General features: G+C 70.0%; 52 protein-coding genes (2 of these 52 cut by a window edge). 35 read left to right on the top strand and 17 right to left on the bottom strand.

What is annotated here, in order from left to right:
• Nucleotides 1-672, top strand: partial view of a class 1b ribonucleoside-diphosphate reductase subunit beta gene (nrdF, locus tag E0497_RS08430; protein ID WP_137724344.1) — the 3' portion only. It extends 336 nt beyond the left edge of the window; 672 of the gene's 1,008 nt are visible here — the last part of the coding sequence; its start codon lies beyond the left edge, outside the window; the stop codon is at nt 670-672.
• Between the two features lie 82 nt (nt 673-754).
• Here nrdF and E0497_RS08425 read toward each other — a convergent pair whose 3' ends face one another.
• Nucleotides 755-1,231, bottom strand: a complete 477-nt coding sequence (locus tag E0497_RS08425) for an NUDIX hydrolase (RefSeq protein ID WP_137724343.1) — start codon at nt 1,229-1,231, stop codon at nt 755-757.
• Nucleotides 1,232-1,287: 56 nt separating this feature from the next.
• Between E0497_RS08425 and E0497_RS08420 the strand changes: the two genes are divergently transcribed.
• Nucleotides 1,288-2,652, top strand: coding sequence for a DUF2252 domain-containing protein (locus E0497_RS08420; protein WP_137724342.1), 1,365 nt, complete (start codon nt 1,288-1,290; stop codon nt 2,650-2,652).
• A 13-nt stretch (nt 2,653-2,665) separates the two neighbouring features.
• On the opposite strand, the gene E0497_RS08415 is transcribed toward E0497_RS08420, so the two are convergent.
• Together E0497_RS08415 and E0497_RS08410 are read right to left on the bottom strand one after the other, a co-directional pair.
• Nucleotides 2,666-3,751 (bottom strand): HtaA domain-containing protein, encoded by a 1,086-nt coding sequence (locus E0497_RS08415; RefSeq protein ID WP_137724341.1) that lies wholly within the window; start codon nt 3,749-3,751, stop codon nt 2,666-2,668.
• Nucleotides 3,735-4,781 carry an ABC transporter substrate-binding protein gene (locus E0497_RS08410; protein WP_137724423.1) on the bottom strand — a complete coding sequence of 349 codons (1,047 nt, stop codon included), beginning with the start codon at nt 4,779-4,781 and terminating at the stop codon, nt 3,735-3,737. The genes E0497_RS08415 and E0497_RS08410 overlap by 17 nt, the downstream gene beginning before the upstream one ends.
• A 569-nt stretch (nt 4,782-5,350) precedes the next feature.
• On the opposite strand from E0497_RS08410, the gene ctaD reads away from it, so the two are divergent.
• The 8 genes from ctaD (at nt 5,351) to E0497_RS08370 (ending at nt 14,071) form a co-directional block, all read left to right on the top strand.
• Nucleotides 5,351-7,084, top strand: a complete 1,734-nt coding sequence (ctaD, locus tag E0497_RS08405; protein ID WP_137724340.1) for an aa3-type cytochrome oxidase subunit I — start codon at nt 5,351-5,353, stop codon at nt 7,082-7,084.
• A 137-nt stretch (nt 7,085-7,221) separates the two neighbouring features.
• Nucleotides 7,222-8,448 carry a phosphoserine phosphatase SerB gene (gene serB / locus E0497_RS08400; RefSeq protein ID WP_137724339.1) on the top strand — a complete coding sequence of 409 codons (1,227 nt, stop codon included), beginning with the start codon at nt 7,222-7,224 and terminating at the stop codon, nt 8,446-8,448.
• Nucleotides 8,445-9,206, top strand: a complete 762-nt coding sequence (locus E0497_RS08395) for a peptidyl-tRNA hydrolase (protein WP_137724338.1) — start codon at nt 8,445-8,447, stop codon at nt 9,204-9,206. Before serB ends, E0497_RS08395 begins: the two co-directional genes overlap by 4 nt.
• 78 nt (nt 9,207-9,284) lie before the next feature.
• Complete coding sequence (locus E0497_RS08390) at nt 9,285-10,115, top strand: ABC transporter ATP-binding protein (protein WP_137724337.1); 831 nt, start codon at nt 9,285-9,287, stop codon at nt 10,113-10,115.
• A 55-nt stretch (nt 10,116-10,170) separates the two neighbouring features.
• Nucleotides 10,171-10,977, top strand: coding sequence for an NUDIX hydrolase (locus E0497_RS08385; RefSeq protein WP_137724336.1), 807 nt, complete (start codon nt 10,171-10,173; stop codon nt 10,975-10,977).
• A gap of 19 nt (nt 10,978-10,996) precedes the next feature.
• Nucleotides 10,997-11,776, top strand: coding sequence for an enoyl-CoA hydratase-related protein (locus E0497_RS08380; RefSeq protein WP_137724335.1), 780 nt, complete (start codon nt 10,997-10,999; stop codon nt 11,774-11,776).
• Nucleotides 11,777-11,917: 141 nt separating this feature from the next.
• Nucleotides 11,918-12,895: a class I SAM-dependent methyltransferase gene (locus tag E0497_RS08375; protein ID WP_137724334.1), complete on the top strand. Its 978-nt coding sequence runs from the start codon at nt 11,918-11,920 to the stop codon at nt 12,893-12,895.
• An 18-nt stretch (nt 12,896-12,913) separates the two neighbouring features.
• Nucleotides 12,914-14,071, top strand: coding sequence for a THUMP-like domain-containing protein (locus tag E0497_RS08370; RefSeq protein WP_137724333.1), 1,158 nt, complete (start codon nt 12,914-12,916; stop codon nt 14,069-14,071).
• Between the two features lie 5 nt (nt 14,072-14,076).
• Here E0497_RS08370 and E0497_RS08365 read toward each other — a convergent pair whose 3' ends face one another.
• The gene (locus E0497_RS08365; protein ID WP_137724332.1) at nt 14,077-15,384 is read right to left on the bottom strand and encodes an outer membrane protein assembly factor BamB family protein; all 1,308 of its coding nucleotides are present in this window, start codon (nt 15,382-15,384) and stop codon (nt 14,077-14,079) included.
• Between the two features lie 126 nt (nt 15,385-15,510).
• Between E0497_RS08365 and ald the strand changes: the two genes are divergently transcribed.
• The 3 genes from ald (at nt 15,511) to E0497_RS20965 (ending at nt 17,904) form a co-directional block, all read left to right on the top strand.
• Nucleotides 15,511-16,644 (top strand): alanine dehydrogenase, encoded by a 1,134-nt coding sequence (gene ald / locus E0497_RS08360; protein ID WP_137724331.1) that lies wholly within the window; start codon nt 15,511-15,513, stop codon nt 16,642-16,644.
• Nucleotides 16,645-16,756: 112 nt separating this feature from the next.
• Nucleotides 16,757-17,092: a hypothetical protein gene (locus E0497_RS08355; protein ID WP_137724330.1), complete on the top strand. Its 336-nt coding sequence runs from the start codon at nt 16,757-16,759 to the stop codon at nt 17,090-17,092.
• Between the two features lie 77 nt (nt 17,093-17,169).
• Entirely contained in the window at nt 17,170-17,904 is a 735-nt protein-coding gene (locus E0497_RS20965) for an acyltransferase (RefSeq protein ID WP_137724329.1), read from the top strand.
• A 51-nt stretch (nt 17,905-17,955) separates the two neighbouring features.
• Here E0497_RS20965 and E0497_RS08345 read toward each other — a convergent pair whose 3' ends face one another.
• From E0497_RS08345 to E0497_RS08335, 3 genes are read right to left on the bottom strand one after another with little or no spacing between them, the layout of a single operon-like run.
• On the bottom strand, nt 17,956-19,200 hold the full coding sequence (locus E0497_RS08345; RefSeq protein WP_137724328.1) for a glycosyltransferase family 4 protein: 1,245 nt from the start codon (nt 19,198-19,200) through the stop codon (nt 17,956-17,958).
• Nucleotides 19,201-19,219: 19 nt separating this feature from the next.
• The gene (locus tag E0497_RS08340) at nt 19,220-20,740 is read right to left on the bottom strand and encodes a 1,4-alpha-glucan branching protein domain-containing protein (RefSeq protein WP_137724327.1); all 1,521 of its coding nucleotides are present in this window, start codon (nt 20,738-20,740) and stop codon (nt 19,220-19,222) included.
• Nucleotides 20,741-20,781: 41 nt separating this feature from the next.
• On the bottom strand, nt 20,782-21,585 hold the full coding sequence (locus E0497_RS08335) for a class I SAM-dependent methyltransferase (protein WP_421958321.1): 804 nt from the start codon (nt 21,583-21,585) through the stop codon (nt 20,782-20,784).
• Nucleotides 21,586-21,827: 242 nt separating this feature from the next.
• On the opposite strand from E0497_RS08335, the gene E0497_RS08330 reads away from it, so the two are divergent.
• Together E0497_RS08330 and E0497_RS08325 are read left to right on the top strand one after the other, a co-directional pair.
• On the top strand, nt 21,828-22,628 hold the full coding sequence (locus E0497_RS08330; protein WP_137724326.1) for an electron transfer flavoprotein subunit beta/FixA family protein: 801 nt from the start codon (nt 21,828-21,830) through the stop codon (nt 22,626-22,628).
• Between the two features lie 44 nt (nt 22,629-22,672).
• Nucleotides 22,673-23,629 (top strand): electron transfer flavoprotein subunit alpha/FixB family protein, encoded by a 957-nt coding sequence (locus E0497_RS08325; RefSeq protein WP_137724325.1) that lies wholly within the window; start codon nt 22,673-22,675, stop codon nt 23,627-23,629.
• Nucleotides 23,630-23,747: 118 nt separating this feature from the next.
• Here the strand turns inward: E0497_RS08325 and E0497_RS08320 are convergent, their stop codons facing one another.
• Complete coding sequence (locus E0497_RS08320; protein ID WP_137724324.1) at nt 23,748-24,707, bottom strand: type IV toxin-antitoxin system AbiEi family antitoxin domain-containing protein; 960 nt, start codon at nt 24,705-24,707, stop codon at nt 23,748-23,750.
• A 221-nt stretch (nt 24,708-24,928) separates the two neighbouring features.
• Here E0497_RS08320 and E0497_RS08315 point away from each other — a divergent pair, with 221 nt between their 5' ends.
• The 7 genes from E0497_RS08315 (at nt 24,929) to E0497_RS08285 (ending at nt 32,791) form a co-directional block, all read left to right on the top strand.
• Nucleotides 24,929-25,744: a GNAT family N-acetyltransferase gene (locus E0497_RS08315; protein ID WP_137724323.1), complete on the top strand. Its 816-nt coding sequence runs from the start codon at nt 24,929-24,931 to the stop codon at nt 25,742-25,744.
• Entirely contained in the window at nt 25,741-26,724 is a 984-nt protein-coding gene (locus E0497_RS08310) for a lysophospholipid acyltransferase family protein (RefSeq protein ID WP_241665790.1), read from the top strand. Before E0497_RS08315 ends, E0497_RS08310 begins: the two co-directional genes overlap by 4 nt.
• Complete coding sequence (locus tag E0497_RS08305) at nt 26,645-27,805, top strand: cysteine desulfurase family protein (RefSeq protein ID WP_241665799.1); 1,161 nt, start codon at nt 26,645-26,647, stop codon at nt 27,803-27,805. The genes E0497_RS08310 and E0497_RS08305 overlap by 80 nt, the downstream gene beginning before the upstream one ends.
• Entirely contained in the window at nt 27,806-28,894 is a 1,089-nt protein-coding gene (gene mnmA, locus E0497_RS08300) for a tRNA 2-thiouridine(34) synthase MnmA (RefSeq protein WP_137724321.1), read from the top strand.
• On the top strand, nt 28,891-29,922 hold the full coding sequence (locus E0497_RS08295; RefSeq protein ID WP_137724320.1) for a methionine synthase: 1,032 nt from the start codon (nt 28,891-28,893) through the stop codon (nt 29,920-29,922). Before mnmA ends, E0497_RS08295 begins: the two co-directional genes overlap by 4 nt.
• A 77-nt stretch (nt 29,923-29,999) precedes the next feature.
• Entirely contained in the window at nt 30,000-32,075 is a 2,076-nt protein-coding gene (gene ligA / locus E0497_RS08290; protein WP_137724421.1) for an NAD-dependent DNA ligase LigA, read from the top strand.
• Between the two features lie 227 nt (nt 32,076-32,302).
• Entirely contained in the window at nt 32,303-32,791 is a 489-nt protein-coding gene (locus E0497_RS08285) for a GNAT family N-acetyltransferase (protein ID WP_137724319.1), read from the top strand.
• Between the two features lie 3 nt (nt 32,792-32,794).
• Here the strand turns inward: E0497_RS08285 and E0497_RS08280 are convergent, their stop codons facing one another.
• Complete coding sequence (locus E0497_RS08280; RefSeq protein WP_137724318.1) at nt 32,795-33,445, bottom strand: ACT domain-containing protein; 651 nt, start codon at nt 33,443-33,445, stop codon at nt 32,795-32,797.
• 179 nt (nt 33,446-33,624) lie between these two features.
• On the opposite strand from E0497_RS08280, the gene gatC reads away from it, so the two are divergent.
• Together gatC and gatA are read left to right on the top strand one after the other, a co-directional pair.
• Nucleotides 33,625-33,924 carry an Asp-tRNA(Asn)/Glu-tRNA(Gln) amidotransferase subunit GatC gene (gatC, locus tag E0497_RS08275; RefSeq protein ID WP_137724317.1) on the top strand — a complete coding sequence of 100 codons (300 nt, stop codon included), beginning with the start codon at nt 33,625-33,627 and terminating at the stop codon, nt 33,922-33,924.
• Nucleotides 33,921-35,405 (top strand): Asp-tRNA(Asn)/Glu-tRNA(Gln) amidotransferase subunit GatA, encoded by a 1,485-nt coding sequence (gene gatA, locus E0497_RS08270; RefSeq protein WP_137724316.1) that lies wholly within the window; start codon nt 33,921-33,923, stop codon nt 35,403-35,405. Before gatC ends, gatA begins: the two co-directional genes overlap by 4 nt.
• Before the next feature lie 70 nt (nt 35,406-35,475).
• On the opposite strand, the gene E0497_RS08265 is transcribed toward gatA, so the two are convergent.
• From E0497_RS08265 to E0497_RS08255, 3 genes are read right to left on the bottom strand one after another with little or no spacing between them, the layout of a single operon-like run.
• Nucleotides 35,476-36,003 (bottom strand): mycothiol transferase, encoded by a 528-nt coding sequence (locus E0497_RS08265; RefSeq protein WP_137724315.1) that lies wholly within the window; start codon nt 36,001-36,003, stop codon nt 35,476-35,478.
• Nucleotides 36,004-36,021: 18 nt separating this feature from the next.
• On the bottom strand, nt 36,022-37,317 hold the full coding sequence (locus E0497_RS08260; protein WP_137724314.1) for an alpha/beta-hydrolase family protein: 1,296 nt from the start codon (nt 37,315-37,317) through the stop codon (nt 36,022-36,024).
• Nucleotides 37,314-37,937 (bottom strand): hypothetical protein, encoded by a 624-nt coding sequence (locus E0497_RS08255; protein WP_137724313.1) that lies wholly within the window; start codon nt 37,935-37,937, stop codon nt 37,314-37,316. The genes E0497_RS08260 and E0497_RS08255 overlap by 4 nt, the downstream gene beginning before the upstream one ends.
• Before the next feature lie 204 nt (nt 37,938-38,141).
• Between E0497_RS08255 and E0497_RS08250 the strand changes: the two genes are divergently transcribed.
• On the top strand, nt 38,142-39,293 hold the full coding sequence (locus E0497_RS08250) for a sensor histidine kinase (RefSeq protein WP_137724420.1): 1,152 nt from the start codon (nt 38,142-38,144) through the stop codon (nt 39,291-39,293).
• Here the strand turns inward: E0497_RS08250 and E0497_RS08245 are convergent.
• Together E0497_RS08245 and E0497_RS08240 are read right to left on the bottom strand one after the other, a co-directional pair.
• Complete coding sequence (locus E0497_RS08245; protein ID WP_137724312.1) at nt 39,283-40,668, bottom strand: lipase family protein; 1,386 nt, start codon at nt 40,666-40,668, stop codon at nt 39,283-39,285. The genes E0497_RS08250 and E0497_RS08245 overlap by 11 nt on opposite strands.
• Entirely contained in the window at nt 40,665-41,945 is a 1,281-nt protein-coding gene (locus E0497_RS08240; RefSeq protein WP_137724311.1) for a hypothetical protein, read from the bottom strand. Before E0497_RS08240 ends, E0497_RS08245 begins: the two co-directional genes overlap by 4 nt.
• 149 nt (nt 41,946-42,094) lie before the next feature.
• On the opposite strand from E0497_RS08240, the gene E0497_RS08235 reads away from it, so the two are divergent.
• From E0497_RS08235 to E0497_RS08220, 4 genes are all read left to right on the top strand, one after another.
• Nucleotides 42,095-42,757 carry a response regulator gene (locus E0497_RS08235; protein WP_137724310.1) on the top strand — a complete coding sequence of 221 codons (663 nt, stop codon included), beginning with the start codon at nt 42,095-42,097 and terminating at the stop codon, nt 42,755-42,757.
• 91 nt (nt 42,758-42,848) lie between these two features.
• Nucleotides 42,849-43,880, top strand: a complete 1,032-nt coding sequence (locus tag E0497_RS08230; RefSeq protein WP_137724309.1) for an ATP-dependent 6-phosphofructokinase — start codon at nt 42,849-42,851, stop codon at nt 43,878-43,880.
• Between the two features lie 66 nt (nt 43,881-43,946).
• Nucleotides 43,947-45,458, top strand: coding sequence for an Asp-tRNA(Asn)/Glu-tRNA(Gln) amidotransferase subunit GatB (gatB, locus tag E0497_RS08225; RefSeq protein WP_137724308.1), 1,512 nt, complete (start codon nt 43,947-43,949; stop codon nt 45,456-45,458).
• 23 nt (nt 45,459-45,481) lie between these two features.
• Nucleotides 45,482-46,723: a cation:proton antiporter gene (locus tag E0497_RS08220; RefSeq protein WP_137724307.1), complete on the top strand. Its 1,242-nt coding sequence runs from the start codon at nt 45,482-45,484 to the stop codon at nt 46,721-46,723.
• On the opposite strand, the gene E0497_RS08215 is transcribed toward E0497_RS08220, so the two are convergent.
• The gene (locus E0497_RS08215) at nt 46,638-47,777 is read right to left on the bottom strand and encodes a PQQ-dependent sugar dehydrogenase (RefSeq protein ID WP_137724306.1); all 1,140 of its coding nucleotides are present in this window, start codon (nt 47,775-47,777) and stop codon (nt 46,638-46,640) included. The two genes, E0497_RS08220 and E0497_RS08215, sit on opposite strands and share 86 nt — an antisense overlap.
• A gap of 109 nt (nt 47,778-47,886) precedes the next feature.
• Here E0497_RS08215 and E0497_RS08210 point away from each other — a divergent pair, with 109 nt between their 5' ends.
• Nucleotides 47,887-48,774 carry a DoxX family protein gene (locus E0497_RS08210; RefSeq protein WP_137724305.1) on the top strand — a complete coding sequence of 296 codons (888 nt, stop codon included), beginning with the start codon at nt 47,887-47,889 and terminating at the stop codon, nt 48,772-48,774.
• A 171-nt stretch (nt 48,775-48,945) separates the two neighbouring features.
• Here the strand turns inward: E0497_RS08210 and ilvD are convergent, their stop codons facing one another.
• On the bottom strand, nt 48,946-50,787 hold the full coding sequence (gene ilvD, locus E0497_RS08205; protein ID WP_137724304.1) for a dihydroxy-acid dehydratase: 1,842 nt from the start codon (nt 50,785-50,787) through the stop codon (nt 48,946-48,948).
• An 84-nt stretch (nt 50,788-50,871) separates the two neighbouring features.
• Complete coding sequence (locus tag E0497_RS08200) at nt 50,872-51,378, bottom strand: PH domain-containing protein (RefSeq protein ID WP_137724419.1); 507 nt, start codon at nt 51,376-51,378, stop codon at nt 50,872-50,874.
• A 299-nt stretch (nt 51,379-51,677) separates the two neighbouring features.
• Between E0497_RS08200 and E0497_RS08195 the strand changes: the two genes are divergently transcribed.
• The 5 genes from E0497_RS08195 to E0497_RS08175 all read left to right on the top strand — a co-directional run.
• Nucleotides 51,678-53,627 (top strand): acetolactate synthase large subunit, encoded by a 1,950-nt coding sequence (locus tag E0497_RS08195; protein ID WP_137724303.1) that lies wholly within the window; start codon nt 51,678-51,680, stop codon nt 53,625-53,627.
• Nucleotides 53,624-54,127 carry an acetolactate synthase small subunit gene (gene ilvN, locus E0497_RS08190; protein ID WP_137724302.1) on the top strand — a complete coding sequence of 168 codons (504 nt, stop codon included), beginning with the start codon at nt 53,624-53,626 and terminating at the stop codon, nt 54,125-54,127. Before E0497_RS08195 ends, ilvN begins: the two co-directional genes overlap by 4 nt.
• A gap of 79 nt (nt 54,128-54,206) precedes the next feature.
• Nucleotides 54,207-55,208 (top strand): ketol-acid reductoisomerase, encoded by a 1,002-nt coding sequence (ilvC, locus tag E0497_RS08185; protein WP_170312918.1) that lies wholly within the window; start codon nt 54,207-54,209, stop codon nt 55,206-55,208.
• Nucleotides 55,209-55,426: 218 nt separating this feature from the next.
• Entirely contained in the window at nt 55,427-57,019 is a 1,593-nt protein-coding gene (gene serA / locus E0497_RS08180; RefSeq protein WP_137724300.1) for a phosphoglycerate dehydrogenase, read from the top strand.
• 109 nt (nt 57,020-57,128) lie between these two features.
• Nucleotides 57,129-57,671, top strand: the 5' portion of a protein-coding gene (locus tag E0497_RS08175) for a 3-isopropylmalate dehydrogenase (protein ID WP_137724299.1). It continues 471 nt past the right edge of the window; only the first 543 of its 1,014 coding nucleotides appear in the window; its start codon is at nt 57,129-57,131; its stop codon lies beyond the right edge, outside the window.

Here is a 57,671-nt window from a genome sequence, read left to right as displayed (position 1 = left end):
ATGGAGTCGGTGCACGCGAAGAGCTACTCGCAGATCTTCTCCACGCTGTGTACCACCCGGGAGATCGACGACGCGTTCCGCTGGTCGGAGGAGAACCCGAACCTGCAGCGCAAGGCGCAGATCATCCTCGACTACTACAAGGGTGACGACCCGCTCAAGCGCAAGGTGGCGTCCACGCTGCTCGAGTCGTTCCTGTTCTACTCCGGCTTCTACCTGCCCATGTACTGGTCGAGTCGGGCCAAGCTCACCAACACGGCCGACATGATCCGCCTCATCATCCGTGACGAGGCCGTGCACGGCTACTACATCGGCTACAAGTACCAGCGCGGACTCGAGCAGGTCACCCAGGCCGAGCGTGAGGAACTCAAGAACTACACGTTCGAGCTTCTGTTCGAGCTGTACGACAACGAGGTCGAGTACACGCAGGACCTGTACGACGAGGTCGGGCTCACCGAGGACGTCAAGAAGTTCCTGCGCTACAACGCCAACAAGGCGCTGATGAACCTCGGCTACGAGGGCCTGTTCCCGAAGGACGAGACGGACGTCAACCCGGCGATCCTGTCGGCGCTGTCCCCGAACGCCGACGAGAACCACGACTTCTTCTCCGGGTCGGGCTCGAGCTACGTCATCGGCAAGGCCGTCAACACCGAGGACGAGGACTGGGACTTCTAGTCTCCTCGCGAACCCCTTTGTGGCCGAATGTCACACACGTTCAGTCGAACTGAACCGATGTGACATTCGGCCACAAGCAGTTTCACCCCCGCACGAACCACGCCCGTTCGTCGCCGCGGAGGGCGGCCGCGAGCCGGTTCTTCGACGAGTCGGTGAGGTCCGTCGGCAGGGTGCCGGGGGTGAACCAGCGGACTTCGAGGTTCTCGTCGTCGGCGACATGAGCCTCACCGGACACGGCGCGGGCGAGGAAGCACACGTCGAGATAACTCGCGACGTCCCCGTTGGGGTAGGTGATGGGGCCGGCGGTATCGACGCTGGTGATCCTCACCAGTTCGGCCTCGATCCCGGTTTCCTCACGGATCTCCCGCAGTACGGCAGGGCCGGGTTCCTCGCCGGGTTCGAGGATCCCCGACACCACCGCCCACAGGCCGTTGTCGGCGCGCCGGGTCAGCAGCACCCGGCCGGTGTCGTCGACGACGACGGCACTCACGCCGGGCAGCCACAGGGGCGCGTGCCCGACGTGGGCGCGCAGTGCGGTGAGGAACTCGGGGATCGGCACGCCGACGACGGTACCGCCGGGCACGGATCGGTGTCGGTGAGGTACATAATCGCCGCATGACTGTGCAGCAGGCCGAGACGGGCGCGGTGTCGTCGAACGGAGACGGCGGGCGGTCCCGTCGCAAGATCGTGCCGCGGCGCGCACTGGGGGAGTGGGTGCCGTCCACTCGCGGCCACGACGCGTTGCGGACGATCCTGGCGCAGAACGCGATCCGTGACCAGCAGTTGCTGGCGTTGCGGCACGGCCGGATGGCGGCGTCGCCGTGGACGTACTACCGGGGCGCCGCCGCGGTGATGGCGGCGGATCTCGCGTCGACACCGCACACCGGGATCGACGTGCAGCTGTGCGGGGACGCCCATGTCCTGAACTTCGGCCTGTGGAACACCCCGGAACGCAACTTGGTGTTCGACCTACGGGACTTCGACGAGACGCTGCCCGGCCCGTTCGAGTGGGACGTCAAACGGTTCCTGACGAGCCTGGTGGTGCTGGCGCGGGCGAACGGGCTGCCCGCGGGCCGGGCCGCGGAGGCGGTGCGAGCCGGGTTCCGCGGCTACCGGGAGTGGATCGGCACCTACGCGACCCGGCCCGAACTCGACATCTGGTACGACCGGATCGACACGGGACAGCTGATCGCGTACACCGCGGCCGACGACGAGCACCGGCTCGACCGGATGGTCGAGAAGCTCGCGGTCAAGCGGACGAACCGCGGCGCCGCGAAGAAACTGGTGCGGATGGTCGACGGCCGCACCGGGATCGTGGAGGAACCGCCGTACCGCACCCACGTGCTCGAGGGCGGTGGTGCGGAACTCGACGCGATCATCGGGCAGTACCACGAGTCGGTGCCCGACCACGTCGCGAACCTGCTCACCCGGTTCGACCTCGTCGACGCCGTGCAGCAGGTGGTGGGCGTCGGCAGCGTCGGAATGCGCGTGTACCTGGCGTTGTTCGAGGAACGCCGGACCGGCGATCCACTGTTCCTCCAGGTCAAGCAGGCCGGCCCGTCGGTGTACGAGCAGTTCGTCGGCGCGAGCACCTACGGCAACCACGGGGCGCGGGTGGTGCAGGGGCAGCGCATGATCCAGAGCGCCACCGACATGTTCGTCGGCTGGACGTCGATCTCGGGACGCGACTTCTACGTCCGCCAGTTCCGGGACGGCAAGGTCATCCCCACCGGGGACATGATCGCGGGACGGCTGCCGCAGTTCGCGTCGGCCTGCGGGCACGTGCTGGCCCGCGCGCACGCGCGCAGCGGCGACCCGGCCGCGATCGACGACTACCTGGGCGCCTCGGACCGGGCGCAGGAGGCGCTGGCCGGGTTCGCGTTCGCGTACGCCGACCAGAACGACCGCGATCACGCTCAGCTGGTGGCGGCGATCGCCGACGCCGACGTCCCGGCCGCCGAGGGGTGGCCGGGACGGTAGCGATGTCGGACGGTCAGTACCGGAACGTCACCGGTGCGGCCTGCTGGCCCGAGTAGGGGAGCAGGATCGACGGCTGCAGCGGGAACAGGAACCGGGCCGGGGCGTCGGTCACGTCGTGCGATCCGGGACGAGTGTCCAACTGCGCGAACCGGATCCGGCTCATGGCGTCGGTGCCGACCATGTTGCCGTCGGACGTCTCCGCGGACAGGAACGTGCCCTGCGGGGTGAATTCGATCCACGGGTTCGCGAGTGCGATCTCGGCGAGATGGAACCGGGTGAACGACACGACGGTGCCGCGGTAGCGGACGGTGCCCAGGCCGGTGGCCGGGTCGACGTCGGAACCGTCGAGCGCGAACGTCAACCGGCCGTCACTGCGGACCGTGGCGCCGTCGGAACCGGTGACCGAACCCTGCGTCGCGTTCTTCACCAGATCGGTGTATCCGGGTGCCAGACCCCACACCAGGTCCTGCGACGGTGCGACGGGCGCGTTCGGGCCGGGCGTCGGATCGAAGGCGACCGGGACCGCGAGTTCCTCGGCGGCGTTGACGGCGTCGGCGGCGGCGTAGGTGTAGACGCCGTACTCGGCGCCCACGGGCACGGTCGCCGGCTTCTTGACGGTGAGGGTCGCGGTGAACGAGCCGTCACCGCCGAGCGGCACCCACTGCTGGCGGATGGTGCGACGGAAATCGAACGGCACGTCCGGGACCCGGTTCAGGGCGTCCTCGGACATCACCCATGCTGTCGCCGAACGCTGCTGTCCGACACGGGAATCCGCGGGCGAACCCTGAGACGGTCGCCAGTCGTCGGTGAACGCGCCGAACGAGACGAACGTGCCGTGCGGGACGCCCGGCGGCACCGGGACCGGCAGGCCGCCGGTGTTGGCGTTCGGGTCGAAACCGGTGCCGCGCACCACGATACGGTCGCCCTCGTGCACGGCGGTGTCACCGAGCGGGGTGACACCGTCCGCGGCGAACACCGTGATCGACGGGCCCGACGGGGTGGCGGCCTGCGCGGTGGCGGGGGCGGCGCACGCGATCACGGTCGCGGCGGCCGCGACGGCGCCGCGGGCGAATCCTCGGGTCCTACGGGGCGTAACCATTCAGAGAACTCCTCACATCGGTGATGACGGCACGGGCGGCGACGATGCCGTTGCCGGCGTTCCACACCTCGTCGTCGACCGCGAAAACTCGGTGGTCGGTAGCGGCTCCGAGATCGAGCCACGCATCGGATTCGAGGACGCCGGTGCCGTGCGCGAGGCCGGCGGGTCCGTCGAAGCCGACGTAGATCAGATCGCCGTCGGCCGCGGCGAGATCGTCGACCGGCGCAGTGGCCGTCTCGATCCGCTGGGTCTGCGGGCGTGCGACGCCGATGTCGGCGAGGACCCGCCCCGCGAACGACCCGGGTCCTTCGATCGTGGCCGCGTCGGCGCCGAACCGGATCACCGACGTCTGCGTCAACCGTGCGCCGAGTTCATCCCCGGTACGGGCCGCGTCGGCGGTGTAGTCGTCGAGTGCCTGCCGGGCGGCACCCGAACGACCCAGTGCCGCACCGGCGACCCGGAACCGGTACTCCCACGAGGACGGATCGTCGCCGGACGCCGAGATCCAGCCGAACCGGCCGTCGTGGAGAGTCCCGGTCGGGACTGCGGCGATCACTCGGTCGGCGAGGTCGGCCGACAGGGGAGCGGATGCCAGGACGAGATCGGGTGCGGCCGCGGTGATCCGGTCGACGTCCGGTGCGCCCTCGGGGCCGATGTCGGGAAGCGCTGCGATCCCGGCACCCAGGTACGACGGTCGTCCGCCGTCGACCGGCGACACCGTCGCGCCGACGACCCGGTCCCACATCCCGAGCGCGCACACCGCATCCAGTGCGGCGCTGTCGAGGACGACGATCCGCTGCGGGTCCGGCACGCCCGGGTCGGCCGGGGTCGGTGCCGCGCACGCACCACTGGTGTCCCGCTCGACGGTGACGACCCCGGCGCCCGCGATCGCGGTGGTCTTCCGCACGATCGTCGACGCGTCGTCGTCGGAGGTGTCACTGCATCCGGCGAGACCCGCGACGGCCAGTGCGGCCGCGGCCGCGGCAACGGTTGCGCGACGGGCGAGGCGAACGGACGGGGAACTGGGTATCACGGCGATTTCCTGTTCGACGAGCTCCTGCAGGCGGGCCGATCCAGGCTAGCCGTTGTGCGGATCCACCTCGAAGACCTTCGTGGGGTCGTCGAGGTGGTCTGGGAGGTCCGCGGGAACCCGGAGGCGGTGGCGCCCGTTGTCCCTGCAGTGGCGGCGGCGACGGCGGTCGGTGCGCGACGGGACTGTGTGGACACGAGCGCAACTCCCATACGAATAAGGTGAGGCTTGGGTTAGTAAGGAAGACCTTAACAGTGTGCCGTGGCGAAATCGGTGGATGCCGCCGCTCGAGGCGGACTCGAGAATCCGTCCGATCGCGGGGTTCGTGCCACCCGACACGCGGCAGCATGTCGGGTGTGCGACGGACCGGGGACTAAAGTCCTGCTCGAGGCTCTACGGGCCGGAGGCGGAAGTGCCCGAGTACGACAGGGAGTAGGACCCGGTCAACCGGGCACGAAAGCACCGTCTACGATTCGATGAGCGCAAGCCGGAGAACACCTGCCTCGAGCACGAGGCCGGGGGTTCGGAGCGAGCCTGCGGAGCGACCAAGGGCACATTCAGGAGGATCAGTGACTGCCGTAGCGCCCCAGCCAGTCCCAGAGATAACCGCGAGGCCGTACCCGCCGCGGCAGGGACCGAAGGGCTCGTTCATCCACAAGATGGTGACGACCACTGATCCCAAGGTGCTCGGGATCATGTACCTGGTGACCTCGTTCGCGTTCTTCCTCATCGGTGGCCTCATGGCACTGCTGATGCGTACCGAACTCGCGGTCCCGGGTCTGCAGTTCCTGTCGAACGAGCAGTTCAACCAGCTGTTCACGATGCACGGCACGATCATGCTGCTGCTGTACGCGACCCCGGTCGTGTTCGGCTTCGCCAACTACATCGTCCCGCTGCAGATCGGTGCCCCCGACGTGGCGTTCCCGCGTCTGAACGCGTTCAGCTACTGGCTGTACCTGTTCGGCGCCCTGATCACCACGGCCGGCTTCATCACCCCCGGCGGTGCCGCCGACTTCGGCTGGACCGCCTACACTCCACTGACGAGTGCCGTGCACTCGCCGGGCATGGGCGCCGACCTGTGGATCATGGGTCTCGCCGTCGCCGGCCTCGGCACCATCCTCGGTGGCGTCAACTTCATCACCACCATCGTGTGCCTGCGCGCACCCGGTATGACGATGTTCCGGATGTCCATCTTCACGTGGAACATCCTGATCACCAGCATCCTGGTGCTGCTCGCGTTCCCGATCCTGACGGCCGCCTTCATGGGCCTGTTCGTCGACCGTCACCTCGGTGGCCACATCTTCGACCCGGCCACCGGTGGCGTCCTGCTGTGGCAGCACCTGTTCTGGTTCTTCGGTCACCCCGAGGTGTACATCATCGCGCTGCCGTTCTTCGGTATCGTCTCGGAGATCTTCCCGGTCTTCTCGCGTAAGCCGATCTTCGGTTACAGCGGCCTGGTCTACGCCACCATGGGCATCGGCGCACTGTCGATCGCCGTGTGGGCGCACCACATGTACGCCACCGGCGCCGTGCTGCTGCCGTTCTTCTCCTTCATGACGTTCCTCATCGCGGTCCCGACCGGTGTGAAGTTCTTCAACTGGATCGGCACCATGTGGAAGGGGCAGCTGACGTTCGAGTCGCCGATGCTGTTCTCGGTCGGCTTCCTGGTGACCTTCCTCTTCGGTGGCCTGTCGGGCGTGCTCCTCGCGAGCCCGCCGATCGACTTCCACGTCACCGACTCGTACTTCGTCATCGCGCACTTCCACTACGTGCTGTTCGGCACCATCGTGTTCGCCACGTACGCCGGCATCTACTTCTGGTTCCCGAAGATGACGGGCCGGATGATGGACGAGCGTCTCGGCAAGTGGCACTTCTGGAGCACGTTCGTCGGCTTCCACGCCACGTTCCTCGTCCAGCACTGGCTCGGCAACGAGGGCATGCCCCGCCGCTACGCCGACTACCTGCCGTCCGACGGGTTCACGTTCCTGAACACGTTCTCGACGATCGGCTCGTTCATCCTCGGTGCGTCGACGCTGCCGTTCCTGTGGAACGTGTTCAAGAGCTACCGCTACGGCCAGGTCGTCACCGTCGACGATCCGTGGGGCTACGGCAACTCCCTCGAGTGGGCCACCAGTTGCCCGCCGCCGCGGCACAACTTCACCGAACTGCCCCGGATCCGGTCGGAGCGTCCGGCGTTCGAGCTGCACTACCCGCACATGGTCGAGCGCATGCGCGCCGAAGCCCATGTCGGCCCCGGCAGCCACAAGCACAACGTCGCGGTCCTCGAGGACAGCAAGTCCTGACGGACTCCGTGACACGGTACGACCCGGAAGGCCCCGCCCGATCCCCGCACATCGAGGGAACGGGCGGGGCCTTCCCGTTACATGCACCCGGCTTGGCAGAATGGGTGCGGAATTTTCCTAACGAACGGAGTTTCTCGGTGGGTGCGTCAGACGCCACGGTTCTGGTGACGGTTACAGGTCCGGACAGGCCCGGCGTGACGTCGGTTCTCTTCGGGGCGCTCTCGCGGCACGACGTGAGCCTGCTCGACGTCGAACAGGTCGTGATCCGGGGTCGGCTCACTCTCGGCGTGCTGGTGCAGTGCCCCACCGATCCGGAGGCGCTGCAGGAGGAGCTCGAGGAGGCGATGGACACCGTCGGCATGACCGTCGACGTGGCGATCGGTGCCGACCCGGACACTCGCCAGCACGTCTCGACCCATGCGGTCGTGGTGCTCGGCAGCCCGGTCAGTGCGCGGGCGTTCCGGGCACTGTCGCGGGAGCTGGCCCGGCAGGGCGCCAACATCGACTCCATTCGCGGGATCGCCGACTACCCGGTCACGGGTCTCGAGCTGTTGGTCACCGCGTCGAACACCGACGCCGACGCCGACGCCCGGCTGCGTGCGGGCCTCGCGGAGGTCGCCGCCGGGGAGAACGTCGACGTGGCCGTCGAGCGGGGCGGGCTCGCACGGCGCGCCAAGCGGCTCATCGTGTTCGACGTCGATTCGACGCTCGTGCAGGGCGAGGTCATCGAGATGCTCGCCGCCCGTGCCGGCGTCGAGGACGAGGTGCGTGCGGTCACCGAGGCCGCGATGCGCGGCGAGATCGACTTCACCGAATCCCTGAACCAGCGGGTCGCGACCCTCGCGGGCCTCGACGCGTCCGTCATCGACGACGTCGCCGCCGAGTTGCAGCTCACGCCGGGCGCCCGCACCACGATCCGCACGCTGCGTCGTCTCGGCTACCACTGCGGTGTCGTCTCGGGCGGGTTCCGTCAGGTGATCGAGGGTCTCGCCCACGAACTCGAACTCGATTTCGTGCAGGCCAACACCCTCGAGATCGTCGACGGCAAGCTCACCGGCCGGGTCGTCGGGGACGTCGTCGACCGCGCCTACAAGGCGACCGCGCTGCGCGCGTTCGCCGCCGAGGTCGGGGTGCCGATGGAGCAGACCGTCGCCGTCGGTGACGGCGCCAACGACATCGACATGCTCACCGCGGCCGGTCTCGGTGTCGCGTTCAACGCGAAGCCGGCGCTGCGCGAGGTCGCCGACACGGCCCTGAACTACCCGTTCCTCGACGCGGTCCTGTTCATCCTCGGCGTCACCCGCGACGAGGTCGAGGCCGCCGACGCGGTCGACGGCGGCGTGCGGCGCGTGCCGCTCGCGTGACCGCGCCAGACCCGACGGCACCGTCCGCGTTCGTGGCCCGGCACGCGGTGCTCGCGGCCGGGTACGGCGACCGGCCGGACCCCGCCGATCCGGCGGACGTGCTGGCGATGCCGATCGTGCTGCACATCCCCAAGGCCGATCCGCCGCCGCGGAGCGCGCTGCTCGCGGCGGCGGCGTCGGCGACGGTCGCGCTGTGCCTCGACGAGCGGGTCGGCCCCGACGACGACGGACAGCCGGGACTGTGGCAGGCGCCGTTGCGGGAGTGGGCCGACGCCCGGATCCGTAAGGTGTCGCGGCGGGCCCGCGGTGCCGCGTGGCTCGCCGCGCAGGACGTCGACGGGGTGACCGTCGACGTCGACGGCGCGCAGGCCCGCGCGCTGGTGCCGGGACCGGTCGGGGCGCTCGATCCGAGGATCCGCAAACTGCAGATCGGCGGCACCGACCTCGACGCCGACGAACCCGGTCCGGTGCGCGGCGGCGTCCCGGTCCTGTGGGTGAACGCGGCACTGGGGATGACCGTCGGCAAGGCGGCCGCGCAGGTGGGGCACGCGTCGATGATCCTCGCCGGTGCGATGCCGGTGGATCGAACGTTCGACTGGGCGGCGGACGGGTACCGTTGCGCGGTCCGTGACGCGGACGGGACGCGGTGGGCGGCGCTGTGCGCCGACGTCGCCGCCGGCAGGGCGATCGCGGTCCGCGACGCCGGATTCACCGAGGTGGCGCCCGGGTCGATGACGGTGATCGCGCGCCTGCCGTGACCGGTACGGGCCGATGTGAGCGGGTGCGACGACACGCACACCGGTCCGGTCGGCGCCGACTGTGCCCGGTGCGCGAAGATGGTGATCGTGTCGGAACCAGATCCTGATCTCCTCATCGATTTCGAAGACGTCGTGATCCGCCGGGGCGGTGCGACCCTCGTCGGTCCCGTCTCCTGGCAGGTGGAACTCGACGAGAAGTGGGTCGTCCTCGGCCCCAACGGCGCGGGCAAGACGTCGCTGCTGCGCATCGCGGCCGCCGAGGTCCATCCCACGGCCGGTGTCGCCCGTCTGCTCGGGGAAACCCTCGGCCGCGTCGACATCACCGAGCTGCGTCCCCGGATCGGCTTGTCGTCGTCCTCGCTGGCGCATCGGGTCCCGGCCGACGAGGTCGTCAAGGATCTGGTGGTCTCGGCGGGGTACGCGGTGCTGGGCCGGTGGCGGGAACGCTACGAGGACATGGACACCGAACGGGCCGTCGAGATGCTCGAGAGCCTCGGCGCCGAACATCTCGCCGACCGCACCTACGGGACGCTGTCGGAGGGCGAGCGCAAGCGGGTGCTCATCGCCCGCGCGCTCATGACCGACCCGGAACTGCTGCTGCTCGACGAGCCCGCCGCCGGTCTCGACCTCGGCGGCCGCGAGGAGCTCGTCGCCCGCCTCGGTGATCTCGCATCCGATCCGGATTCGCCGGCGACCGTGCTCATCACGCACCACGTCGAGGAGATTCCGCCGGGATTCACGCACGCGCTGCTGCTGTCGGAGGGGCGGGTCGTGTCGCAGGGCCTGCTCGACGACGTCATCACCGCCGAGAACCTCAGTGCGGCGTTCAGTCAGTCGATCAGCCTGGACCGGGTCGACGGCCGGTTCTTCGCCCGCCGCACCCGGCTTCCGGGCCGACACCGGGCCTGACACGCGCGGCGGGGCGGTGCCGAGACGCGGGTCACTCGGGGCGTAGGTTCCCGATATGGAAACCACGCGCGACTCCGCCGCCCCCGTCGCCCCGAAGGACGCGTCCACCGTCATGCTGGTGCGGGACGGCGCCGACGGTGTCGAGGTGTTCCTGCTGCGGCGGGTCACCGGGATGGCGTTCGCCGGCGGCATGACGGTGTTCCCCGGCGGCGGCGTCGACCCGGGTGACGGCGACGCCGACGTGCGCTGGGCGGGGCCGCCGCCGTCGTGGTGGGCGCAGCGCTTCGGGATCGACGAGTCGCGGGCGAAGGCGTCGGTGTGCGCGGCGGTGCGGGAGACGTTCGAGGAGTGCGGTGTGCTGTTGGCCGGGCCGACGGCGGACACCGTCGTCGCCGACACGTCCGGGTACGCGCAGGCCCGCCGGCAGCTCGAGACCCGCGAATTGTCGTTCGCCGACTTCTTGGCCCGCGAGGACCTGGTGCTGCGCAGCGATCTGCTGCGGCCGTGGGCGAACTGGATCACGCCCGTGCAGGAGGGCCGTCGGTACGACACCCGGTTCTTCGTCGCGGTGCTGCCGGTGGGGCAGCAGGCGGACGGGCAGACGTCGGAGGCCGCGGAGGTGGCGTGGCGGACCCCGGCCGCGGCCGTCGACGACTGGCGGGGCAGCCGTAGTATCCTGCTGCCGCCCACGTGGAGCCAGCTGACGGCACTCGGCGGATACGACGACGTCGACGCGATTCTCGCTGCGCAGCCGGAGATCTCACCGATCCTGCCGGATCTGTCGTTCGTGGACGGCAAGCCGCGCGTGTCGTTCCCGGGGGAATCCGGCTATTACGACACCGGCGCTCTGCCCTGGGGCTGACGACCAGTAGCCTGACCGCATGGCTGAGTTTGTGACCCTCGAGGTTTCCGAAGGTATCGGCACGATCCGTCTCTCGCGTCCCCCGATGAACGCGCTGAACCGTCAGGTGCAGGAGGAGATTCGGGCCGCGGCCCGGCAGGCGACGGTCGACGCGGACGTCGAGGCCGTCATCGTCTACGGCGGCGAGAAGGTGTTCGCGGCCGGCGCCGACATCAAGGAAATGGCGGAACTCGACTTCGTGCAGATGAGCGAGATCATCGCCGACCTGCAGTCGGCGCTCGGCTCGATCGCCGACATCCCGAAGCCGACGGTCGCCGCGATCACCGGCTACGCGCTCGGCGGCGGCCTCGAGCTGGCGCTCGGCGCGGACCGGCGCATCGCCGGCGACAACGTCAAACTCGGTGTCCCCGAGGTGCTGCTGGGCATCATCCCCGGCGGCGGCGGCACGCAGCGACTGGCGCGTCTGGTCGGTCCGTCGAAGGCCAAGGACATGGTGTTCACGGGACGCTTCGTCGGCGCCGAGGAGGCCCTGACGATCGGCCTGATCGACGAGATGGTCGCCCCCGACGAGGTGTACAACGCGGCCCGCGCGTGGGCGTCGCAGTTCACCGGTGCCGCGAGCCGGGCGATCGCCGCGGCGAAGGCCGCGATCGACGAGGGCCTGGACACCGACCTGGCGACGGGCCTGAAGATCGAGCAGCACCTGTTCGCGTCGCTGTTCGCGACGCAGGACCGCACGATCGGCATGGCGTCGTTCGTCGAGAACGGTCCGGGCAAGGCGACGTTCACCGGCAAGTAGCCGCACCGCCCACCTCTCGCGTTTTGCGCACTTGTCGTGGTCCACGCCGTCCGGCGGACAACGACAAGTGCGCAAAACGCGGAGGGAAGAACCGGGAAACTAGAACTTGTTCATCGCTTACCTTTCGGTAGGATTCTCCGCATGACTGCAAGCCCGACAGACCCCGCACCCAACCCGCACGCCACGGCCGAAGAGGTCGCGGCGGCGATGCAGGACACCAAGCTCGCCCAGGTCCTGTACCACGACTGGGAGGCGGAGACGTACGACGACAAGTGGTCGATCTCGTACGACGAGCGCTGCATCGACTACGCGCGCGGACGGTTCGACGCCGTCGTCGGCAGTGACCAGGACCTGCCGTACGAGCGGGCCCTCGAACTCGGCTGCGGCACGGGCTTCTTCCTGCTCAACCTGATGCAGGGTGGGGTCGCGAAGACCGGTTCGGTCACCGACCTGTCGCCCGGCATGGTCAAGGTGGCGCTGCGCAACGCCGAGGGCCTCGGTCTGCCGGTCGACGGCCGGGTCGCGGACGCCGAGCGGATCCCGTACGAGGACAACACGTTCGACCTCGTCGTCGGGCATGCGGTGCTGCACCACATCCCGGACGTCGAGAAGTCGCTGCGCGAGGTCCTGCGGGTCCTCAAGCCCGGCGGCCGGTTCGTGTTCGCCGGTGAACCCACCACGGTCGGCGACTTCTACGCCCGCTGGCTGTCCCGCGCCACCTGGTACCTGACCACCAACGTCACCAAGTTCGGGCCGCTCAACGACTGGCGTCGCCCGCAGACCGAACTCGACGAGTCGTCGCGCGCCGCGGCGCTCGAGGCGGTCGTCGACATCCACACGTTCGATCCGGCGGATCTCGAGAAGATGGCCCGTTCGGCCGGAGCCGTACAGGTGCATGCCGCGTCCGAGGAGTTCACGGCCGCGATGCTCGGCTGGCCGGTCCGCACGTTCGAGGCGGCCGTCCCGGAGGGCAAGCTCGGCTGGAACTGGGCCAGGTTCGCGTTCGGCGGCTGGAAGGCGCTCAGCTGGGTCGACGACAACGTCATGAAGCACATCGTTCCGAAGGGCTTCTTCTACAACGCGATGATCACCGGCGTGAAGCCGGGCGCCACCGACTGATCGATTCGTTTCGATACTGTGGGATACGACTTCACACTCGACGACGTCGACTACCTGCGCAGCGACGACGGTGTCGCCGCGCTGGCCGAGACGGCGGAGTCGGAACTGTCCACGCGTACGCGCCTGGCCGACATCGGCCGGGCGCGTACGCGTTTCGGTGATCGCGCCGGCATGCTGATCGAGACGGTGCTGCTGCGACGCAAGGCGGAGACCAAGCTCGACGGCGGCGCGTCGTGGTTGCTCACCGACGACGCGGTGCAGCAGGCCACCCCGTCGATCGTGGCCCGCCGCCGCGGGGTGCGGTTGGCAGGCCGACGCGTCCACGACGTCACCTGCTCGATCGGCGCCGAGTTGTCGGCGCTGGTTCCGGTGGCGGACACCGTGATCGGCAGCGACCTCGACCCGGTCCGGTTGGCGATGGCCGTGCACAACGTGCCCGGTGCGACGCTGCTGCGGGCGGACGCGTTGCGCCCGTGCACCCGCGACACCGTCGTGATCGCCGATCCGGCCCGCCGCTCCGGTGGCAGACGCACCCACGATCCGGCGGCGTTGATGCCGCCGCTGCCGGATCTGCTCGACGTGTACGCCGGCCGCGACCTCGCCGTGAAATGTGCTCCGGGACTGGACTTCGACCGTCTCGGCTGGGACGGTGAGGTGGAGATCGTCTCGCTCGACGGCGGGGTGCGCGAGGCGTGCCTGTGGTCGCCGGGACTGTCCGGGGCCGGGGTGCGCCGGCGGGCGAGCGTGCTGCGGTCGGACGGCACCGCGTGGGAGATCACCGACGCCGAACCCGACGACATCCCCGAACGGGAGCCGGGGGAGTGGATCGTCGACCCGGACGGTGCGGTCGTGCGGGCCGGGCTGGTCCGGCACTATGCGGCCCGGCACGGGCTGTGGCAGCTCGATCCGCGGATCGCGTACCTCACCGGCGACCGGGTGCCCGACGGGGTCCGCGGATTCCGGGTCCTCGCGCAACTCAAGTACACGGAAAAGGCGCTGCGGCAGGAACTGTCGGCCCGCGACTGCGGGTCGGCGGAGATCCTCGTCCGCGGACTCGACATCGACCCGGCGGTGCTGCGTCCGCGCCTGAAACTGCGCGGGTCGACGCCCCTGTCGGTGGTGCTCACCCGGATCGGCCGCACCCCGGTCGCGTTCGTGTGTGCGGCGCGGGACTGAGACGGCTACCGCAGGACGAACAGTTCGCCGATGAGGGTGGGGGTGAGGATCTCGCCGTCCGGCCCGATCGAGACACCCGCGGTGAAACCGGTGGCGCCGGTGAGGACGTCGGTGTCGAGGGTGCCGCCGGTGGCGGTGTCGAACGTCAGCAGTGCGACACCGCCGTCGCCGTCGCGTACCGTCGTGTACCCGATGCCGCCCGCGGTCTGCGCGGCGCCACCAACCGGAGTGAGATCATCACGCTCCCAGGCAGTTTCGACGCTCTCGCCGCGGTCCCGGAGTGCACGCAGCCGCGCATTCCCGCCACCGGCGGGGACGATCAGACCGTCACGGGAGACGGACGGTCCGCCGAGCGGGCGGTAGCCGAGGTCGTGACTCCACATCGGGGTGCCGTCCTCGGCGTCGACGGCCCACAGGTGCCCGGCGTTGTCGCCGGCGTACACGGTGGCGCCGTCCGCGGACAGGACGGGGGCTCCGGCGGGGCCGTCGTCGAGGGTCGTCGTCGACCACACGGGTTCGATGCGGGGATTCTCGCCACCGGTGTACCGCATCGCGACGAGGTCGGCGCGCGTCGATCCCGGCCGGGTGAAGGTGAGCACGAACCGGCCGCCGGCGAGGTCGATCGCGGGCGGGTTCGCGACGGGGCAGGCCGGGCCGCCGTCGAAGCACGCGTCCAGTCCCAGCCCGTTCGGGATCGGGTCGACGTTCGCGTCCTGCGTGTACGACGCGGGCGGGATCAGGTCGTACGGTGCGGTGACCCGACCACCGGTCTGCGGGTCGAGGACCATGATCTGCCCGAGATGCGTGACGAACAGCAGCTTTCCGTCGCCGGTGAACTGCGCGGACAGCGGTGTCCCGGTCACCGGGGTGAACCACCGCAGCTGGCCGCGCTGATCGAACGAACTCATCGCGCCCTCGGTGCCGACGTACACGTTGGTCTTGTCGTCGACCACCGGCGACGACGTCGCCGCACCCGGCCCGACCCACGTGCACCAGCGTTTGCGGCCCGCGTCGATCTGGAGCGACAGCAGGTTGCAGCCCTCGGTGGCCTGCGACGTGAGGAAGATCTGTCCGGTCGCGGCCACCGTCGCCCGCACCGGGGTCGGGGCGCCCACCGGCCGGGACCACGCGAACTCGGGTGCATCGGTTCCGGTGACGCTGCTCGTGCCGCTGTTGCGGGCGTCGGCGTGCATGCCCGGCCAGCCACCCGAGCCGAAGACGTTCTCGGTGCCGGTGTCCGCGGTGCATCCCGCGAGTAGGAGGGCCGAGACCGCCGTCAGCGTTGCCGCCGACGACTGGAGGGCGCGCCGCATTACATCTCCTCGAGTCGGAATCCGATCGGACGAGACTATCCCGGCCACGATTTCGCGTCGGAGGACCGTCCCCGACGTCGAATCGTGGGACGCTCGAAGCACGCTCGGCCGGGTGGAGGAGGCGTCATGCGCATCGGTGTACCGAAGGAGATCAAGAACGGCGAACTGCGGGTCGCGCTCACCCCACTCGCGGTGACCGAACTGCGGGCGCAGGGGCACGACGTACTCGTCGAGAAGGGCGCCGGTGACGGATCGTCGCTCCCGGACACGGATTTCGCCGCCGCCGGGGCGCGGATCGTCGACACGGCGGACGACGTGTGGGCGTCGGCGGACCTCGTCGTGAAAGTGAAGGAGCCGCTGCCCCCGGAGTACGGGCGGATGTGCCGCGGCCAGGTGCTCTTCACGTACCTGCATCTCGCGGCATCCCTGGACTGCACCGAGGCCCTGCTGTCGAGCGGGGTCACCGCCGTCGCCTACGAGACGGTCGAGCGGGCCGACGGCTCGCTGCCGCTGCTCGCGCCGATGAGTGAGGTCGCCGGCCGGCTCGCCACCCAGGTGGGCGCGCACGCGTTGCAGGCCACCGCCGGCCCGGACGGGCTGCGAGGGCGGGGGATCCTGCTCGGCGGGGTGCCGGGGGTGCCGCCGGCCCGGGTCGTCGTGATCGGTGCCGGCAGTGCCGGGACGCAGGCGACGGCCGTCGCCGTGGGAATGGGTGCCCGGGTGGCGGTGCTGGACCGGGACGTCGACCGGTTGCGGGCGGCGCACACCCGGTTCGGGTCCCGGATCGCGACGGCGGTGTCCACCCGCACCGAACTCGAGGCCACCCTCACCGACGCCGACCTGGTGATCGGCGCGGTACTGGTCCACGGCTCCCGCGCCCCGCACCTCGTCTCGTCCGATCAGGTGTCGCGGATGGCGCAGGGCAGTGTCCTGGTCGACATCGCGATCGATCAGGGCGGGTGCTTCGAGGTGTCCCGTCCGACGACGCACGACCATCCGACTTTTTCGGTTCACCATTCGATCGTGTACGCGGTCCCCAATATGCCGAGCATTGTTCCCCATACATCCACCCATGCTTTGGTAAATGTCACGCTGCCGTACGTGTCGGCAATCGCCGGCCGGGGATGGCGCGACGCGATGGCGACGGATCCGTCGCTCGCGATGGGACTCAATACCTGGTCGGGGCAGGTGACGCACGCCCCGGTCGCGCTCGCGCACGCGCTGCCGTACGTGCCGGTCGAGAATGCGCTGCGCGGTTGAATCGGGCAATCGGGCGAATTTCGTGGATGCACCCCGGTGTGTCCCGGAATTGTTGTCGATCGTTTACATATTCTGCAGCGACACGCCGACCGGAGTTGTATCTAATAGCGTCATGACGTCGGGAACGGGGAACGAATCCGCGATGCGGATGCAGGAAACGGATTATCTGCTGGGCTCACCGGCCGCCGGCCGCTTCGTCGCCGTGGCCCTGGTCGCCGGCATCGCGGTGGGGGTCGGTATCGCCCTGACCTCGCTCGTCGCGGCGGTCGTCACGGCCGTCGTCGGAGCCGTCACCGCGTATGCCACTGCGCACGACGACGACTGGGCGTTGCGCCGGCACCGTCGCCGCGCACGCCGACGGCACGTCGCCGTCGAACCACGGTGGGCGGACCGGTCGTGGAGCGCACAGTCGTGGGGCTCCGGCAGCGTCGGACGTCACGCCGCATAACGGACACCCGCACCGATCGCGGCGGTACGCGGGCCACGTGACGGGGCACACAGCGCCGGTCCGTAGGCTTGTCGACCATGACGAGCATGTGGGGCGCACCGTTGCGCTCGAGGTGGCGCGGATCCCGTCGACGGGACAGCGATCAGGCACGGTTCCTGACGGTGGCGTCGGCGAAGTGGGTGATCGCGAACAAGGCGTACACGCCGTGGTACCTGGTCCGCTACTACCGTCTGGCCAAGTTCAAACTGGCCAACCCGCACATCATCACGCGCGGCATGGTGTTCCTCGGCAAGAACGTCGAAATCCACTCCACCCCAGGGCTGTCGCGCATGGAGATCGGCAAGTGGGTGCACATCGGTGACGGCAACGCGCTGCGCTGCCACGAGGGGTCCCTGCGGATCGGCGACAAGGTCGTGTTCGGCAAGGACAACGTCGTCAACACCTACATCGACATCGAGATCGGTGCCTCGACGCTGGTCGCCGACTGGTGCTACATCTGCGACTTCGACCACCGCACCGAGGACATCACCTACCCGATCAAGGACCAGGGCATCGTCAAGGGTCCGGTCCGCATCGGCCCCGACACATGGATCGCCGCCAAGGTGACCGTCCTGCGCAACACCCGCGTCGGCCGCGGCTGCGTCCTCGGCGCCCACGCCGTCGTCAAGGGCGAGATCCCCGACTTCAGCATCGCCGTCGGCTCCCCGGCCAAGGCCGTCAAGAACCGCCGGGCCGACTGGGAGTCCGGCGCCGAGGACCGCGCCAAGTACATCGCCGCGCTCGAGGACATCGCCCGCAAGAAGGGCACGTAGTGCCCCGTGCGCCTTTTTGGTAGTGGGCACTACCAAAAAGGCGCACAGGGCCTACCTCCCGGGAAGGGGGCGTTCCGGAATTGTCGGACGCGACAACGGGTGTCGGACGCGACGTTTGGCGGCGGCGTACACCTGCACGGTCTCCTCGGCGACCTTGCCCCAGTCGAAGTCGGCGGTGAGCCGGTCCCGGGCCGCCTGCGCCCGGGTCTGGGTGGTGTCCGGGCCGTCGAGGGTGCGGCGGACCGCGCTGGTGAGCCCGTCGACGTCGCCCGGCGCGAAGGACAGTCCGGTCACGCCGTCGACGACGGCCTCGCCGAGACCGCCGGCGGTGGACGCGATGAGCGGGGTGCCGGCGGCGGCGGCCTCGAGTGCGATGATGCCGAACGGCTCGTAGCGGCTGGGCAGCACGATCGCGTCGGCGCCGTGCAGCCAGCCGAGCAGGTCGTCGTGGTCGAGGTTGCCGAGGAACGTCACCGACCGGGCCACCCGGTGGGTGCGGGCCTGCTGCTGCAGCCATTCGAACTGGGTGCCTTCACCGGCGATCGCCAGCGTCGTGCCGGGATGGGTGCGGCGGATCTTCGGCAGTGCCGCGATGGCGTCCTGGATGCCCTTCTCGTATTCGAGCCGGCCCACGTACAGCAGGGTCGCCGGACCCGAGCGGGGCGCCCGCGGACGGTAGTTCCAGGTGGTGACGTCGATACCGTTGCGGATCACCGTGATCGGTGGCAGCTCCGGGCCGTACAGTGCGGTGACCTCGTCTTCCATCGACGCCGAACACGTGATGATCGAGTCGGATTCGTTGGCGAGCCACCATTCCACCGAATGCACCTGACGGTTGATCTTCCCGGAGATCCAGCCGCTGTGCCGTCCGGCCTCCGACGCGTGCAGCGTCGAGACGAGCGGGACGTCGTAGAACTCGGCCAGTGCGATCGCCGGATGCGCGACCAGCCAGTCGTGGGCGTGCACGACGTCGGGCTGCCAGCCGTCCCCGATGCCGCCCTTCGACAGGGCGACACCGGCCCGGACCATCGCGTGCCCCATCGCGAGCGTCCACGCGAGCATGTCCTCGCCGAACACGAAGTGCGGGGCGTCCTCGGCGACCGCGACCACCAGCACACCGTCGGCGATCTCGGTGACCGTCGGATGCGTCGACGAGTCGGTGCCCGTCGGACGCCGCGACAGCACGACGACCTCGTGGCCGGCCGCGGCCAGCTCGGTCGCGAGATGGTGGACGTGCCGCCCCAGCCCCCCGACCACGACGGGCGGGTACTCCCACGACACGATCAGAATCTTCATCTCTTGTGCTCCCAGCGGATCAGACGGTCGCGGTGTCGCGGCCGGGCAGTCGCCGCGCGTCGAGTGCGGCGAACAGTCCGTCGGCGGCGTTCCAGCCGTCGGCGAGCCGGTGGGCCGCGTCGACACGTCCGGATGCGACGGCGTCGGCGATCTCCCGCAATGCGTGTGCGTGCTTGTGGGCCCGGTCGCGGGCGTATCCCGCGGCCGAATCCTTGCTGACCATGAAGGCCCAGTCGCTCGAGACTGCCATCAGCGTCTCACGCAACATCTGGTCGTGGACCCGATTGCGCAGTTCCGGGGTGCCCGGATGCGCGTCGCGGTCCTTGTCGATCGTATCCAGTGCGGTCTGTACGACCTCGGCGTTGAGCCGGACGAGGTCCTGCACCTGATCGCCGGCCCACACCCGCCAGTCCTTGCCCGACCCCCACGACGAGTCCTGCAGTTCGACGGGTGCGCCGACGTAGCCGCGGGCGCGCGCGTCGGCGAGGGTGCCGATCTCGATACCGGCCTCGGGCAGCGCCCGCAGCACCTTCTCGAGCCACTGCGGGCCCTCGTACCACCAGTGCCCGAACAGTTCGGTGTCGAACGCCGCCACCACGAGGGCGTCCCGGCCGATGCGGGCGGATTCGCTGCGCAGCCGACGCCGGACGGTCTCGACGAAATCGTCGACGTGCCGGTCGACGGCCGCCGCGGCCAGCGCCGGATCGTAGGGTGCCTTCTTGTCCGACGGCGTCGTCCGCGACGTGACGCGGGCCGGTTTGAGACCGGTGTCGTGGTCGTACGTGTGGAAGTCGCGGTAGGCGGCGTGCCCCGGATAGCCGTCCTTCGGCGACCACACCCGGTACGACACCTCGAGGTCGCGGCCGAACGCCACGACATCCGAGTTCCATACCGGCCGGCCGAGGGACGTGTCGCCGCGCAGGGCGGGGCCGTCGACCATGAAATGCGAGACGCCCGCCGCGGCGTAGCCGGTCTCCATGCCGGGCGTGTACCCGCATTCGGGCGCCCAGATCCCGGACGGGGTGTGTCCCCAGCGGGCGTGGGCGTCGGCGAGCCCCTCGGACAGGGAGAACGCCCGCAGCCGCGGATCGAGCAGCGGCTGGAACGGGTGCGCGAGCGGACCGCCCAGCAGTTCGAACGCGTCGGCGTCGATCAGCTCCCGAAGAACCGCGGAACCACCGTGGCGCCACCGGGTTTCGAAGTCCGCGAGCGCGACCGTGGACGCCCGGTGCTCGTGCGCACCGAGCTCGCGCAGCGACGCCGACGGCATCCCCGCCGCCTCGTGGGCCCGCAGCTGCCAGTTGCCGAGCCAGTGGTGCATGCCGTCGAGGCAGTGCGGGTCGTCGAGCTGCGCCGCCAGCACCGGGGTGATGCCGAGAGTGAGCAGCCGGCTGCGGCCCTCGTCGGCGAGGCGCCGCAGCACCGACGTCACCGGCAGATACGTTGCGGCCCACGACTGGTAGAGCCATTCCTCGCCGACCGGCCACCTGCCGTGGTTCGCCAGCCACGGCAGGTGCGAGTGCAGCACCAGAGCGAACATGCCGGGCTCCCGCGTTCCCCCTGAAACACCGTTCACGGCAGTCACTTCCGGGGATCCTTGACGGCGATCGCGACGAGGTCGAGGCTCGCGTCGATGTCGGCCTCGCGCAGCACGAAGTCGTCGACGCCGATGCCCTCGACGTCGCGGCACAGGTCCTCGGGCCACGGCTCACCGGCCAGTGCGCGTTCGATCTGTGCGTCGATGAACGACCCGCCGTGCTTGGCGTCGAGCTCGCGCAGCCGCGGCCCGTGGTGGACGCCCGTCATGAGCTCCACCCGGAAACCGGCGTCGACCAACAGTTCGGTCAACTCGGCGGCATTGAGCTCACGCGTGTGGAACGGATTGAGCGGCGTGTCCCGGCCGGGGGAGAACGTGATCCGGTTGGGGGTGCTGATCAGCAGTTCGCCGCCGTCGCGCAGCACCCGGTGGCACTCGCGCAGGAACTGGCCCTGATCCCACAGATGCTCGATCACCTGGAAGTTGACGACCGTGTCGACCGAACCGTCCGTGAGCGGCAGCTCGGCGAGATTGCCGTGCACCATCTCCACCCGCGGGTAGCGCGCGCGGACGTGCTCGACCGCGGAGATGTCGTAGTCGAGACCGGTGACCGCGGCGGCTACATCGACAATCATGTTGGCGCCGTAGCCCTCTCCCGATCCGGCCTCGAGGACGTCGCGCCCGGCGCAGCGGGGGAGCAGATCGCGGTAGACCACCTCGTGACGGCGGAACCAGTAGTTCTCCTCCGGAATTCCGGGCACGGTCCGCTCGCCGGTCAGGGGCAGCGTGGGGGCGGTCGGCTCGCCGACAGAAGACATGGTCGGCTCGCCGACTGTGGATTCGCTCACCTCAGCGAGGTTAGTGGCCGCTCTCGGACACCTGTGAAGGTGGTTCACATCACAGCGATCGAAGCGGGGGGCGACGGTTATGGTGAGACCGGATTTCACAAAAGTTACTCGTGAGTAACTTAGTGTGAGGTAACGTGTCGCACAGCCAACGTGCGACGAAAATTACTTACGAGAGCTCGGCACACGTCGCGGAGTGTCTCGCGAACATCAGCCGGCTACACACAGGAGGTCGACGAAGACCCATGACGAACATCGTCGTTTTGATCAAGCAGGTCCCCGATACGTGGTCCGAGCGCAAGCTCACCGACGGCGACTTCACGCTTGACCGTGAGGCCGCAGACGCAGTGCTCGACGAGATCAACGAGCGCGCCGTCGAGGAAGCCCTCCTCATCAAGGAGAAGGACGGCGGCGAGGTGATCGTGCTGTGCGCCGGTCCCGACCGCGCCACCGACGCCATCCGCAAGGCGCTGTCCATGGGTGCCGACAAGGCCGTCCACGTCAACGATCCGGCGCTGCACGGCTCCGACGCGGTCCAGACCGGCTGGACGCTGGCGGCCGCACTCGGCCAGATCAGCTTCGAGAACGGTGAGGCCGCCGACCTGGTCATCGCCGGCAACGAGGCCACCGACGGCCGTATCGGCGCCGTCCCGGCCATCATCGCCGAATACCTGGGCCTGCCGCAGCTCACCCAGCTGCGCAAGCTGACGGTCGCCGACGGCACGGTCACCGGCGAGCGTGAGACCGACGAGGGCGTCTTCGGCCTCGAGGCCTCGCTGCCGGCCATCGTCTCGGTCACCGAGAAGATCAACGAGCCGCGCTTCCCGTCCTTCAAGGGCATCATGGCTGCGAAGAAGAAGGAAGTTCAGGTCCTCACCCTGGCTGACCTGGGCGTCGACCCGGAGACCGTGGGTGTCGCCAACGCCGGCACCACCGTCACCGCGTCCACCCCCAAGCCCCCCCGTACCGCTGGCGAGCGCATCGCCGACGAGGGCGACGGCGGCACCAAGATCGCCGCGTACCTCGTGGGCCAGAAGATCATCTGATCGAGCCCCTCGATACCAGCAGACAAGACAGGGAGAAGTAAGCAATGGCAGAAGTACTGGTGCTCGTCGAGCACGCCGAGGGTGCCCTCAAGAAGGTCAGCACCGAGCTCATCACCGCAGCCCGCGCGCTCGGTGAGCCGTCCGCCGTCGTCACCGGCCCGGCCGGCACGGCCGCCAAGCTGGCCGACGCACTGGCCGCCGCCGGTGCCGCGAAGATCTACGTCGCCGAGTCCGACGACATCGAGGGCTACCTCGTGACCCCCAAGGTCGGCGTCCTCGAGAACCTCGTCGAGACCGCCGGCCCCGCCGCCGTCGTCGTCGCCGCCGGCACCGAGGGCAAGGAGGTCGCCGGACGTCTGGCGGCCCGCATCGGCTCCGGCCTGCTGTCCGACGTCGTCGACATCAAGGCCGACGGCAGCGTCGTCCACTCGATCTTCGGTGGCGCGTTCACCGTCGAGGCCAAGGCCAACGGCGAGGTTCCGGTCATCTCGGTCCGCCCGGGTGCCGTCGAGGCCGCCCCGCAGGCCGCGGCCGGCGAGCAGGTCGTCGTCGAGGTTCCGGCCCAGGACGAGAGCGCCGTCAAGGTCGTCTCGCGTGAGCCGATCGTCGGTGGCGACCGCCCCGAGCTCACCGAGGCGTCCGTCGTCGTCTCCGGTGGCCGCGGTGTCGGTTCGGCCGACAAGTTCTCGGTCGTCGAGGAGCTCGCCGACTCGCTCGGTGCCGCTGTCGGCGCCTCGCGTGCCGCGGTCGACTCGGGCTACTACCCGGGCCAGTTCCAGGTCGGCCAGACCGGTAAGACGGTCTCCCCGCAGCTGTACATCGCGCTCGGCATCTCCGGTGCCATCCAGCACCGTGCCGGCATGCAGACCTCGAAGACCATCGTCGCGGTCAACAAGGACGAAGAGGCCCCGATCTTCGAGATCGCGGACTTCGGTATCGTCGGCGACCTGTTCAACGTCGCCCCGCAGCTGACCGAGGCCGTCAAGGCCCACAAGGGCTGACGCCCCCCCGCTCGGCAACCGTCGCCCCGTCACCGCTCTCGGTGGCGGGGCGTCGTGCTGCCCACAGGCTCCCGCGCGCGACTTGACGTCCCGCGCGCGCAATCGTGCGCGCACGGCGTCAACTTGCGCGCAGCGTCTCCCCGAGAGGGCGGGGTCGGACGGCCGCGCGGCGCATCGCCCGGTGGATGCGGGCCTCGATCACCGGCGGGCGTGCGAGGTCTTTCCACACCCAGCGCACCACCTCCCACCCCGCGTCGCGGATCCGGTCCTCGCGCTGCTTCTCCGCGAACACCGCATCGCCCGGGTCCTGGCCGTCGCGAAGGTACTTGCCGTACTTCACCTTTCCGTCGAACTCGCCGACCACGCCGAGATCGTCGAACAGGAAGTCGACCCGCCCGAGGAACCGGCCGTCCGGGTCGAGGAGCGATGCCTGCAACTCCGGAGCCGATACCTCCAGTCCGGCGAGCGCGACGCGACTGCGGGACTCGCCGACGCTCTCGCTGCGCCCGTCGAGGAAACCGAACGCCCGCAGCGCCGCGGGATGGCCGGGACGTCGATCGGCGTAGGCCAGGGCGTCCGCCAGATCGCCGGGATGCACCGATCCGGTGTGGAGCGCGGCATCGCCGACGACGATCGCGGACTCGAACGGAACCGTCCGGCACAGATCGGCGACGGTGCGGGCGAGTGAGGTGACCCGGATCCCGTTCGCCTCCACGACGTCCCGATCGGTCAGCGGCGCACAGTGCGAGTGCAGCAGCCGAGTACGACGACCGCCGGACGTCCGGGCCCGCGTGACGTGCACCCGGTCGAGTGGGATCCGCCACAGTGGCAACCCGTGCAGGGCAGCGGCCGACTGGTGGCTGACGACGGCGCCTCCGCTCACCTTCGGCAGCGTCGCCCGGACGAGTTCCAGGTGCCGCTGCGACGGTTCGAGTCCGGCGTGGGTGTCGCGGTCGAGGTAGGCGCCGGGGCGCAGTCTGCGCAGCCCTCCGGTTCGGCACAGGGTCCGGATCTCGGCGTCGGTGTAGCCGCGGGCCAGGGCGTCGCTACGGCGGAGCAGTCGCGGGGTCTCGGTCATGGAATTCATGGTGGAGGGTCAGCAGGCGCCTGCGCGAGACCCGTTTCGGGATCTGTGGATAACATCGGCGCTGTCCACAGGCTCCCGCGCGCGACTTGACGTGCTGCGCGCGCAATCGCGCGCGCACGGCGTCAACTTGCGCGCAGCACGTTCACCGAAGTTGCATCGACGCGACACATCGTCGCCGCCTGGTCGCCGTACCGGCTCGGTAGACCTCTGGCATGACACTTTCGTCGTTCGTCGAAACCGTCTGTTCCGCGCAAACAACCCCGCGCTATTCCCTGATCGTCTCCTCCGACCGCGAGCACCGCGAGGCCGCGCAGCGGTTGCGGTACCGGGTGTTCTCCACCGAACCCGGCTTCGTCCTGTCTCGTACCGACGACCTGCTCGACGCCGACCGCTTCGACGAGTTCTGTGACCATCTGCTCGTCCGGGACAACGGCACCGGCGCATTCGTCGGCTGCTACCGGATGTTGCCGCCCGACGCCGCGGCCCAGGCCGGCGGCTACTACACCGCCACCGAGTTCGACCTGTCCGCCCTCGACCCGGCCGGGCGGCGGGTCGTGGAGATGGGGCGGGCGTGCGTCGACGTCGATCACCGCAACGGGTCGGTGCTGGCCCTGATGTGGGCGGGGATCCTGCACTACCTGCAGCTCACCGGGCACGACAGCGTCATGGGTTGTGTGTCGGTGCCGATGCAGGACCGTCCCGGTGCGGTCGCCGGTGCGAACGTCCGCGCGGTGCGGGACCTGCTGCTGGACCGGCACGCCGCCGATCCGTCCCTCTGGGCGATGCCGTTGCGGCCGGTGCGGGTCGACGGCCGCGTGCTCGACGACATCACCCCGGCCCCGCGTGCGGCGGTGCCGCCGCTGCTGCGCGGCTACCTGCGGTTGGGGGCGCGGATCCACGGTCAGCCCGCCCACGACCCGGACTTCGGGGTCGCCGACTTCGTGGCGCTGCAGAGCCTGCACGACGCCGACACCCGCTATCTGGAGCGGTTGCGGCGCGCGGCGGCGGTGATCGAGGCTGCGGCGTGAGCCACGGCACGGGCCATGCATGGCAGCCGGTGAGTCCGTGCGGGTCGGGGTGCCTGCCGAGCCGGCCCGACCGGGTGCCGGCGGCGGCGGTCTGGGGACGGTGGCTCGCGTTGATCGCGGTGGCGGCGTCGTCGGTGCTGCTGCCGGTGCTGCGGCTGCTGCCGGCCGGCCCGCGGTCGTCAGCCCATCGGGTGTTGGCGCGGACGGCATTGCGGGGCATCGGGATTCGCCTCGGGGTGCGCGGCGGCGCGGCGGACTTCGGGGGAGTGCTGGTGGTCGCCGGGCATGTCTCGTGGCTCGACGTGCTGGTGCTCGCCGCGGTCGTGCCGGGACGGTTCGTCGCCCGCGCCGATCTGGTGTCGTGGCCGCTGCTCGGCGGGGTGGCCCGGCGGGCCGGTGTCGTCCCGATCGAACGGGACCGGCTGCGGCGGCTGCCGGACACGGTCGCGGTGGTGCGGGACCGGCTGGCGGCGGGGGAGACGGTGATCGCGTTCCCGGAGGGCACCACGTGGTGTGGACGATCGTACGGACGGTTCCGCCCGGCACTGTTCCAGGCCGCGATCGACTCCGGCCGGCCCGTGGTCCCGGTGTCGATCGACTACGTCGACGCGTCCGGGGTGCGGACGACGGGGCCGAGCTTCGTCGGGGACGAGGGCATCGGGGCGTCGATGCTGCGGATCCTGCGCAGCCGGGGTGTGCGGGCGGCGGTGACGGTCGGCCCGGTACAGCAGCCGGGGACGGACCGGCGTGAACTCGCCGAGCGGTGCGAGTGGCACGTGCGACGGGTGACCGACGTCTCCGTGGACATGACCGGTACGCGGGACGGGCTATCCTGGTCGGGCCATGATCTCGCCTGCCCCCAGTTCCGCGGTCTACCTCGACCACGCCGCGACCACCCCCCTGTATCCGGCCACGATCGAGGCGATGACCGAGGTGTTCGCCACCGTGGGCAACGCGTCGTCGCTGCACGGATCGGGTAGATCGGCGCGCCGCCGGATCGAGGAGTCCCGTGAGTCGATCGCGGCGTGCCTCGGCGCCCGCCCGTCCGAGGTGATCTTCACGTCCGGCGGCACCGAGAGCGACAACCTCGCCGTCAAGGGCATCTACTGGGCGCGGCGGGACGCCGACCCGAAACGCACCCGCATCCTCGCGAGTGCCGTCGAGCATCATGCGGTGCTCGACGCCGTCGAATGGCTCGTCGCGCACGAGGGTGCCGAGGTGACGTGGCTGCCGGTCGACGAGCACGGCGGCGTCGACCCGGAGACGGTGCGGGCCGAGCTGGACCGACGCGCCGACGAGGTCGCACTCGTGACCGTCATGTGGGCCAACAACGAGATCGGCACGATCAACCCCATCGCCGACATTGCCGCGATCGCCGCCGATTACGGTGTCCCGATCCACTCGGACGCCGTCCAAGCCGCCGCGCATCTGCCGATCGATTTCGCCGCGAGCGGGCTGTCGGCACTGAGCATCGCCGGGCACAAGCTCGGCGGACCGCAGGGCGTCGGCGTGCTGCTGCTGGGCCGGCAGGTGCCGTGCGTGCCGCTGCTGCACGGCGGTGGACACGAACGCGACGTCCGCTCCGGCACCCAGGACACCGCGTCGATCGTCGGTCTCGCGGCGGCGCTGCGGATCACGACGGCCGAGCGGGCCGACGAACTGATCATGTTGCGGGACAGCCTGATCGACGGTGTACGGCGTATCGTGCCCGACGCGGTCCTCAACGGTGCGACGGGAGACGGCCGGCTTCCCGGCAACGCGCACTTCACGTTCCCCGGCTGTGAGGGGGACTCGCTGCTCATGCTGCTCGACGTCGCCGGGGTCGAATGTTCGACCGGGTCGGCCTGCACGGCCGGGGTCGCGAGCGCGAGCCACGTGCTGACCGCGATGGGCGTCGACCCCGTGGTGGCACGCGGATCGCTGCGATTCTCGTTGGGGCACACGTCGACCGAACGGGACGTCGAGGCGCTGCTGGCGGCGCTGCCGCAGGTGATCGAACGGGCCCGGGCCGCCGGGCTGGCCGGTGCGGGTGCGTCGGGACGACACGGAGGGAATCGGTAGATGCGAGTTCTGGCAGCGATGAGCGGCGGTGTCGACTCCGCGGTGGCCGCGGCGCGTGCGGTGGCCGCCGGTCACGACGTCGTCGGGGTGCACCTGGCGCTGTCCACGGCGCCGGGCACCTTGCGGACCGGGTCGCGGGGCTGCTGCTCCAAGGAGGACGCCGGCGACGCCAAGCGGGCCGCCGACGTACTCGGGATCCCGTTCTACGTCTGGGATTTCGCGGACCGCTTCAAGGAAGACGTGATCGACGACTTCGTCGAGTCGTATGCCGCCGGTGAGACGCCGAACCCGTGCCTGCGCTGCAACGAGAAGATCAAGTTCTCGGCTCTCGCGGAACGCGCGTACGCGCTGGGCTTCGACGCCGTCGCCACCGGGCACTACGCCCGCCTCGACGACGGGGTGCTGCGCCGCGCCGTCGACGCCGACAAGGACCAGTCGTACGTGCTCGCGGTCCTCACCGCCGACCAGTTGTCGCGGGCGATGTTCCCGGTCGGGGACACCCCCAAGGAGCAGATCCGCGCCGAGGCCGCCGACCGCGGACTCGCCGTCGCGAACAAGCCCGACAGCCACGACATCTGCTTCATCCCGTCCGGTGACACCCGTGCGTTCCTGGGCGCCAAGATCGGGATCCGTCCCGGCGCGGTCGTCGACGCCGACACCGGTGAGGTGCTCGCACAGCACGAGGGCGTGCACGGCTTCACCATCGGCCAGCGCAAGGGTCTCGGCGTGGAGGGGCCGGCCGCGAACGGCAAGCCCCGCTACGTCACCGCGATCGAACCCGAGACCGGCACCGTGCAGGTCGGTTCGGTGGACCGGCTGAACGTGTGGACCATCACCGCGGACCGGCCGATCTGGACGTCCGGTCAGGCACCCGAGGGGCCGGTCGAGTGCGTCGTGCAGGTGCGCGCGCACGGCGGCACCGCGCCCGCGGTCGTCGAGGAAACGAACGGCGGCATCGTGGTGCAGTTGTCCGAGCCGCTGACCGGGGTCGCGAAGGGGCAGGCCGTCGTCCTGTACCGGCCGGACGGCGCGGGCGACATCGTGATCGGCAGCGGCACCATCTCGGGCACCTCGTCGGACCGGGCGTGACGGACTCGAGGGTTCCCGTCGGGGTCGCGACGGGGGTCGGCTCGTGGCCGGGCACCGATCCGCGGTCGGCCGCGGAGATCGTCGTCGGGGAACTGCCCGGCCTGCCGCATCTGGTGGAGTTGCCGGATCGCGGGGTCGGTGCCGATCTGATCGGGCGGGCCGCGGCGCTGCTCGTCGACATGCCGTTGGACACGTCCACCACCGGCTACCGGTTGGCGCAGCGGGCCGGTGCGGCCACGCGGGCGGCGCGTGATTTCCTGGCCCGTGACCTCGACGCGTTCGAGGAGGCGTGGGAGACGGCCGGGCTGCGCGGCAGCGACCGGCCGGTGAAGGTGCAGGCCGTCGGGCCGCTGACGTTGGCCGCGCACGTCGAACTGTTCGGCGGGCATCGGGTGCTCACCGACCGCGGCGCCCTGCGGGATCTGACGGAGTCGCTCGCCGAGGGGGTCGCGAACCATGCCGCCGACGCCGCCCGCCGGCTCGGCTCCCCGGTCGTGGTGCAGATCGACGAGCCGTCGCTGCCGGCGGTCCTCGCCGGGTCGCTGCCCGGTGTGTCGATCCTGCAGCCGCCGCCGGCGCTGCCCGAACCGGAGGCCCTCGATCTGCTGCAGCGGGCGGTCGAGACCGTCGGCGCGCCGACGGCGATCCACTGTTGTGCCCCGGAGCTGCCGTGGAACCTGTTGCGCCGCAGCGGCGCAACGATGATCGGCTGCGACGTGTCGACGCTGCGCACCGCGGACCTCGACGGAATCGGTGAACTCCTCGACGCCGGTGTCGACCTCGCGCTCGGCCTCGTCCCGACGGCCGTGACCGAACCGGCGCCGGGCTGGCGGGACCTCGCCGAACCGGCCACCCGACTGTTCGACCGACTCGGCTTCCCGCGGACGCTGCTGGCGTCGCGGGTGACCGTCACCCCGGCGTGCGGTCTGGCCGGGGCGAGTCTCGACCGGGCGCGTGCGGCGCTGCGGTCCGCGGCCGAGCTGACCCGGGCCTTCGCCGACGGTGCGGACCCGTCCGAGCGGCGCTGAACGAACCGGGGAGTGTCACCGGTCTGCGATAGCCTTCCCGGGTGGACCAGAACGATGCCGTGACCGCGACGACCAGCCTGTCCGACGCGGAGGTGATCCCCGCGAGCGCCGACGACCGCGAGCGCTGGCAGGAACTGGCCGAGGTGGTCCGTAACCATCAGTTCCGGTACTACGTGCTCGACGCGCCGGTGGTGTCCGACGGCGAGTTCGATCGGCTGTTCGGTCAGCTGAACGCGCTCGAGGACGCGCACCCGGACCTGCGGACGCCGGATTCACCGACGCAACTCGTCGGTGGCGGGTTCGCCACCGAGTTCGCGGCCGCCGACCACCTCGAGCGGATGCTCAGTCTCGACAACGTCTTCGACGAGGACGAGATGCGCACCTGGGTGGGCCGGCTCGAGGCCGAGTTGCCGGTCGGCGACGTGCACTACCTGTGCGAGGTCAAGATCGACGGTGTCGCCCTGAACCTGGTGTACGAGAACGGGAAACTGGTCCGCGCCGCCACCCGCGGTGACGGACGCACCGGCGAGGACGTCACCCTCAACGCGCGCACCATCGCCGACATCCCCGAAACCCTCACGGGCACCGACGAATACCCGATCCCGGCACTGCTCGAGGTGCGGGGTGAGGTGTTCTTCCGGCTCGAGGACTTCGCAGCGCTCAACGCGTCCCTCGTCGCGGACGGCAAGGCGCCGTTCGCCAATCCCCGTAACTCGGCGGCCGGTTCGCTGCGGCAGAAGAATCCGGCGGTCACCGCGCGCCGCCGGCTCGGCATGATCTGCCACGGACTCGGCCGCACCGACGGTTTCGACCCGGTCTCGCAGTACGACGCGTACACCGCGCTCGCGGCGTGGGGGCTGCCGGTGTCGTCGCACACCGCGCGGGTCGTCGGTGCCGACGCGGTGATCGAGAAGGTGCGGTACTGGGGCGAGCACCGGCACGACGTCGAGCACGAGATCGACGGTCTGGTCGTCAAGGTCGACGAGATGGCGCTGCACCGCCGCCTCGGGGCCACGTCCCGGGCCCCGCGGTGGGCGGTGGCGTACAAGTATCCGCCGGAGGAGGCCACCACCGGGCTCCTCGACGTCCGGGTCAGTGTCGGCCGCACCGGCCGGGTGACGCCGTTCGCGTACATGGAGCCGGTGCTGGTGGCCGGTTCGACGGTGGCGCTCGCGACGTTGCACAACGCGTCGGAGGTCAAGCGCAAGGGTGTGCTGATCGGCGACACCGTCGTGATCCGCAAGGCCGGCGAGGTGATCCCGGAGGTGCTCGGCCCGGTCGTCGACGTGCGGGACGGCACCGAACGCGAGTTCGTGATGCCCACCGAGTGTCCCGAGTGCGGGACGACGCTCGCACCGGCGAAGGAGGGCGACGCCGACATCCGCTGCCCCAACCAGCGGTCGTGTCCGGCGCAGCTGCGCGAGCGGGTGTTCCACGTCGCCGGCCGCGGCGCGTTCGACATCGAGGTTCTCGGCTACGAGGCGGCGACCGCGCTGCTGCAGGCCGGGGCGATCGGCGACGAGGGCGACCTGTTCTCGCTCACCGAGGACGACCTGCTCGCGGCGCCGCTGTTCCGCACCAAGGCCGGGAACCTGTCCGCCAACGGCCGACGCCTCCTCGACAACCTGGGATCGGCCAAGGCGCAGCCGCTGTGGCGGGTGCTGGTGGCACTGTCGATCCGGCACGTCGGGCCGACGGCGGCGCGGGCCCTCGCGAGCGCGTTCGGCAGCCTCGAACGCATCGAGACCGCCGGTGTCGACGAATTGGCGGCCGTCGACGGGGTCGGAGGCACCATCGCGGCGGCGGTCGTCGACTGGTTCACCGTCGACTGGCACCGCGACATCGTCGGCAAGTGGCGGGCCGCGGGCGTGAGCACGGCGGACGAGCGGGACGAGTCGATCGTGCGGACCCTCGAGGGGTTGTCGATCGTGGTCACCGGCTCGCTCGACGGGTTCTCCCGCGACGAGGCGAAGGAGGAGATCCTGGTCCGCGGCGGCAAGGCGGCCGGATCGGTGTCGAAGAAGACGGCGTTCGTGGTGATCGGGGACGCGCCCGGATCGAAGGCCGCCAAGGCGGAGGCGTTGGGGGTGCCGATCCTCGACGAGGCGGGGTTCCGCCGACTGCTCGACAACGGCCCCGACGGCGTCGTCTGACGCAGGGAACCGGCAGAAGCGCAGAGCGACAGGAACTTTCGCACCCCGATGCCCGGGTTGTCCACGTGACGAACGCCACGTCTACGACATGGTGTCGTTGGCGTGGTGCCGGTGTGCAGGTCCCGGGCGTGGACCGCGAATCCCACACCTCGGGAATGTGACGCGAGTCTCGGGCCGGATTCCGAATCGGTTTTTCGGCTGTCGGGGTCGACTGTCATAGTGACGCCATGATCGATATCCGTACCGCGACTCCCGCCGACTTCGACACGATCGGCGACCTCACCGCCGGCGTCTACATCGGTGACGGCTTCGTGTCGGAGGACGACGTCTACGCGCAGCACCTGCGGGACACCGCGGTCCGTGCCGAGCAGGCCCGCGTCATGGTCGCCGAGGTCGAGGGCGAGATCGTCGGTTCGGTGACCATCGCCGAGCCGGGCACCCCGTTCGCGGACGTCGCGGCCAAGGGTGAGCTCGAGTTCCGCATGCTGGCGGTCTCGCAGTCGGCCCGCGGCAAGGGCGTCGGCTCCGCGCTGGTGCGGTACGTCCTCGACGTCGCGTACGAGCGTGGCGACCAGGCCGTCGTGATCTCCACGCAGCCGCAGATGGCGGACGCCCGCCGCATCTACGACCGCAACGGGTTCGTACCCGCCCCGGAGCGCAACTGGGAGCCGGTGCCCGGCGTCGAACTCACCGCGCTGGTGCGTGAACTCGTCTGATCGTCAGTTCAGGACGGTGGCGAGGATCCCGGTGAGGTAGCCGAGCCGCGCCACCTCCGACGGGCGGAACTCGGGGCCGCCGGGCCGGCCGAGCAGCAGCACGTTGCCGCTCGATCCGAGCGGCGCCGCGGCCAGCGCGGTGTCCATGTCCCGCCACAGTTGCGGCACCCAGTCGTCCTCGGTGTCGAGCACCGCGGCCCGCTCCAGGGGCATCCACGGGGCGTCGCCGGCATGGGTTTCCGGGGCGCCGGGGCTGCCCACCACCCGGTAGGCGCCGCGCGGTCCGACGGCGATCACCGTGCACCAGCCGACCCGCAGCACCCGGGGCGCGTTGTCGACCAGCACCTGCAGTCGGTCGGAGCGGGCCGCGGCGACCTGGTCGATCAGTTCGAGTTCGCGATGCGTGTCGAGCATTCCGGCGTACGGGCGGATCGAGTCGACGTGCACGTCCTGCAGGTTCTCGGCGGCCGTGATGAGGGCGTCCGGCAGTGACCCGGACTGCACGTCCACGACCAGGTCGTCGACGGCGAATCCGGAGCCGCGTTCGACGACGTCCAGCGACAGGATGTCGGCCCCGACGGAGCCGAGCGCGACCGCGAGCGCGCCGAGACTGCCGGGCCGGTCGGGAAGCTGGACGCGGAGCAGGTAGGACACGGGTGGCCTTTCCGTTCGGTCTGGTTCGACACTCGGGAAGGGACACCGGTCGGCCCCCGCCGCTCTCCATCCTGTCACTCCGGGGCGCCGACCGGTGGGGTGACGGGCTGCACGGGCGATCACGGCACGCTCTAGGCTGGTCGGGAACGTTCCCTCCGACCTGAAAGGGGTCACCGAAGGTGCCTGCCATCTCCCGTGACGAGGTCGCCCACCTCGCCCGGCTGTCCCGGCTCGCCCTGACCGACGCCGAACTCGACGAGTTCGCCGGTCAGCTGGATTCGATTCTCAGCCATGTGAAGGCGGTGGCGGAGGTCGCGACGGATGATGTCCCGCCCACCGCGAACCCCAACCCGATCACGAATGTGACCCGGCCGGACGTCATCGTCCCCGGTCTCACGCCGGAGCAGGCGCTCTCGGGTGCCCCGGCCGTCGAACAGGATCGGTTCGCCGTTCCGCAGATCCTGGGAGAGGGCGAATGAGCACCGATCTGACCCGTCTCGACGCGTCCGAGCTGGCGTCGAAGATCCATGCGCGTGAGATCTCCTCGGTGGAGGCGACGCAGGCGCACCTCGACCGCATCGCCGCCGTCGACGGCGAACTGAACGCCTTCCTGCACATCGCCGGCGAGCAGGCGCTCGTCGCGGCCAAGGAGGTCGACTCCGCGATCGCCGCCGGTGAGCAGCCGGCGTCGCCGCTCGCGGGCGTGCCGATCGCCCTCAAGGATCTGTTCACCACCACCGACATGCCGACCACGTGCGCGTCGAAGATCCTCGAGGGCTGGGTGTCGCCGTACGACGCGACCCTGACCACGAAGCTGCGCGAGGCCGGCATCCCGATCCTCGGCAAGACCAACATGGACGAGTTCGCGATGGGCTCGTCCACCGAGAACTCCGCGTACGGGCCGACCCGTAACCCGTGGGACACCACCCGCATCCCGGGTGGCTCGGGCGGCGGCAGCGCGGCCGCGCTCGCGTCGTACCAGGCGCCGCTGGCGATCGGCACCGACACCGGCGGCTCGATCCGGCAGCCCGCCGCGGTCACCGCGACCGTCGGCACCAAGCCCACGTACGGCACCGTGTCCCGGTTCGGTCTGGTCGCGTGTGCGTCGTCGCTCGACCAGGGCGGCCCGTGCGGCCGCACCGTGCTCGACACGGCACTGCTGCACGAGGTGATCGCCGGCTACGATCCGCGCGACTCCACGTCGGTGAACGAGCCGGTCCGCCCGGTTGTGGAGGCGGCCCGTCGGGGCGCGTCCGGCGACCTGAAGGGCGTGCGGGTCGGTGTGGTCAAGGAACTGCACTCCGACAGCTACCAGCCCGGTGTCATCTCCTCGTTCGACGCAGCCGTCGCGCAGCTGACGGCCCTGGGCGCCGAGGTCGTCGAGGTGTCGTGCCCCAACTTCGAGCACGCGCTGGCCGCCTACTACCTGATCCTGCCCAGTGAGGTGTCCTCGAACCTCGCCCGCTTCGACGCCATGCGGTACGGCATGCGCGTCGACGAGGGCGACATGAGTGCCGACCAGGTCATGGCCGCCACCCGCGCCGCCGGTTTCGGCAAGGAAGTCAAGCGCCGCATCATGATCGGCACCTACGCGCTGTCGTCGGGCTACTACGACGCCTACTACGGCTCGGCCCTCAAGGTGCGTACGCTCATCGCCCGCGACTTCGACGCCGCCTACGAGCAGGTCGACGTCCTCGTCTCGCCGACCAGCCCGTTCACGCCGTGGAAGCTCGGCGAGAAGGTGAACGATCCGCTGGCGATGTACCTGTCCGACCTGTGCACGCTGCCCACCAACCTGGCCGGCCACTGCGCGATGTCGGTGCCGTCCGGCGTGTCCGCGGACGACGGACTGCCCGTCGGCCTGCAGATCATGGCCCCGGCCCTCGCCGACGAGCGACTGTACCGCGTCGGCGCCGCCTACGAGGCCGCGCGCGGCCCGATCGCCTCTCCGGTCGTGTAACACCGCGACCACCCGAGCCCGCGCCGGCCCGGCACCCCTGACCGGGGTGCCGGGCCGGCGCAGTTTCTGGTCACCCCGCCTCGAGCAGTCCCTGCACGTAGGCGACCTGCCCGAGATGTTGCAGGCAGTCGCCGATCACACTGACGAGGCGGACGGCGGCCGTGACGGGCGGATCCCAGCGGCGGTCGACGATGCGGTCGAGTTCGTCGACGGTCAGGGTATCGACGTACGCGAGTGTCGCGGTGTGCACGTCGCCGTGGTAGTCGGCGAGCAGTCGGGCGTCGGCGTGGACGAGGCCGACCTGTTCGAGGGTGTGGCCGTAGCCGATGTCGTCGGCGGGCAACGGCAGCGCGAACCGCTCGTACCAGCCGCGGGCCGTCCACGCCTGCTCGACACCGGCCGCCCCGGACACGTGGTCGTCCTGCACACGGGTCAGGTGCCACAGCAGCCAGGCGATCGAGTTGGCGTCCGGTTCGGGCCGGTAGTCCGACATCTCGTACGTCAGCCCGTCGGTGGCGGCGACGACGAGTTCCCGGATCCGCTCGAAGTGGTCCCGCAGGATCGCCCGCGTCACGCCGACATCGGTGTGCTCGCTCATCCCTCCACGGTAGGAGCCTCAGCGGGTCTCCGCAGCCGATCCGCACCCCGGCATCCGCAGACCCTGATCGGCGCCGTACCGGTGCCCGTGCCCGGTGGGGGTGTCCCGCGCGAACACCAGGTCGACGGTGGTCTGGACGAAACTGACGAACGGAATCCAGTGCGGCACCGGGGCATCCACCCGTACTCGCGACAGATCGGGCGCCCGGGCGAGCAGTGCCGGGGACCACCACACGACGGGATCGGAACTGTTGGCGAGCACCACGGCGCCGTCGGTGTCGACCACGCCGGCCGGTGGCCCGGCCCACAGCGCACTGCACGTCGCGTCCGTCGCCGCCGGGTTCTCGAAAATGGCGCTGCCCCCGACGGATCCGAGACTCTGCCCGTACACGTGCAGTGCCGGACGGGCCTCGGCGGGCAGGGCCGCGATGTGCGCGGACACCGCGGAGAACAGTGCGCGGGCGGACTCGGCGGCGTCGCCGCGGTCGAACAGGAACGTCACCCAGCTCGGCGCGTACGAATACTGCTGCCCGACGATCGCGACGTCACCGTCGAAGCGGCGCTCGAGTCCGCGGGCCGCCTCCCCGTCGATCCACCCGGACCCGGTCGGGACCGCGACGACGACGTGACCGCGCGCGAATCCGCCGGCGCGGTCCAGTTCGCGCACGGCGAGCGCAGCACGGCCGGTGACGTCGGGGGCCGTATCGAGTCCGGCGTACGTGCGGACCGCCCGCGGATCGGACGTCCCGGCGAGGAAACGCTCACCTTCGACGTTCGTCGACCGGAAGTGCTGCGCCGCAGCAGCAGTAGACGCCGGGACGACGAACCAGCAGAGTGTGGTGAAGACGACGCCCAGCACGGTCGCACCCCGCCACCCCGGACGGCGTGCTCCCGCCACCGTCGCCCGCGCGGCCACGAACCCGGCCAGGCACACCGCCGCCGCCCAGCAGCCGGTCTGCACCCAGTAGGCCGCGTCGGTACCGGGCAGCGTCATCGCGGCGCGCAGCGAATTCTGCCAGTGGTCGGCGGAGGCCACGGACCCGACGAGGAGCACCGCCGATGCGGCCGCGGCGACCGTGCGGGTGCCGGACCCCGCGGCCGGTGTGTGCCGGCGGACGAGCGTCGTGAGTCCCCACAGCACCGAGACCAGGATCCCGGTCAGGACACCCTGGACGGCGGGGGTACGGGGGAGCAGTGACGGCGCCAACGACACCACCGACCCGGCCGACACCGCCAGCGACGTACTCGCGCGGGGAACGACGTCTACCCGAAGACGTTGCCGCGCACCGAGAACGGCCGTGGACAGCACGCTCATTCCGCAGCCCTCCCGGCGCCGCGCCGGACCCGTCGCACGGTCACGGCGACCGCCCACCCACCGAGCGCCGTGAGCGCCGCGACCAGTCCGTATCGGATCCACGGCTCGTCGATCGGTGCCCCGTACCCCTGCCGCTGCGAGTTGATCGACACGGCCGCGGCCGCGGAGTTCGCCATGACGAAGCACGACGCCCGTCCGATGCCGCGGGCATCGCACGCCGCGTGCATCCGGCGGTCGAGCTGCTCGTCGAGTGCCGTGCGCGCCCACGGCCCCAGATCGGCCCCGGCCGCGTGCGCGTACCGGAGCAGGTCGTACCCGTAATCGTGTGCCTTGCAGGCGGTGTCGAACTCGGCGGGCAGCGGCACCGGGGACGAGCAGGCACCGTGCGGGTTCACCACCATGCCGTCCACGACGCGGGGACGGTAGCCGAACCGGTCGACGAAGCCGGCGGGCACCACCGAGATGTCCGGGGCTTCGTCGGTGGTCAGTGCCGCAACCGCCGACGCCACCGCCGCATCACCGCGGGCGGGAGTACCGGCATCGGCGTGCGGCGCCGACAGGGTGAGTACCGCAACGGCCGTCCCGGCGACGAGTACGCCGGTCCATGTTCTCGCATCCATGGACCGAACGCTAGGAATGCGCGATGCGCGGAGGCATCACTCCGCGGAGCCGACCCGGACCGCGACCGTCGAGGGTTCGACCGGCCCCTCTCGTCCCGGGGTATCGGGCCGATCTCACTCTCGGGTATGACGCCCGACGAGACCCCGGTGCCTAGGGTCGGACGGGTGAGTGGCAAAGAAACGGTCCGCGGCGTGACGACCCGGATGCGCGGGCACGGAACGAACATCGTCATCGTGCTCGTCACCGTGATCCTGTACGCGGTGGCGTGGCCGACACTGCACGTCACGCATCAGGTACCGGCGCCGGTGCAGCCGATCATCGCGGCGCTCGCGGCCTGGCCGTTCGTGTTGGTGCGCGCCAATCCGGCTCTGGGATGGTCGATCTCGGCAGTGTCGGCACTGGTGATCCCGTGGTTCTTCGACCTGGTGCCGGATTCGGGCTATACGTACCCGTGGCAGGTCGTGCACATCATCGTGATCATGACGTTGCTGCTGTCGGTCGGGCTCACCGCCGGGCCGCCCACGGTACTGGTGGCGTGGGTCTCGACGTCGTTGCTGTTCCTGGCGGACGCCCCCGGCCAGGACGGTCGCGGCTGGGCGCTCGGGTTGACCGCGCTCGTCGTGTTCGCACTGCTGATCCGCTGGCTGGTGCTGTCCCGGCGGCAGCTGGCGGCCGAGGAGGAGACGAGCGAGCTCGAGCGGACCCGGCGGGCGATCCTCGAGGAGAAGGCGCGGATCGCCCGCGACCTGCACGACGTCGTCGCCCACCACATGTCGATGGTCGTGGTGCAGGCGCAGAGCGCCCCGTATCGGTTGGCGTCGGTGTCCGACGAGACCCGCGCCGAGTTCGAATCCATCGGGGCCGGCGCCCGCGAGGCGCTCAACGAGATCCGGGGACTGCTCGGGGTGCTGCGCAGCGACGCCGACCTCGTCGAGCGGGCACCGCAGCCGGGGACCGGGCAGATCCGGGACCTGCTCGACGGCACCCGGCGGGCCGGGATCGTCCTGTCGTGGGACGTGACGGGGGATCCGTCGACGCTGTCGGAGTTGTCGGGGCTCGCGCTGTACCGGATCCTGCAGGAGTCGCTCGCCAACGCCGCCCGGCACCGGCCCGGCGCCCACGTCGAGGTCACCCTCGCCTACGGTCCGGACTCCGCGTCGCTGCGGGTGGTCAACGGTCCCGGACGCGCGGACGCGGACGAGACGCCGGCCGTGGAGCATTCGGGTGGCACCGGTATCACCGGGATGCGTGAGCGGGCCGCCGCGGTCGGCGGCACCCTCGACGCCCGGCCGCTCGACGACGGCGGGTTCGAGGTCGTCGCGGCACTCCCGGTGGTGCTGCCGGTCAGCCGGTGACGTTCCGGTCGAGCCAGTCGACGGTCTGCATGCCGAACAGGTCGGTGCCCCAGCCGTACATGTCGGTCAGGAACCGGTCCGTGCTGCAGTCGCTCGGCGCGTAGGTGACGTCGGTGCCGCCGGCCCGGTAGCGGGCCGCCAGGTCGCGGGAGTCCTGCGCCGGCACCAGCGACATCGGCGAGTCGTCCTTCGCGCACGACGCGATGAGGACCTTCGACCGGGGTGCCCGACCGCCGAGCAGGTTGTCGTCGTACACGTGCTGGAACTCGGGAATGTCGGCCGGACTCCGCCCGTCGGTGAAGAACGTCTTCAGCGGCACGAACGGGGCCGTGAAGTAGGCGGGCATCTGGCACTGGGTGCGATACCAGTCGGCGACCTGCTTACCGATCGGGGTGAGCTTCTCGTCGATGCGCATCTCCGGATACTTCGGTTCGAGCCCGAGCAGCGCCGCGAACGCGAACCCGGAACCGACCGAGCCGTCGGCCGTCCGCATGAACGTGCGCTGATCGACGACCATCCCCTCGAGCACCGTCGCGGTGATGTTCAGCTCCGGGGCGTACGTGGCGTGCGATTCGGCCGCGAACGCCGCCCCGACACCACCGCCCGCGACCCCGAACAGTCCCACCGGCACATCCGTGCGCAGACCGATCTCGTCGACGGCCGTCGCGGCGCGGATCGCGTCGAGCTGGGTGTGCCCGGCGTAGCGGCCGGCGAACACGCCGTGCGGTTCGAGATCGCCGTTGTTGCCGACATCGGAGATGACGACCGCATACCCCTTGCCGAACATCAGTGCCAGCGGCCCGAGCGCCGACCACGATGCCCCGTCCATCGGGTCGCCACCGGTCCACTGCGTGCTCGGATGGCAGTAGCCGCCGACACTGTCGTTGGCCTCCTGGTAGCTGATCAGCTTGCGCCGGTCGGCCGGGGTGCCGTCGTCGGGCACCATGACGATCCCGGTGCTGATCTCGGGGGTGACGCCGTCCCGGCCGGTGGTGACGAACATGATCCGGTAGGCGTCGATCTTCCCCGGTTTCACACCGGAGAACAGGATGTCGACCGGCTGCACCTTCAACAGCGTTCCGGGCTTCTCGGCGCCGGTGAGCGCGGGCTCGTCGTAGAACGGCTCGTTCGTGCCCATCCCGGCATCCATCTCGGCCTGCGTGGCGAGCCGGCCCGACGTGAGTGCGCCGACGACGTACCCGTTGAACGCCTCCGTCAACGCGGGTGTCCCCACCGCCGAACGGTCGGCGACGATCGGGGCCGGCGGTGCGGCCGGTGCCGGATCCGCCGACGCGAGCGCGGGCGCCACGAGCACCGACGCGACGGCCGCCACCCCCGTCAGTGCGCGAACGGAACGTCCCCCCCGGACGCTCATGACACCGCTACCGTGGTGTTCGCCACCGCGGACTGCATCGTCTGCGGGATGTTCAGCAGCGGCCGGTGCGTCTCGAGCTGCGTCTCGTACGGGGTCCGCAGTTCCGCCTCGAGCTGCGGCCAGTGGTTCTCGACCATGTTCTTGTACTTGGGCAGCAGCTGTGTGGTGATGTAGTCCCAGCGCGCGTCGTACACCGACCAGTTCCAGTCCGGCAGCGGTGTGGTCAGGGTCGCGGTCCGGCCGTCCGGCAGCGTCGTACTGACCTGGATCGGACGGAACGAGCGCGGCGGGACCACGCCGGCGACGGACGGCGACCCGGCGGCGGTGGACAGATACGTGATGGCGGCACCGACCTGGCCCTTGTAGTCGCGGACCGTGTCCCACTGTTCGCGGATGATCACCCCCTGCTCCCGCTGCAGCAGGGCCGCGTTGCCGCGGGCGATGCGGTCGGGTTCCTTCGATGCGACGTCCCGCCACGCGCCCATGATGTCGTCGCCGAACAGTCCGGCGTCGTGCATCTCCTCGAGCGCCGGCAGGCCTGCTGTGACGTACGCGCGGTGCATCGGCATCAGGTCCGAGAAGATGTTCTTCTGCATCACCATGATCATCCCGAGGATGTAGTGCAGGTCGTCACCGGTGATCTCGCTGCCCGCGTCGGCCAGCGCCCGCAGGCCCTCCGGCAGCGACCCCACGAGTTCCGGTCCCGCGACATCGGTCGCGGCCTGCACGACCGCCCGCGCCGACTGCTGCACGGCCGGGATGTCGAACCCGTCGGTCATCAACTCGAAGTCGATCAGCCCGCCGCCGAAGTCGGCGCCGACCATGCCGCCCATCCCGGCCCACTGCAGTTCGCGGTGCGACAGCTGCAGATCCTCGTAGAAACGGTACGACTTGATCAGGTTGCCGCGGTTGACCTCGACACCGGACCGCGGATCCCAGCCGGCCAGGTCGATCCCGGCCGCCTCGGTGGCCTGCACCAGCCAGTACTGGTACAGCAGCGCCTGGTAGGTGCTCGGCGCTGCACCGCTGTTCCGGGCCGCGTGCAGCAGCGTCGTCAGTGTCGCGCTGTCGGCGGGCAGGACCGGGTTGACACCGCCCGGGCCGTGCGCGGCGTCCCGGTTGACCAGGGGAAGATTCAGGTACTCGGCGACGCCGGTGGCGGGTGCCGCGGTCGCGGTCCACGTCATGCCGCCGACCGTGACGGCCGTGGCGGCGAGGACACCGATCGTCGCGCGGGCGACCTTTCGGGACCGCAGGGGCGTGCGTGCAGTTGTCATGTCCACTTCCTGATACCGACGAGACGAACCGTTCGGTAAATCATGGTCGACGTCCCGGTTGACGTTTCACGTATTAACAGAAAGTGGTCCAGATCTCACCGATTCGTCACGATCGACGGGAGCGTGGAACCGGCGCCTACGCTGTGACCGTGGCGATCACGGTCTTCATCGCGGACGATCAGGCGATGGTGCGGCAGGGGTTCGGGGCACTGCTGTCCGCGCAACCCGACATCAGCGTCGTCGGGGACGCCCCCGACGGCCGGATCGCGGTGTCCGAGGTGAAGCGACTCCGACCCGACGTCGTGCTCATGGACGTGCGGATGCCCGAACTCGACGGCCTCGGTGCGGCCCGGCAGATCCTGTCCGCGTCGTTCGACCCGCCGGTTCGGGTACTGATGCTCACCACGTTCGACATCGACGAGTACGTGTACGAGGCACTCGGGATCGGTGCATCCGGCTTCATGCTCAAGGACGCCCCGGCCGAGGAACTCGTCCGCGCCGTCCGGGTCGTCGCCGGCGGCGAGGCACTGTTGGCGCCGAGCGTGACCCGACGGCTGATCGAGGACGTCACCCGGCGCCGGTCGGCGCCGCGGCCCCGGCATCCGCGCCTGGACACGCTCACCCCACGCGAACGGGAGGTCCTCGAACTGATCGCGGCCGGCCTGTCGAACGCCGAGATCGCGCAGCGCCTGTTCGTGGCCGAACAGACCGTCAAGACGCACGTCGGCAAGGTGCTCGCGAAACTGTCGCTACGGGACCGGGCGCAGGCCGTGGTCCTCGCCTACGAGTCGGGTGTCGTCGTGCCCGGCTGAGCAGTCCGTCGCGCCGTACCGGGTGCCGGACGCAGGCGGGGCGGGCAGGATGGCAGTGCGGCCCGCATCCGTCGGCGGAAGGTTGTGCAGCATGACCCGGATCGGCATTCTCACCAGCGGCGGCGACTGCCCCGGCCTCAACGCGGTCATTCGCGGCGCCGTCCTCAAAGGCACCGAGGTGCACGGTCAGGAGTTCATCGGATTCCTCGACGGCTGGCGCGGACTGGTCGACGGGGACGTGATCCCGTTGGACCGCAGCCGGGTCCGGGGCCTGTCCCACGAGGGCGGCACCATCCTCGGGACGAGCCGGATCGGGCCGTACCAGGGGCCGGACGGGGGAGCGGCGAACATCCAGGCCACCCTCGACCGACTCGGTGTCGACGCCGTCGTCGCGATCGGCGGCGAGGGCACCGCGTCCGCGTCGAAACGGTTGTACGAGGACGGTATCCGGATCGTCGGGGTCCCCAAGACCATCGACAACGACCTCAGCCGCACCGACTACACGTTCGGTTTCGACACCGCCGTCGAGATCGCGACCGTCGCGATCGACCGACTGCGGACCACCGGCAACTCGCACCGCAGGTGCATGGTCCTCGAAGTGATGGGCCGGCACGCGGGCTGGATCGCGCTGCACTCGGGGACCGCGGGCGGCGCACACGCCATCCTCATCCCCGAACAACCCGAGACCCTCGACCAGATCTGCGCGTGGGTCACCAGCGTGCACGAACGCGGCCGCTCCCCGATGGTCGTCGTCGCCGAGGGATTCACCCTGCCGGGCATGGGCGAGGTGTATTCGACGAAGGGAAAGGACGGCTTCGACCGGCCCCGACTCGGCGGCATCGCCGACGTGCTCGCCCCGCTCGTCGAGGAACACACCGGGATCGAGACCCGCGCGACGATCCTCGGGTACGTCCAGCGTGGCGGCGTTCCCACCGCGTTCGACCGGGTCCTGGCGACCCGGCTGGGCATGGCCGTCACCGATCTCGTCGCCGACGAACAGTGGGGACGCATGGTGGCACTGCACGGCACCGACATCGTCCGGGTCGGGTTCGACGAGGCCCTCGCCGACCACAAGGTGGTGCCCGCCGAGCGTTACCGGGAGATGCGGATCATCTTCGGTTGACGGGGCCGTCGACGCCGGGGCCGACGCTGCGCGGCGGTGCGATCCGGGCCGTCTAAACTCGTGGGCATGACTGCCGCCGTGTCCGCTGACCTTCTCGACTATGACGCCGTTCTCGCGAAGTTCGAGCCCGTCCTGGGCATGGAAGTGCACGTCGAGTTGCACACCGCGACCAAGATGTTCTGCCCGTGCCCCACGGTGTTCGGCGCCGAACCCAACACGCAGGTGTGCCCCGTGTGTCTCGGTATGCCCGGTGCGCTGCCCGTCGTCAACCAGGCGGCCGTCGAGTCCGCGATCCGTATCGGTCTCGCCCTGAACTGTTCGATCACCCCGTGGGGCCGGTTCGCGCGGAAGAACTACTTCTACCCGGACCAGCCGAAGAACTACCAGATCTCGCAGTACGACGAGCCGATCGCCACCGAGGGCTACCTCGACGTCGTGCTCGACGACGGCAGCACGTGGCGCGTCGACATCGAGCGCGCCCACATGGAGGAGGACACCGGTAAGTCGCTGCACGTCGGCGGCGCCACCGGCCGGATCCACGGCGCCAGCCACTCGCTGCTCGACTACAACCGGGCCGGGGTGCCGCTCGTCGAGATCGTCACCAAGCCCATCACCGGTGCCGGCGAGCGTGCCCCCGAGGTCGCCCGCGCGTACGTCGCCGCCCTGCGGGACCTGCTCAAGGCGCTCGACGTCTCCGACGTCCGCATGGATCAGGGGTCGCTGCGCTGCGACGCCAACGTCTCGCTCATGCCGATCGGCGCCGACGTGTTCGGTACCCGCACCGAGACCAAGAACGTCAACTCGCTCAAGAGCGTCGAGGTGGCGGTCCGCTACGAGATGCGCCGTCAGGCCGCGGTTCTCGTCGCCGCCGGCGAGATCATCCAGGAGACCCGGCACTTCCAGGAAGCCGACGGCAGCACGTCCGCCGGACGCCGCAAGGAGACCGCCGAGGACTACCGCTACTTCCCGGAGCCCGACCTCGAGCCCGTCGCCCCCGACGCCGCATGGGTCGAGGAACTGCGCGGCACCCTGCCCGAGTTGCCGTGGCTGCGCCGCGCCCGCATCCAGGCCGACTGGGGTGTGTCCGACGAGGTGATGCGTGACCTCGTCAACGCCGGCGCGCTCGAGCTGGTCATCGCCACCACGGAGGCCGGCGCGTCCGCCGATGCGGCCCGCTCCTGGTGGGTGTCGTATCTCGCGCAGCAGGCCAACACCCGCGGTGTCGAACTCGCGGACCTGCCGATCACCCCGGCCCAGGTCGCTCAGGTGATCGCCCTGATCGACAGCGACAAGCTCAACAACAAGATGGCCCGCAAGGTCGTCGACCACGTCCTCGCCGGTGAGGGCGACCCCGAGCAGGTTCTCGAAGCGCACCCGGAACTCGTGGTCGTGCGCGACGGCAGCTTGATCAAGACCGCTGTCGACGAGGCCCTCGCCGCCAACCCCGACATCGCCGAGAAGATCCGCAGCGGAAAGGTCGCGGCGGCCGGCAAGATCGTCGGCGACGTCATGAAGGCCACTCGCGGACAGGCGGATCCGGCGCGCGTCAAGGAACTCGTGCTCGCCGCATGCAGCTGACGTAGCGGCTACTGTAGCGCCGCATGAGCGCTGCAGTAGCCACGTCACTGTTCTGGATCGTCGCCGCCGCGGCGATCGCGCCCCTGGTCGCGGGGTCGTTGCGGCGCAAGCCGATTCCGGAAGTCGTGCTGCTGCTCGTCGCCGGGATCGTGATCGGCCCGTACGCGCTCGACCTCGCGCAGGTCGACTCCGAGATCGGGATGCTGCGCGAACTCGGGCTCGGCATGCTGTTCCTGCTCGCCGGTTACGAGATCGACCGGGACGAGCTGACCGGACGCGGCGGACGTCGCGCGCTCGTCACGTGGCTGGTGTGCCTGGCGTCGGCATTCGCGGTGGTCGCCGGTCTCGCCGTCGCGGGACTGGTGCACTCGGAGATCGCCGTCGCGATCGCCCTCACCTCGACGGCACTGGGCACACTGCTGCCGATCCTCAAGGACCGCAAGCTGATCGACACCCCGGTGGGGCGGGCGATCCTCAACCACGGCGCGGTCGGCGAGATCGGCCCCGTCGTCGCCATGGCGATCCTGCTCGGAGCCCGCGGCGCCGTCGTCTCCCTGATCGTGCTCGCCGTGTTCGCGGTCGTGGCCGTCGTCGTGGCGATGCTGCCGGCCCGGATCCTGCGGGAGGGCACCGCGCTGCTCGCCGTCGTCCGGCGCGGCTCCGACACCACCGGACAGACCACGGTCCGGCTGGTGATGCTGCTCCTCGTCGCGCTCATCGCGGTGGCCGTCGTGTTCGACCTCGACATCATCCTCGGCGCGTTCGCGGCCGGTTTCATCCTGCGTCGGACCGTCCCGGACGGCGACGAACAGCTCGAACACAAACTCGAGGGACTCGCGTTCGGGCTGTTGATCCCCGTCTTCTTCGTCACCTCCGGCATGACGATCGAGGTGTCCGCGGTAGTCGGGGAGCCGCTGATCCTGCTCGCGTTCCTCGGCCTGCTGCTCGTGGTGCGCGGACTGCCGGTGTTCGTGGCGTCCCGCACCGACCGCGACTCCGGCCTCGACACCCGCGGCCAGATGCAGGTGGCGCTGTACGCCACCACCGGGCTGCCGCTGATCGTCGCCGTCACCGGGGTCGCCGTCGACGCCGGGCAGATGTCGAACGCGACCGCGTCGATCCTCGTCGCCGCCGGGGCGATCACCGTCCTGCTGCTGCCCCTGTTCGCGAACACGCTCGCTAGTCGGGGCCGCCGCCACCGGACGGCATCGGCAGCTTCACGACCCGATCGTCCGTCGGACCGGGCTGTCCGCCCGCCTTGTTGACCGTCGCCGACCAGATCCGGCCGTTCTCGTCGATCGCGGCGGCGCCGAGCCGGCCGTAGAGGTCCTGCGCGAGCAGCGCCGGAGCCGTCGTCACCGCACCGGACTCGCGGTCGGTGGCCAGCACCGCCATCGCCCGCCCGTCCGTCAACGCGACGGCGACCGCGCCCGGCCCGGCCGCGCAGTCCGCGACACCGGGGCGGTCCGGCCACGTCCACGCGGGGGTGCCGACGGTGCCGTCGGGGCGCACCCGCTGCAGCCGGTCCTCGGTGGCGGTGCGGTCCGTCACCCAGATCGCCCCGCTCGGATCGGGACAGACACCACCGGCCGTACCGATGCCCGACAGCATCACCGCGGGCCGCGGCGGATGCGGATTCGACGTCGGAGACAGCACTTTCAACAGTTTCCCGGCCAGCGAACCCGGGTCGGCGGCTGCCACCGGATCACCGGCATCACCGGTGAGGACCATCAGTTCGTTCGGTGACGCGAACGCCAGCGCACCCGCATTGCCGTCGGCGCCGCGCGGGATCCCGGTGAGCACGTCCTTCGGGACGTCGCCCGGCGCGATCCGCACCACCCGATTGTCCGACGGCGTCGTGACGTACGCGTAGATCAGATGGTCCTCGACATAGGTGGGGGACAGGGCGATGTCGAGCAGTCCGCCGTCGGACGTGCCGTCGACGGGGATCCGCGCGACCTCGACGGCCGGTTGCTGCGGCGTCACCCGCAGGATGCGTCCGGTGCGGCGTTCGGTGACGAGCGCCGACGCCCCGTCCGGGAGCAGCACCAACCCGCCGGTGGTGTCGAGGCAGGTCGCGACCACGTTGGGGTCGGCGTCGAAACAGGGGTCGTCGGGCACCGTCGGCTCGGGCTTCGGGGACGACGGTGCCGCCGGGGATTTCGGCTTCACCTCGGCGCCCGGATCGAACGTCGGTTCGGGAGTGAACGGGGACGAGGCGGCCTCGTCGAACCGGGCACACCCGGTCAGTGCCAGAGCCGTGATCGCGCAGAGCACGGCCACCCGCCGTGAGGTCCGGTGCGGTTCACCCTTCGTCATGGTGCACGACGTTACGCAAAGAGTGATCGGCCGGTGCCACGCGGCGCCTGCGACGGCGCACCGGACGACGGTACCGGTGGACTCGGCCGAACACCCTAGGCTGGCGATCGTGACGGACAAGCCGAACGAGACCACCGGTGCGGGATCCGCACCCAGCCCGTACGACCAACCGACCGGACGCATCCCGGTCGTACCGAACCCGGCTGCGCGGCCGTTGGCACACACGGACGAGGACCTCGACTTCGGCGCCCCCGACGGCCTGCCCACCGAACAGATTCCGACGTTCCGGCCCGCCCCGACACCCCCGCCCGTGGTCGACGACCAGCCGACCACGGTGATCGAGCGTCCGGAACCGGCGGTGCCGCAACAATTCCCGTCGCAACAGTTCGCGACCGAGACGTTCGAGACCGAGCCGATCCTGTCGGCGCCACCCGTCGCCGCACCCGTCGTCGTCCCGCCTGCGGCACCCGCCGTCGACGCCGGACGCGGCACTCTCGATGTCGGGCTGCTGATCCTGCGACTCTCGGTCGGCGGCACTCTGTTGGCGCACGGTCTGCAGAAGCTCACCGGATGGTGGAACGGGCCCGGCCTGCTCGGCTACCGTGACGACCTCGCCGCGGCCGGTTTCGACCAGGCCCGGGCTCTCGCGGTCGCCGGGGCGGTCGGCGAGGTCGCCGGCGGGCTGCTGCTGGTCCTCGGGTTGCTCACACCGGTCGCCGCGGCCGCCGTCCTCGCCGTGATGATCAACGCGTGGTGCCTGAAACAGTCGGCGGTCCCCGGACTCGAATACTTCGCGCCCGACGGTATCGAGTACGAGACCGTCCTGGCTGCGGGTGCCGCCGCGATCGCGCTCACCGGCCCCGGTCGTATCGCCCTCGACGGCCGCCGCCGCTGGGCCACCCACCCCCGCGCCGGTTCGGTGCTGATCCTGCTCGCCGGCGTCGCGGCCGGACTGGCCGTGTGGTTCGTCCTCAACGGCGCCAATCCGGTGATCTGACGCCCGACCCCTCTCACGTTTCGCGCACTTGTCGCGCCGATCCGGCCCGGAAAAGCGCGACAAGTGCGCGAAACGCGGGGGAGGAGGGTCGGGGGAGGAACGAACTGTGCCGCGCCCCGGATCGGGGCGCGGCACAGTGGTCGGTACGAGTGCGTCGGTACGAGTGCGTGTCTACGGCACCTGGCGGACGGCGCCCTTGTCGGCGGAGGTGGCGAGCGCCGCGTAGGCGCGCAGCGCGGTGGTGACCTGACGCTGTCGGCTGACGGGCTGCCACGGGCGTTCGCGGGCTTCCATCTTGGCGCGGCGCTCGGCGAGGACGTCGTCGTCGACGAGGATCTCGAGGGTGCGGGTGGCGACGTCGATGCGGACCTGGTCGCCGTCCTCGACGAGGCCGATGACTCCGCCGGCCGCCGCCTCGGGGGAGATGTGGCCGATGGACAGGCCCGAGGTGCCGCCGGAGAAGCGGCCGTCGGTGATCAGGGCGCACACCTTGCCGAGACCGGAGCCCTTGAGGAAGGCGGTGGGGTGCAGCATCTCCTGCATGCCCGGGCCGCCCTTGGGGCCCTCGTAGCGGACGACGACGACATCGCCGGGCTTGATCTTCTTCTCGAGGATCACCGAGACGGCCTCCTCCTGCGACTCGACGACGACGGCCGGTCCCTGGAAGGAGAAGAGGTCCTCGTCGATGCCGGCGGTCTTGAGGATCGCGCCGTCGACGGCGATGTTGCCGCGCAGCACGCACAGGCCGCCCTCGACGGTGTACGCGTGCTCGAGGTCCCGGATGCAGCCGCCCGCAGCGTCCGTGTCCAGGGACGACCACCGGTTGTCCGTGGAGAACGGTTCGGTGGTGCGGACGCCGCCGGGTGCGGCATGGAAGAGCTGCACAGCTTCATCGCTCGCCTTGCCGGAGCGGATGTCCCACGTGTCGAGCCACTCGTCGAAGCTCTTGGTGTGCACCGTCGAAACGTCGGTTTCCAGCAGGTCGGCGCGACGCAGTTCGCCGAGCAGGGCGGGTATGCCGCCGGCCCGGTGGACGTCTTCCATGTGGTAGTCCGAGTTGGGGGACACCTTCGACAGGCACGGCACGCGGCGGCTGATCTCGTCGATGGTGGTGAGGTCGAAGTCGACCTCACCTTCCTGTGCGGCGGCGAGGGTGTGCAGGACGGTGTTGGTGGATCCGCCCATCGCCACGTCGAGGGCCATGGCGTTGCGGAATGCCTTGGGGGTAGCGACGTTCCGCGGCAGGACCGACTCGTCGCCGTCGTGGTAGTACCGCAGTGCGGCCTCGACGACGGTGGTGCCGGCGCGGCTGAACAGGGCGCGGCGGGCCTCGTGGGTGGCCAGCGTGGACCCGTTGCCGGGCAACGCGAGTCCGAGGGCCTCGGTGAGGCAGTTCATCGAGTTGGCGGTGAACATGCCCGAGCAGGAGCCGCACGTGGGGCAGGCGCTGCGCTCGACCTCGTCGAGTCCCTCTTCGGAGACGGCCTCGTTGGCGGACGCGGAGATCGCGGTGATGAGGTCGGTGGGGGCCTGCGCGACACCGCCGACGACGACGGCCTTACCGGCTTCCATCGGGCCGCCGGAGACGAACACGGTCGGGATGTTCAGGCGCATCGCGGCATTGAGCATGCCGGGGGTGATCTTGTCGCAGTTGGAGATGCACACCAGGGCGTCGGCGGTGTGGGCGTTGACCATGTATTCGACGGAGTCGGCGATGATCTCGCGACTCGGCAGCGAGTACAGCATGCCGCCGTGGCCCATCGCGATGCCGTCGTCGACGGCGATGGTGTGGAACTCGCGGGGCACGCCACCGGCGGCGCGGACGGCCTCGGCGACGATCTCACCGACGTTCTTGAGGTGGACGTGGCCGGGCACGAACTGGGTGTACGAGTTCGCGATCGCGACGATCGGCTTCCCGAAGTCGGAGTCGGTCATACCGGTGGCGCGCCACAGCGAGCGGGCGCCGGCGGCGTTGCGTCCGACGGTGGTGGTGCGTGACCTGAGCGGGGGCATGGGCGATTCCTTCGTCGATCAGCGGATCTCGTCATCTCCGGGGAGCGGGGACGTCCCGGTGGGGACGCTACTCTCGCGCGCGGATCAGTCGGTATCCGACTCCTGGTCAGTGGATTCGGTGTCGGAGGCAGTGGCATTGCGGGCTTCGCGGGCCTCGAGGGCCTTGCGTCGCTCGGCCTCCCGGGCGGCGGCGTACGGGTCGGTGACGCGGCCACCGCTGGCGGCCGAGAGTTGCGGCAGGCGTCCGAAGGTCACGGTCGGCAGCGACACCTCGGTGCCGTCGACGAGGTCGGCTCGTGCCCAGCCGCGCTTGGGGAACCGGAACCCCCGGATCTGATCCCACGATATGGACGTCGACGAGAAGGTGTGGCGCAATTCGAGTCCGTCGGGGGTCACCGTGGTGCGCACACGCAGGACCCACGCGCCGACCAGGAACGGGATCAGCAGCATCCAGCCGAAGGCGAGCGGCCAGCCCAGAACCGGGAAGCTGACGCAGATCAGCAGGAAGATGCAGGCGATCAGGGCGAGAGGCGAAATCCGGATGACCTGTCGGGCGTCATCGGGGGTGTGGGATGATGGCTGTGGTGGCACGGGCTGCTGCGGAGTGGACACCTCACCATCTTCTCATTGCAGCCACCTCATCTCACATTCTGGGACAGCGCACTCACCCAAGTTGACTGTCTACGAACCGCGCGCCTACCGTCGAGCGCGTGAAGCAGAATGAGTTGCTCGTAATCGGCCGGCGCGTCGTCGCCTGAGCCGGTTGTTGCAACTCGCCAGATAACGACGCGCCACCCTCGTACAGCTGATGCTGACGAGGGTTTTTTGTTGCCCTGATCCAGAACCTGCAGAGCCAGAATCGCAGAGCCAGAATCGCAGAGGATTTTCCAGTGAGCGCACCAACCGCACGGCCTCAGCCGTCGCCGCGCAAGTCGGGAGCAGCCGGCCCGACCGCCGCGGCAGCCGCCGCATCGACCAATCGACGTCAGCTCGCCCCCGAGCGGGTCACCGGCGCGCAGTCCGTGGTCCGTGCGCTCGAGGAACTCGAGGTCGACACCGTCTTCGGTATTCCGGGCGGTGCGATCCTCCCGGTGTACGACCCGCTGTTCGACTCGCAGCGCGTCCGGCACGTCCTGGTCCGGCACGAGCAGGGTGCGGGTCATGCCGCGACCGGCTATGCGCAGGCCACCGGCAAGGTCGGTGTCTGCATGGCCACGTCCGGCCCCGGCGCCACCAACCTGGTCACGCCGCTCGCGGACGCGCAGATGGATTCGGTTCCGGTCGTGGCGATCACCGGCCAGGTCGCGCGCAGCCTGATCGGCACCGACGGCTTCCAGGAAGCCGACATCTCCGGCATCACGATGCCGATCACGAAGCACAACTTCCTGATCACCGACGGCCTCGACATCCCCCGGATCCTGGCCGAGGCGTTCTACCTCGCGTCCAGCGGCCGTCCGGGTGCCGTCCTCGTCGACATCCCCAAGGACATCCTGCAGGCGCAGACCACGTTCTCGTGGCCGCCGGAGATGCACCTGCCCGGCTACCGTCCGGTCACCAAGCCGCACGGCAAGCAGGTGCGGGAGGCGGCCCGGCTCATCGCCGAGGCCAAGGCCCCGGTCCTGTACGTCGGCGGCGGTGTGATCAAGGCCGACGCGGCTCCCGAACTGCTCGAACTGGCGGAGCTGACCGGTATCCCGGTCGTCACGACGCTCATGGCCCGCGGCGCGTTCCCGGACAGTCACCAGCTCAACTGCGGCATGCCCGGCATGCACGGCACGGTCTCGGCCGTTGCGGCACTGCAGAAGAGCGATCTGCTCATCACGCTCGGCGCCCGGTTCGACGACCGGGTCACCGGCCGGCTCGACTCGTTCGCACCCGATGCGAAGGTCGTCCACGCCGACATCGATCCGGCGGAGATCGGCAAGAACCGGCACGCGGACGTGCCGATCGTCGGTGACTGCAAGGAAGTCATCACCGAACTGATCGAGGCGATCCGCGCCGACATGGCGACCGGTACGACGCTCGACCTGGCCGCGTGGTGGACGTATCTCGACGGCATCCGCAGCACCTACCCGCTGTCGTACGACCGCCCGTCGGACGGCACGCTGTCGCCGCAGTTCGTGATCCAGGCCGTCGGCCGGCTCGCCGGACCGGACGCCATCTACTGCGCCGGCGTCGGCCAGCACCAGATGTGGGCCGCCCAGTTCGTGAACTACGAGAAGCCGCGCACGTGGCTCAACTCCGGTGGCCTGGGCACGATGGGCTACGCGGTGCCGGCTGCGATGGGCGCCAAGATGGGCATGCCGGACCGTGAGGTGTGGGCCATCGACGGTGACGGTTGCTTCCAGATGACCAATCAGGAACTGGCGACGTGTGCCGTCGAGGGTGTGCCGATCAAGGTCGCGCTCGTCAACAACGGCAACCTGGGCATGGTCCGCCAGTGGCAGACCCTGTTCTACGACCAGCGCTACTCGAACACGAATCTCGGCACGCACGGCGCCGTGCGCATCCCCGATTTCGTCAAGCTGGCCGAGGCCCTCGGCTGCGTCGGTATCCGGGTCGAGCGCGAGGAGGACGTCGAGGACGCCATCCGCACCGCGCAGTCGATCAACGACAAGCCCGTCGTCATCGACTTCATCGTCGGCAAGGACGCCCAGGTGTGGCCGATGGTCGCGGCCGGCACCGGCAACGACGAGATCATGGCCGCCCGTGGGATCCGTCCGCTGTTCGACGAGGACGAGCCCGCCGACGAGTCCACCGTCATCGACGAAGCCATCGCGGACGCGACCGAACGCAACCAGGTCGCCGCCGACACCGAAACCGGAGAGGAACGCCAGTGAGCACCAGCCACACCCTCAGTGTTCTCGTCGAGGACAAGCCGGGCGTGCTGGCCCGTGTCGCTGCACTGTTCTCCCGGCGCGGCTTCAACATCGAGTCGCTCGCCGTGGGCGGCACCGAGGTCCCGGACATCTCGCGGATGACGATCGTCGTGACGGTCGACGAGTTCCCGCTCGAGCAGGTGACCAAGCAGCTCAACAAGCTCGTCAACGTCATCAAGATCGTCGAGCAGGACACCGAGGCATCGGTCGCCCGCGAGCTGATCCTGGTGAAGGTGCGGGCCGACGCGAGTGTGCGCTCGCAGGTGATCGAGACCGTGAACCTGTTCCGCGCCAAGGTGATCGACGTCTCGCCCGAGTCGCTCACGATCGAGGCGACCGGTACCCGGTCCAAGCTCGACGCGCTCCTGCGCATGCTCGATCCGTTCGGTATCCGAGAGATCGTGCAGTCCGGTGTGGTGGCGGTCGGCCGTGGGCCGAAGTCCATCACGGCGACCCGGTAGTACCGTCCCACCCGAACACAACAGACAATCAGGCGTTCAAGAGAACCCACAAGGAGAGGTAAGAACTGTGGCAGTCGAGATGTTCTACGACGACGATGCAGACCTGTCGATCATCCAGGGCCGCAAGGTCGCGGTCATCGGCTACGGCAGCCAGGGCCACGCGCACTCGCTGAGCCTGCGCGATTCCGGTGTCGATGTGCGCATCGGTCTCCAGGAGGGTTCGAAGTCGCGGGCCAAGGCCGAGGAGCAGGGCCTGACGGTCGGCACGCCGGCCGAGGTCGCCGCATGGGCCGACGTCATCATGGTCCTGGCCCCCGACACCGCTCAGGCGTCGATCTTCAAGAACGACATCGAGGCGAACCTGAAGGACGGCGACGCGCTGTTCTTCGGCCACGGCCTCAACATCCACTTCGACCTGATCACGCCGCCGGCGAACGTCACCGTCGGCATGGTCGCGCCGAAGGGCCCGGGCCACCTGGTCCGCCGCCAGTTCGTCGACGGCAAGGGCGTTCCGGCCCTGATCGCCGTCCACCAGGACCCGAAGGGCGAGGGCCAGGCCCTGGCGCTGTCCTACGCCAAGGGCATCGGCGGCACCCGCGCCGGCGTCATCAAGACCACGTTCAAGGAAGAGACCGAGACGGATCTCTTCGGCGAGCAGGCCGTGCTGTGCGGCGGCACCGAGGAACTGGTCAAGACCGGTTTCGAGGTCATGGTCGAGGCCGGCTACGCGCCCGAGATGGCGTACTTCGAGGTGCTGCACGAGCTCAAGCTCATCGTCGACCTCATGTACGAGGGCGGCATCGCCCGCATGAACTACTCGGTGTCCGACACCGCGGAGTTCGGTGGCTACCTGTCCGGTCCCCGCGTCATCGACGCCGGCACCAAGGAGCGCATGAAGGCGATCCTGGCCGACATCCAGTCCGGCGAGTTCACCCGCCGCCTCGTCGCCAACGTCGAGAACGGCAACACCGAGCTCGAGGGCTTGCGCAAGGCCAACGCCGAGCACCCGATCGAGGTCACCGGCAAGAAGCTGCGCGACCTGATGAGCTGGGTCGATCGTCCGATCACCGAGACGGCCTGATCCTGACCCGGATCTGACGGCCTGATCTCTTCGGCCCGGGCGGTACGCGAGTACCGCCCGGGCCGAAGTGCATTCGGGTGTGGTGCGAATCTCCGATTTCGACGCGAAGAGTGTCCACTATCTGGTAAAGCCCACCCGCCCTGCGGAATCGGCGAGCCCCGCCCACTAAGCTGACACTGCAAGATCCAAGCCGCCACCTCAACACAGGGAGTTCGCTCGTGAGCCAGAATGGCCGTCCCGTCGTCCTGATCGCCGACAAGCTCGCACAATCGACCGTCGATGCGCTCGGAGACGGTGTCGAGGTGCGCTGGGTCGACGGCCCGGACCGCCCCGCGCTGCTCGCGGCCGTCCCGGAGGCCGACGCCCTGCTGGTCCGCTCGGCCACCACGGTCGACGCCGAGGTGCTCGCCGCCGCGACCAAGCTGAAGATCGTCGGCCGCGCCGGTGTCGGCCTCGACAACGTCGACATCCCGGCCGCCACCGAGCGGGGTGTCATGGTCGTCAACGCACCGACGTCGAACATCCACTCGGCCGCCGAGCACGCCGTGTCGCTGCTGCTGTCGACCGCCCGCCAGATCCCGGCCGCGGACCGCACGCTGCGGGAGAAGACGTGGAAGCGTTCGAGCTTCAACGGCACCGAGATCCTAGGCAAGACCGTCGGCGTCGTCGGTCTGGGCCGCATCGGTCAGCTGTTCGCACAGCGTCTGGCCGCGTTCGAGACCACGATCATCGCGTACGACCCCTACCTGCCCGCGGCCCGCGCCGCGCAGCTGGGCATCGAGCTGGTCGGCATCGACGAGCTGGTCGCACGCGCCGACTTCATCTCGGTGCACCTGCCCAAGACCAAGGAGACCGCCGGCCTGATCAACGCCGAGCGTCTGGCCACGGCCAAGGACGGCGTCATCATCGTCAACGCGGCCCGCGGCGGCCTCATCGACGAGGACGCGCTGTACGACGCGCTCGTGGGCGGGAAGGTCCGCGCTGCCGGTCTCGACGTGTTCGACACCGAGCCGTGCACCGATTCCAAGCTGTTCGACCTCGACAACGTCGTCGTCACCCCGCACCTGGGTGCCTCCACCTCCGAGGCTCAGGACCGCGCCGGCACCGATGTCGCCAAGTCCGTCCTGCTGGCGCTGGCCGGCGAGTTCGTGCCGGACGCCGTCAACGTCTCCGGTGGCCCGGTCGGCGAAGAGGTCGCGCCGTGGCTCGAGCTGGTCCGCAAGCTGGGTCTGCTCGCCGGCACCCTGTCGACCGAGGCCGTCCAGAACGTCCAGGTGATCGCGAGCGGTGAGCTGTCCGCCGAGAACGTCGACATCCTGGGTCTGGCCGCCCTGCGCGGCCTGTTCTCCGCGAGCAGCGACGAGGCCGTCACGTTCGTCAACGCCCCGCAGCTCGCCGAGCAGCGCGGTGTGAGCGTCGAGGTCGAGAAGCACAGCGAGGCGCAGACGCATCGCAGTGCCGTCGAGGTGCGTGCGGTCGCCGCCGACGGCACCGTCACCACCGTCGCCGGTGCGCTGACCGGCCTGCAGCAGGTCGAGAAGATCGTCGCCGTCAACGGCCGCAGCTTCGACCTGCGTGCCGAGGGCCACAACATCGTGGTCCACTACGCGGATCGTCCGGGCGTCCTGGGTGTGCTGGGCACCGTGCTCGGCACCGCCGGCATCGACATCCAGGCCGCGGCGCTGAGCCAGGACGCCGAGGGTGAGGGCGCGACCGTGATCCTGCGGGTCTCCCGCGTCGTCGGTGACGCCGAGGTCGCGCAGATCACCTCGCAGCTCGATGCGCGCGTCGCGCAGGTCGACCTGTCCTGATCGTCTTTTTCTGACGGTGGTGGCCGCGACTGTTGCGAAACAGTCGCGGCCACAGTCGAATTCACCGGTTCCGTGTTCGCGGCCGGTCCACGAGGAAGAGAGTGTGTTCATGAAGCTTGCGGTCATTCCCGGTGACGGCATCGGTGTCGAGGTCACCGCGGAAGCGCTGAAGGTCCTGCGGAAGCTGGTTCCCGACGTCGAGACCACCGAATTCGACCTCGGTGCCAAGCGGTACAACGAGACCGGCGACCTGCTGCCCGACGCCGAACTCGCGCAGATCCGTCAGCACGACGCGATCCTCCTCGGCGCGATCGGCGACCCGCGCTACGTGGCGCCGGGCATCCTCGAGCGTGGTCTGCTGCTGAACATGCGCTTCCTGCTCGACCACCACGTGAACCTGCGCCCGGCCCGCACGTACCCGGAGTCGAGCTCGCCGCTGGCCGCGAACCCGGACATCGACTTCGTCGTGGTCCGCGAGGGCACCGAGGGCCCGTACACCGGCAACGGCGGCTCGATCCGTGTCGGCACCCCGCACGAGGTCGCGACCGAGGTGTCGGTCAACACGTGGTTCGGCGCCGAGCGTGTCGTCCGCGCCGCCTACGAGCTGGCACAGACCCGCCGCAAGCATCTGACGCTGATCCACAAGACCAAC

The organism is Prescottella subtropica (assembly GCF_005434945.1).
Classification (GTDB): domain Bacteria; phylum Actinomycetota; class Actinomycetes; order Mycobacteriales; family Mycobacteriaceae; genus Prescottella; species Prescottella subtropica.
Note: the sequence above shows the minus strand (reverse complement) of the source record. Positions and strands in the feature narration are given on the sequence as shown.

Coding starts and splice junctions, on each gene's coding strand:
- E0497_RS08315 (WP_137724323.1), top strand. CDS start 24,929: ATGACACTTTCGTCGTTCGTCGAAACCGTCTGTTCCGCGCAAACAACC.
- E0497_RS08380 (WP_137724335.1), top strand. CDS start 10,997: ATGGCTGAGTTTGTGACCCTCGAGGTTTCCGAAGGTATCGGCACGATC.
- E0497_RS08250 (WP_137724420.1), top strand. CDS start 38,142: ATGCGCGGGCACGGAACGAACATCGTCATCGTGCTCGTCACCGTGATC.
- E0497_RS08220 (WP_137724307.1), top strand. CDS start 45,482: ATGAGCGCTGCAGTAGCCACGTCACTGTTCTGGATCGTCGCCGCCGCG.
- E0497_RS08260 (WP_137724314.1), bottom strand. CDS start 37,317: ATGAGCGTGCTGTCCACGGCCGTTCTCGGTGCGCGGCAACGTCTTCGG.
- gatB (WP_137724308.1), top strand. CDS start 43,947: ATGACTGCCGCCGTGTCCGCTGACCTTCTCGACTATGACGCCGTTCTC.
- E0497_RS08415 (WP_137724341.1), bottom strand. CDS start 3,751: ATGGTTACGCCCCGTAGGACCCGAGGATTCGCCCGCGGCGCCGTCGCG.
- E0497_RS08330 (WP_137724326.1), top strand. CDS start 21,828: ATGACGAACATCGTCGTTTTGATCAAGCAGGTCCCCGATACGTGGTCC.
- E0497_RS08375 (WP_137724334.1), top strand. CDS start 11,918: ATGACTGCAAGCCCGACAGACCCCGCACCCAACCCGCACGCCACGGCC.
- mnmA (WP_137724321.1), top strand. CDS start 27,806: ATGCGAGTTCTGGCAGCGATGAGCGGCGGTGTCGACTCCGCGGTGGCC.
- E0497_RS08420 (WP_137724342.1), top strand. CDS start 1,288: ATGACTGTGCAGCAGGCCGAGACGGGCGCGGTGTCGTCGAACGGAGAC.
- E0497_RS08240 (WP_137724311.1), bottom strand. CDS start 41,945: ATGACAACTGCACGCACGCCCCTGCGGTCCCGAAAGGTCGCCCGCGCG.
- ald (WP_137724331.1), top strand. CDS start 15,511: ATGCGCATCGGTGTACCGAAGGAGATCAAGAACGGCGAACTGCGGGTC.
- E0497_RS08320 (WP_137724324.1), bottom strand. CDS start 24,707: ATGACCGAGACCCCGCGACTGCTCCGCCGTAGCGACGCCCTGGCCCGC.
- ilvD (WP_137724304.1), bottom strand. CDS start 50,787: ATGCCCCCGCTCAGGTCACGCACCACCACCGTCGGACGCAACGCCGCC.
- E0497_RS08390 (WP_137724337.1), top strand. CDS start 9,285: ATGGTGATCGTGTCGGAACCAGATCCTGATCTCCTCATCGATTTCGAA.
- E0497_RS08345 (WP_137724328.1), bottom strand. CDS start 19,200: ATGAAGATTCTGATCGTGTCGTGGGAGTACCCGCCCGTCGTGGTCGGG.
- E0497_RS08385 (WP_137724336.1), top strand. CDS start 10,171: ATGGAAACCACGCGCGACTCCGCCGCCCCCGTCGCCCCGAAGGACGCG.
- E0497_RS20965 (WP_137724329.1), top strand. CDS start 17,170: ATGACGAGCATGTGGGGCGCACCGTTGCGCTCGAGGTGGCGCGGATCC.
- E0497_RS08265 (WP_137724315.1), bottom strand. CDS start 36,003: ATGAGCGAGCACACCGATGTCGGCGTGACGCGGGCGATCCTGCGGGAC.
- ilvC (WP_170312918.1), top strand. CDS start 54,207: ATGTTCTACGACGACGATGCAGACCTGTCGATCATCCAGGGCCGCAAG.
- E0497_RS08325 (WP_137724325.1), top strand. CDS start 22,673: ATGGCAGAAGTACTGGTGCTCGTCGAGCACGCCGAGGGTGCCCTCAAG.
- E0497_RS08340 (WP_137724327.1), bottom strand. CDS start 20,740: ATGTTCGCTCTGGTGCTGCACTCGCACCTGCCGTGGCTGGCGAACCAC.
- gatA (WP_137724316.1), top strand. CDS start 33,921: ATGAGCACCGATCTGACCCGTCTCGACGCGTCCGAGCTGGCGTCGAAG.
- E0497_RS08355 (WP_137724330.1), top strand. CDS start 16,757: ATGACGTCGGGAACGGGGAACGAATCCGCGATGCGGATGCAGGAAACG.
- E0497_RS08215 (WP_137724306.1), bottom strand. CDS start 47,777: ATGACGAAGGGTGAACCGCACCGGACCTCACGGCGGGTGGCCGTGCTC.
- E0497_RS08365 (WP_137724332.1), bottom strand. CDS start 15,384: ATGCGGCGCGCCCTCCAGTCGTCGGCGGCAACGCTGACGGCGGTCTCG.
- E0497_RS08230 (WP_137724309.1), top strand. CDS start 42,849: ATGACCCGGATCGGCATTCTCACCAGCGGCGGCGACTGCCCCGGCCTC.
- E0497_RS08255 (WP_137724313.1), bottom strand. CDS start 37,937: ATGGATGCGAGAACATGGACCGGCGTACTCGTCGCCGGGACGGCCGTT.
- E0497_RS08285 (WP_137724319.1), top strand. CDS start 32,303: ATGATCGATATCCGTACCGCGACTCCCGCCGACTTCGACACGATCGGC.
- E0497_RS08245 (WP_137724312.1), bottom strand. CDS start 40,668: ATGAGCGTCCGGGGGGGACGTTCCGTTCGCGCACTGACGGGGGTGGCG.